42 protein-coding genes (2 of these 42 running past the window's edge) are annotated in these 57671 nt (G+C 69.1%); 13 read left to right on the top strand and 29 right to left on the bottom strand.

Going from position 1 to position 57671, the window contains the following annotated elements:
• Positions 1 to 815 carry the 3' portion of a hypothetical protein gene (locus ACQPWW_RS10320; protein WP_433131444.1) on the top strand. The gene continues 514 nt to the left of window position 1, outside the view, so only the last 815 of its 1329 coding nucleotides appear in the window; its start codon lies off the left edge, out of view; its stop codon occupies positions 813 to 815.
• 61 nt (positions 816 to 876) lie between these two features.
• Here ACQPWW_RS10320 and ACQPWW_RS10315 read toward each other — a convergent pair whose 3' ends face one another.
• From ACQPWW_RS10315 to ACQPWW_RS10275, 9 genes are all read right to left on the bottom strand, one after another.
• Positions 877 to 1956: a hypothetical protein gene (locus ACQPWW_RS10315; RefSeq protein ID WP_433131441.1), complete on the bottom strand. Its 1080-nt coding sequence runs from the start codon at positions 1954 to 1956 to the stop codon at positions 877 to 879.
• Positions 1957 to 2018: 62 nt separating this feature from the next.
• Entirely contained in the window at positions 2019 to 2651 is a 633-nt protein-coding gene (locus ACQPWW_RS10310) for a hypothetical protein (RefSeq protein ID WP_433131439.1), read from the bottom strand.
• A 27-nt stretch (positions 2652 to 2678) separates the two neighbouring features.
• Positions 2679 to 5036, bottom strand: a complete 2358-nt coding sequence (locus ACQPWW_RS10305; RefSeq protein WP_433131437.1) for a family 43 glycosylhydrolase — start codon at positions 5034 to 5036, stop codon at positions 2679 to 2681.
• Between the two features lie 258 nt (positions 5037 to 5294).
• Positions 5295 to 7763, bottom strand: coding sequence for a glycoside hydrolase family 43 protein (locus tag ACQPWW_RS10300; RefSeq protein ID WP_433131434.1), 2469 nt, complete (start codon positions 7761 to 7763; stop codon positions 5295 to 5297).
• Between the two features lie 264 nt (positions 7764 to 8027).
• Positions 8028 to 8747 (bottom strand): GAF and ANTAR domain-containing protein, encoded by a 720-nt coding sequence (locus tag ACQPWW_RS10295; RefSeq protein WP_433131432.1) that lies wholly within the window; start codon positions 8745 to 8747, stop codon positions 8028 to 8030.
• A gap of 174 nt (positions 8748 to 8921) precedes the next feature.
• A complete protein-coding gene (locus ACQPWW_RS10290; RefSeq protein WP_433131430.1) occupies positions 8922 to 10076 on the bottom strand; it encodes a serine hydrolase domain-containing protein in 1155 nt (384 codons plus the stop codon).
• 3 nt (positions 10077 to 10079) lie between these two features.
• The gene (locus ACQPWW_RS10285) at positions 10080 to 10904 is read right to left on the bottom strand and encodes a carbohydrate ABC transporter permease (RefSeq protein ID WP_433131428.1); all 825 of its coding nucleotides are present in this window, start codon (positions 10902 to 10904) and stop codon (positions 10080 to 10082) included.
• Entirely contained in the window at positions 10901 to 11854 is a 954-nt protein-coding gene (locus ACQPWW_RS10280; RefSeq protein WP_433131426.1) for a carbohydrate ABC transporter permease, read from the bottom strand. The genes ACQPWW_RS10285 and ACQPWW_RS10280 overlap by 4 nt, the downstream gene beginning before the upstream one ends.
• Positions 11851 to 13206 (bottom strand): ABC transporter substrate-binding protein, encoded by a 1356-nt coding sequence (locus ACQPWW_RS10275; protein ID WP_433131424.1) that lies wholly within the window; start codon positions 13204 to 13206, stop codon positions 11851 to 11853. The genes ACQPWW_RS10280 and ACQPWW_RS10275 overlap by 4 nt, the downstream gene beginning before the upstream one ends.
• A gap of 372 nt (positions 13207 to 13578) precedes the next feature.
• On the opposite strand from ACQPWW_RS10275, the gene ACQPWW_RS10270 reads away from it, so the two are divergent.
• Both ACQPWW_RS10270 and ACQPWW_RS10265 read left to right on the top strand, forming a co-directional pair.
• On the top strand, positions 13579 to 14604 hold the full coding sequence (locus ACQPWW_RS10270) for a LacI family DNA-binding transcriptional regulator (protein ID WP_433131422.1): 1026 nt from the start codon (positions 13579 to 13581) through the stop codon (positions 14602 to 14604).
• A gap of 68 nt (positions 14605 to 14672) precedes the next feature.
• Complete coding sequence (locus ACQPWW_RS10265; protein ID WP_433131420.1) at positions 14673 to 15626, top strand: family 43 glycosylhydrolase; 954 nt, start codon at positions 14673 to 14675, stop codon at positions 15624 to 15626.
• A gap of 133 nt (positions 15627 to 15759) precedes the next feature.
• Here the strand turns inward: ACQPWW_RS10265 and ACQPWW_RS10260 are convergent, their stop codons facing one another.
• The 6 genes from ACQPWW_RS10260 to ACQPWW_RS10235 form a co-directional block, all read right to left on the bottom strand.
• Positions 15760 to 18156, bottom strand: a complete 2397-nt coding sequence (locus tag ACQPWW_RS10260; RefSeq protein ID WP_433131418.1) for an RICIN domain-containing protein — start codon at positions 18154 to 18156, stop codon at positions 15760 to 15762.
• A gap of 71 nt (positions 18157 to 18227) precedes the next feature.
• On the bottom strand, positions 18228 to 19079 hold the full coding sequence (locus ACQPWW_RS10255; protein WP_433131415.1) for a sugar phosphate isomerase/epimerase family protein: 852 nt from the start codon (positions 19077 to 19079) through the stop codon (positions 18228 to 18230).
• Between the two features lie 6 nt (positions 19080 to 19085).
• Positions 19086 to 20267 carry a substrate-binding domain-containing protein gene (locus ACQPWW_RS10250; RefSeq protein WP_433131412.1) on the bottom strand — a complete coding sequence of 394 codons (1182 nt, stop codon included), beginning with the start codon at positions 20265 to 20267 and terminating at the stop codon, positions 19086 to 19088.
• A 13-nt stretch (positions 20268 to 20280) separates the two neighbouring features.
• Complete coding sequence (locus ACQPWW_RS10245) at positions 20281 to 21264, bottom strand: ABC transporter permease (protein WP_433131410.1); 984 nt, start codon at positions 21262 to 21264, stop codon at positions 20281 to 20283.
• 2 nt (positions 21265 to 21266) lie between these two features.
• Positions 21267 to 22241, bottom strand: coding sequence for an ABC transporter permease (locus tag ACQPWW_RS10240; RefSeq protein ID WP_433131408.1), 975 nt, complete (start codon positions 22239 to 22241; stop codon positions 21267 to 21269).
• Positions 22238 to 23749 (bottom strand): sugar ABC transporter ATP-binding protein, encoded by a 1512-nt coding sequence (locus ACQPWW_RS10235; RefSeq protein ID WP_433131406.1) that lies wholly within the window; start codon positions 23747 to 23749, stop codon positions 22238 to 22240. The genes ACQPWW_RS10240 and ACQPWW_RS10235 overlap by 4 nt, the downstream gene beginning before the upstream one ends.
• Before the next feature lie 526 nt (positions 23750 to 24275).
• Here ACQPWW_RS10235 and ACQPWW_RS10230 point away from each other — a divergent pair.
• On the top strand, positions 24276 to 27818 hold the full coding sequence (locus tag ACQPWW_RS10230; protein WP_433131404.1) for a ThuA domain-containing protein: 3543 nt from the start codon (positions 24276 to 24278) through the stop codon (positions 27816 to 27818).
• Positions 27819 to 27904: 86 nt separating this feature from the next.
• On the opposite strand, the gene ACQPWW_RS10225 is transcribed toward ACQPWW_RS10230, so the two are convergent.
• The 7 genes from ACQPWW_RS10225 to ACQPWW_RS10195 form a co-directional block, all read right to left on the bottom strand.
• Complete coding sequence (locus ACQPWW_RS10225) at positions 27905 to 28912, bottom strand: aldo/keto reductase (protein WP_433131402.1); 1008 nt, start codon at positions 28910 to 28912, stop codon at positions 27905 to 27907.
• 73 nt (positions 28913 to 28985) lie between these two features.
• The gene (gene kduD, locus ACQPWW_RS10220; RefSeq protein WP_433131400.1) at positions 28986 to 29747 is read right to left on the bottom strand and encodes a 2-dehydro-3-deoxy-D-gluconate 5-dehydrogenase KduD; all 762 of its coding nucleotides are present in this window, start codon (positions 29745 to 29747) and stop codon (positions 28986 to 28988) included.
• A complete protein-coding gene (locus tag ACQPWW_RS10215) occupies positions 29744 to 30769 on the bottom strand; it encodes a zinc-dependent alcohol dehydrogenase (RefSeq protein ID WP_433131398.1) in 1026 nt (341 codons plus the stop codon). Before ACQPWW_RS10215 ends, kduD begins: the two co-directional genes overlap by 4 nt.
• A 110-nt stretch (positions 30770 to 30879) precedes the next feature.
• A complete protein-coding gene (locus tag ACQPWW_RS10210; protein ID WP_433131396.1) occupies positions 30880 to 32103 on the bottom strand; it encodes a mandelate racemase/muconate lactonizing enzyme family protein in 1224 nt (407 codons plus the stop codon).
• Between the two features lies 1 nt (position 32104).
• Positions 32105 to 32932, bottom strand: a complete 828-nt coding sequence (locus ACQPWW_RS10205; protein ID WP_433131394.1) for a carbohydrate ABC transporter permease — start codon at positions 32930 to 32932, stop codon at positions 32105 to 32107.
• Entirely contained in the window at positions 32932 to 33906 is a 975-nt protein-coding gene (locus ACQPWW_RS10200) for a carbohydrate ABC transporter permease (protein ID WP_433131392.1), read from the bottom strand. Before ACQPWW_RS10200 ends, ACQPWW_RS10205 begins: the two co-directional genes overlap by 1 nt.
• Before the next feature lie 11 nt (positions 33907 to 33917).
• Positions 33918 to 35069, bottom strand: a complete 1152-nt coding sequence (locus ACQPWW_RS10195; RefSeq protein ID WP_433131390.1) for an ABC transporter substrate-binding protein — start codon at positions 35067 to 35069, stop codon at positions 33918 to 33920.
• 257 nt (positions 35070 to 35326) lie between these two features.
• Here ACQPWW_RS10195 and ACQPWW_RS10190 point away from each other — a divergent pair, with 257 nt between their 5' ends.
• On the top strand, positions 35327 to 36097 hold the full coding sequence (locus ACQPWW_RS10190) for a FadR/GntR family transcriptional regulator (protein WP_433131388.1): 771 nt from the start codon (positions 35327 to 35329) through the stop codon (positions 36095 to 36097).
• Positions 36098 to 36171: 74 nt separating this feature from the next.
• On the opposite strand, the gene ACQPWW_RS10185 is transcribed toward ACQPWW_RS10190, so the two are convergent.
• Positions 36172 to 37557, bottom strand: a complete 1386-nt coding sequence (locus ACQPWW_RS10185) for an RICIN domain-containing protein (RefSeq protein ID WP_433131386.1) — start codon at positions 37555 to 37557, stop codon at positions 36172 to 36174.
• 580 nt (positions 37558 to 38137) lie between these two features.
• Between ACQPWW_RS10185 and ACQPWW_RS10180 the strand changes: the two genes are divergently transcribed.
• Positions 38138 to 39874 (top strand): family 43 glycosylhydrolase, encoded by a 1737-nt coding sequence (locus ACQPWW_RS10180; RefSeq protein ID WP_433131384.1) that lies wholly within the window; start codon positions 38138 to 38140, stop codon positions 39872 to 39874.
• A 266-nt stretch (positions 39875 to 40140) separates the two neighbouring features.
• Here the strand turns inward: ACQPWW_RS10180 and ACQPWW_RS10175 are convergent, their stop codons facing one another.
• Together ACQPWW_RS10175 and ACQPWW_RS10170 are read right to left on the bottom strand one after the other, a co-directional pair.
• Positions 40141 to 41610: an endo-1,4-beta-xylanase gene (locus ACQPWW_RS10175; RefSeq protein WP_433131382.1), complete on the bottom strand. Its 1470-nt coding sequence runs from the start codon at positions 41608 to 41610 to the stop codon at positions 40141 to 40143.
• Positions 41611 to 42185: 575 nt separating this feature from the next.
• Positions 42186 to 43184, bottom strand: coding sequence for a PaaX family transcriptional regulator (locus ACQPWW_RS10170; RefSeq protein WP_433131380.1), 999 nt, complete (start codon positions 43182 to 43184; stop codon positions 42186 to 42188).
• Positions 43185 to 43449: 265 nt separating this feature from the next.
• On the opposite strand from ACQPWW_RS10170, the gene ACQPWW_RS10165 reads away from it, so the two are divergent.
• Complete coding sequence (locus tag ACQPWW_RS10165) at positions 43450 to 44838, top strand: extracellular catalytic domain type 1 short-chain-length polyhydroxyalkanoate depolymerase (protein ID WP_433131378.1); 1389 nt, start codon at positions 43450 to 43452, stop codon at positions 44836 to 44838.
• Between the two features lie 157 nt (positions 44839 to 44995).
• On the opposite strand, the gene ACQPWW_RS10160 is transcribed toward ACQPWW_RS10165, so the two are convergent.
• Positions 44996 to 46600 (bottom strand): arabinofuranosidase catalytic domain-containing protein, encoded by a 1605-nt coding sequence (locus ACQPWW_RS10160; protein WP_433131376.1) that lies wholly within the window; start codon positions 46598 to 46600, stop codon positions 44996 to 44998.
• A 181-nt stretch (positions 46601 to 46781) separates the two neighbouring features.
• Entirely contained in the window at positions 46782 to 48617 is a 1836-nt protein-coding gene (locus tag ACQPWW_RS10155) for an RICIN domain-containing protein (RefSeq protein WP_433131374.1), read from the bottom strand.
• A 299-nt stretch (positions 48618 to 48916) separates the two neighbouring features.
• Here ACQPWW_RS10155 and ACQPWW_RS10150 point away from each other — a divergent pair, with 299 nt between their 5' ends.
• From ACQPWW_RS10150 to ACQPWW_RS10135, 4 genes are all read left to right on the top strand, one after another.
• Positions 48917 to 50155, top strand: a complete 1239-nt coding sequence (locus ACQPWW_RS10150; RefSeq protein WP_433131372.1) for a sugar ABC transporter substrate-binding protein — start codon at positions 48917 to 48919, stop codon at positions 50153 to 50155.
• 150 nt (positions 50156 to 50305) lie between these two features.
• A complete protein-coding gene (locus ACQPWW_RS10145; RefSeq protein ID WP_433131370.1) occupies positions 50306 to 51145 on the top strand; it encodes a carbohydrate ABC transporter permease in 840 nt (279 codons plus the stop codon).
• Positions 51142 to 51966, top strand: a complete 825-nt coding sequence (locus ACQPWW_RS10140; protein WP_433131367.1) for a carbohydrate ABC transporter permease — start codon at positions 51142 to 51144, stop codon at positions 51964 to 51966. Before ACQPWW_RS10145 ends, ACQPWW_RS10140 begins: the two co-directional genes overlap by 4 nt.
• A 32-nt stretch (positions 51967 to 51998) precedes the next feature.
• Positions 51999 to 53711, top strand: a complete 1713-nt coding sequence (locus tag ACQPWW_RS10135) for an amylo-alpha-1,6-glucosidase (protein WP_433131365.1) — start codon at positions 51999 to 52001, stop codon at positions 53709 to 53711.
• Here ACQPWW_RS10135 and ACQPWW_RS10130 read toward each other — a convergent pair.
• Positions 53698 to 54735 (bottom strand): LacI family DNA-binding transcriptional regulator, encoded by a 1038-nt coding sequence (locus ACQPWW_RS10130; protein ID WP_433131363.1) that lies wholly within the window; start codon positions 54733 to 54735, stop codon positions 53698 to 53700. The two genes, ACQPWW_RS10135 and ACQPWW_RS10130, sit on opposite strands and share 14 nt — an antisense overlap.
• A 418-nt stretch (positions 54736 to 55153) precedes the next feature.
• On the opposite strand from ACQPWW_RS10130, the gene ACQPWW_RS10125 reads away from it, so the two are divergent.
• A complete protein-coding gene (locus tag ACQPWW_RS10125) occupies positions 55154 to 56632 on the top strand; it encodes an arabinofuranosidase catalytic domain-containing protein (RefSeq protein WP_433131361.1) in 1479 nt (492 codons plus the stop codon).
• Positions 56633 to 56724: 92 nt separating this feature from the next.
• On the opposite strand, the gene ACQPWW_RS10120 is transcribed toward ACQPWW_RS10125, so the two are convergent.
• The gene (locus tag ACQPWW_RS10120) at positions 56725 to 57084 is read right to left on the bottom strand and encodes a hypothetical protein (RefSeq protein WP_433131359.1); all 360 of its coding nucleotides are present in this window, start codon (positions 57082 to 57084) and stop codon (positions 56725 to 56727) included.
• Between the two features lie 370 nt (positions 57085 to 57454).
• On the opposite strand from ACQPWW_RS10120, the gene ACQPWW_RS10115 reads away from it, so the two are divergent.
• Positions 57455 to 57671: the 5' portion of a YciI family protein gene (locus tag ACQPWW_RS10115; RefSeq protein ID WP_433131357.1), read on the top strand. It continues 137 nt past the right edge of the window; only the first 217 of its 354 coding nucleotides appear in the window; the start codon lies at positions 57455 to 57457; its stop codon lies beyond the right edge, outside the window.

The raw sequence follows: 57671 nt of genomic DNA, 5'->3' as shown, positions 1-57671 counted from the left end.
CCGGCAAGGGCCCGGTGCTCGCCCGGGCCACCCCGCGCGAGTCCCGACCGGTCACCGAGAAGCCGGTCAACCAACTTGTCGACGAGTTCACCTACAGCTCGTACCTCAGTGGCGGCATGGTGCTGCCGTACCACTACCACCTGCCGAAGAACTACCAGCCAGGCCGCACGTACCCGCTGATGGTCGTCCTGCCGGGTCACGGAATGGGCTGGGACGGCGACAACCTCGGTGTCCAGCTCGCCGCCGACATCCCGGCGACCGCCTGGCTACAGCCGCAGTGGACCGGCACCTCCGAGGACGTCATCGTCCTGGCACCCCAGCACCAGCGAGTCGGCGGGGCCGCCGAGGCGGATCTGCTGATCAAGCTGCTCGACCAGTTCGTCGGCGAGTTCGCGGTGGACACCCGCCGGGTGTACGCGACAACTGTCTCGTACGGCTCCCAACTGCTCTGGGCGGCGTTCGCCAAGCGGCCGGACCTGTTCGCCGGCGGCCTGGTGACAGGTGGATTCCCGGTCAACGCCACGCAGGCGACCGCCATCGCGGCGGCCGAGGTGCCGCTGTGGATCACGCATGGTGAGCACGACCATCTGCTCAACGTCTCGGGTGCGCGCAACTCCACGACGCTGCTGCGGCAGGCGTACGAGGCCCGGGGCAAGAGCCCGGAGCAGGCCGCCGACGTCGTCCGCTACACCGAGTACGCCGACGCCGCGTTCTCGTTGCCGGACTACCACGCGGCATTCGGCCCGACCTACGAGGACGGCACCATCCTGCGCTGGCTCCTCGGCCAGGCCAAGCCCGCCGCCGCTGGCAACTGACGGTGCGGGACCGGGCGACACCTCGCCATGATCCGGCGGCGCGATCGCAGCGTGCGGTGGATCATCGGGAGGCGTCGCCCGGGTCGGGCTCGGCACCAGCGGGCGCACCGCCGACGAGGACCGAGTCCTGGGCTTCCTGCCGACCTTCCTGCCGGGCGCGGGCGAGCAGCCGGGCCAGCCGACGCCGCCGGTGCCGGAGCACCGCCCGCAGGCCCAGGAGCAGAGCGGCGACGAGACACAGGAGCGCGAGCTGCGCCCACGGCACGGCCCAGGTGGTGACGGTGGCGGACGCCTGCCGCACCTCGGCGCCGGCCTGAGCGTCACCGAGCACTGTCGGTGACGTGCTGACGGTCGTCCGGACGCGGCCCAGCGTCCAGACACCATCGGCGCGGGTTTCGATCTGCCGCCTACCGCCCGGAAGTAGCTCCTCAACCTGACTGGTGGCGTCGTGGTCGGTCCGGCCGGGCAGGTCGGACACCGCGACGCGGCTCGTCCCGCTGACCCAGACATTGCCGTCGTTCTCCACCGTGTAACGGACCCGGACAGTGCCGCCGGCGAAGGGATTCCACGACGAGGTGTACGTCGCGCTGACGTCCCGGACGGACAGCGCGGCCTGGGCGGTCCCGTTGACCCGGACCATGACCCGGAAACCCACTCGGCTCTCGACGTTGACGGTGCCACCGGTGCTGGTGACGGTCGCCGCGATGCCGGCCGGATGGTCCCCCGGCGTGGCACCCTTGGGCACCGTGATCGTGAACGGCACCACCCTCGTCTCGTCGGGGCCGACGGTGACCTTCTCCTGCACGTCGATCCAGGTGCCCCCGTCGACCGAGGGGCGGTCGGACGAGAGCATGTTGAAGCGACCCTTGTCGGTGAGGTAGCCGTCGGCGGCCTTCAGGGAGAAGGCGACAGCGTTCCGGCTGAAGTTGCGGACCGCCAGGTGCTCGGTCACCACCTGCCCCGGGTCGAGGCTGGCGTTGATCCACCGGCGTTGGTCGGGCCCGCTCGGGCTGGCCGGCTGGACCGTCCAGGTCAGGGCTTTCGGGTCTGGTTCCGCCGCCGCCACGGCCGGCGCGGCCGTCACCGCGAGGGTCACGACGGCGAGGACGGTGAGCACCCGGCGCAGCGGGGAGACGGTCATGACGATGGGCCCTTCAGCAGGGGGGGTGTGGCGGGGGCCCGGTCCGGGCCCCCGCCACAGCACTACTCGAACAGGGAGAGCGTGAGCGTCGAGCTGTACTCGCCGGCGGCGACCTCCGCCGGCGTACGCAGGTACAGGTCGGCGTTTACGGAGTACGAGTCGCTGGCGACGGCCTCGGAGTCGAAGGCCGAGACCAGCAGCTCCTGGTCGACGAGGCCGACGTTGTTGCCCGGCACTGTGGCCTCGTCCAGCGTGGTCACCACCTCCTCGCCCTCGGTGACCAGGCCGGTCTCCCCACCGTCGAGCAGGCGGGGCTTCCAGCCGAAGTGGTCGGCGGTGATCGGCGCCTGGCCGGAGCTGCCCGCGAAGTCGGTCGCGCTGCCGAGCACCGCCCAGCTGGCGCCGTCGGGCACCTCCTCGGCGACGCGGGTGTCGGTGACCGTCACCGTCGGCAGCGTACCGACGAACTGGCGGACCAGCAGGGTCGAGCCGTCCTCGGACAGCGCGACGGCGTCACCGGCGATGGACAGGGCGAGGACGCCCGGTTCCCTGATCTCGTCGATGTCGACAGTGACCCGCACGCTGGCGTCGTCGCCGGGCTCGGCCAGGGCGGGCGACGGCAGCACCGCGGCCCCGGCCAGCACCGCGCCGACGGCACCGGCCGCGAGCAGCTGCCGCCGTTTGTCTGTGTTCATGTGGTCTCCGTTCTCAGCCATGAAGGGTTATCCGCCGCAGGTGCCGGCGGGATGTTGCACGGTGCGGACGGTCGTCACGTCCTGTCCGCCGATCGCCCCGGTCACCCGGACCGTCGCCGAACCCGCCGGCACCGAGACGGCCCGCGTGTTGAACGACTGGTACGCGTTCGCGCCCGGCGCGACGGCCGCGAACGAACGCTCGCCGTACGGGGTCTCCAGAGCGATCCCCACCGGCGCGTCATGGTCGTTGCGCGCCTGCACGGCCACGTAGACCTTGCCCCCCACGCACCGCGCCGACGCGGTGACCGTGACGGGCAGTTCGAGGCTGGCGGCCTGGAAGGCCCAGGTGTCGATCTCGAAGAGGTCGACGCCCGCCGGGCCGGTGTAGGTGAAGTACACGTCGTGGACGCCGCTGACGCCGTCGAGATCGGCGGTCACCTCGGCCCACTGGCCGACGGGCGCGTCGACGGCGACCGTGCCGACCACGGGACCGGTGGCGGTGTCCAGCCGGACCTGGATCTGCCCGCCGGCGGCGAGCGCCCGTACCTTCGCTGTCACGCTCTGCGCGCCGTTGTCCCCGAAGTCCACCGAGGACAGCGCGGTCCAGTCGCCGTTGTCGACGTCCCGGACCACCAGGTTCGGTGCCGCGCCGCCGAACTGGGCGGAGCTGCCGTCGACCTTCGCGGTCGCGACGCCCTTGCTCCAGCCGAAGGTCTCGGCCTCGAAGACGCGGTACGGGTCGAAGTCGCGGACCTGGTTGACCCCGGCGTAGGTGCCGACGACCTGCTGGATAGTGCCGTCCGGGTTGAAGGCCAGCTCCTGGATGTGCGGGCTGCGGTAGCCCTGCGTCGTGTTGCCGTTGATGCGCTTGTTCAACGTCGGGGCGTGGTAGCTGAAGTAGTACTTGCCCTCGAACTCGAAGACCGACTGGTGGTTGTTGCCACCGGTGCCGGCACCGAAGAACTGCGACTGGTTCGGGAAGAGCACGCCGGCGTAGGTCTCCTTCGGCCACGACATGGGGTTGTCGGAGATCAGGTAGCCGATCTGGCCGCCCCCGGGGTAACCGGGGAGCGGCTGCTGGCTGCCACCGAAGTCGTTCCCACCGAAGTGCGAGGAGTACGAGAAGTAGTACCTGCCCTCGCGCTTGAAGACGTGACCCGCCTCGAACGCGACAGGGGCGTCGACCACCGCTGCCGTTCCCTGGGTCGCGACCATGGAGTCGTCGAGTTCGATCGCCCGGATGTTCTTCGGGTTGTTGAAGCGCTCGGCCGGCGGCATGCTCGTCGACGCGGGGCCGCCACCGAAGTAGAGGTAGGGCTGGCCGTCGTCATCCACGAACGGGGCCGGGTCGAACTTCCAGGCGACGTCCTCGGCACCGGGGGTGCTGCCGTTGATCAGCGTGCTGGTGCGCTCGCTGGTCCACGGGCCGAGCGGCGACGCACCCGTGATCACGTTGCTGGAACCGCCACCGTTGGCGTAGTAGAGGAAGAACTTCTCCTGACCGTTCACCACCTTCTTGGTGATGCCCGGCGCCCACGAGTTGGCCGTGAAGGGCGCCACCCCGTTCGGGCCGGCGACCTGGATCTCACCGTGGTCGGTCCAGTTCACGAGGTCCGCCGAGGAGATCACCGTGATCTGGTTGATGTCGCCGTAGTTGATCCCCGGCGAGACGCCGGTGGTCGGGTTCGGGGCGTAGCCCTGGGTGTCGTTTGTCATGTACATGTACACCCGGCCGTCGTGCACGAGGCCGAAGCCGTCGGCGCCGAACTTGTGCCCGATCAACGGGTTGTGCTCCCCGGGCAGCTTTCCGACGACCTCGATCGTCTTCGACGCCGGCGCGGGCGGCGCGGCGCCGACCACCGACACGTCGTCGAGCTTGAAGTCCATGAGGTGCAGGTCCGGGTCCGTGGCCGGGGTGGCCGTCCACGGGGTCTCGAAGAACAGGCGTGCCGTCGACACGGCCTGCCCCGCCGGGATCGTGAACGTCCCGTTGAACTGCGCCCACTGGCCCTTCGTCGCCGTCACGCTGACCAGGTTGGTGTAGGTGCCGCCGCCGTAGTGCATGGTGGCGAAGAACTGCTTGGTGGCCGGCCCGCTCGCGTTCTCGTACTTGATGCGGGCCGTGAGGGTGTAGGCCTGACCGGCCTGCACCTTGCCGCTGAGGTCCTGCATCGGCCCGGATCCGGTCGTCGCCCGGCCGGTCACGAGCGCGGCGTTCGCGCCCGAGTAGGCATCCGAGCTGGCCGCCAGTTGGGCGCCGTCGGCCGCGTTTCCGTTGTTGACGAACCAGTTGGTCAGGCCGTCCTCGAACCCGCCGTTGACGATGAGATTCGTGTCGGCGGCCTGGACCGGCGCCGCCCCGGTGACGAACCCTGCGGCCAGCATCAGGCCGACCGTCGCGAGCGCTGCGACCCTTCCTCGGGTCGCGCGTCGCATTCGTTGTGCCACGAGACATCCTCCTTCATCTCTGACGTGCGGTCATCGGTGTACGGGGGATCGGTGGTGATGGGTGGTCCGGACATCAGGGGTCGACTGTCGCCACCGGCTCGACAGCGGCCGGCGGCGCGGGACAGGTTCGCTGTTCCGCGCCGCACGGCCGGTCGCCGGTGGTGCTGGTCGGTGCGCCGAGAGCTCGTGGTGGGGTTATCCGCCGCAGGTGGCGGCGGGGTGCTGCGCCGTGCGTACGGTGGTCACGTCCCGGTCACCGATCGTCCCGGTGACCCGGACGGTCGCCGACCCGGCCGGCACCGCCGCCGCCCGCGTGTGGAACGACTGGTAGACGTTCGCCCCCGGTGCCACTGTCGCGAACGACCGGTTTCCGTACGGGGTCTCCACGGTGATCGCGACCGGTCCGTCCGAGTCGTTGCGTGCCTGCACCGCGACGTACGCCTTGCCGGCCAGACACCGCACCTGGGCGGTGACCGTGACCGGCAGTGCCGCCAGCACGCCGAGCCGGGCCAGTTGGTAGCTGAGTGCCCGCTCCGGGGCGTCGATCTGGTTCTGGGTGCCGAACCGTCCGGCCCGCGCGGACGTCGCCGCCGCGAGTGCGGCCCGTGTCGCGGCCCAGGCGTCGGCCGGGTAGTGGCGGGCGTCGAGGGTCTGTGCGTGGGCGATGGCCGCGTCGAGGGCGGTGGTGTCGAGGGGTCGGGACTGCGCGGTCAGCGTGTCGCTGAGCAGGTAGTTGTCGAAGTCGACGCTTCCGCCGGTCTCCTGGGTGGCGTAGTTGAACAGGCCGACCCGGTGACCCATGAAGTGCGCGAGGCTGCCGTCCAACGCCTGCGGGCCGACGCGGCTGCCCAGCGGGGTCCACGTCAACCCGTCCAGGCTGTAGTAGAACGTCGTCCACAGTTGGCCGACCGGCGAGGAGAAGTCGAGGTCCGCCTTCACGTGCACCTCGGTCGCGTCACCCAACGGCACTGTCGTGCCGGCCACGAAGTTCTCCAGCGTCGACTGGTCCAGGTCGACGGCGAACGGCTGCGACCTGTTGACCACGCCGAGGGTGTTGACACCGCCGACGCGCTTGACCGCCACGTACGAGAACCCGCGGTTGTAGGCGGCCAGGCCGGCGACGTCCCCGTTCTTCATCGCGGAGATGTCCATCCGGGTCTCCACCGACTGCCGTGGCCCGAACGTCCGCTGCGAGAGGGTGTTGCGGGCCTCCTCGAACCAGGCCAGCTCGGCCCGGTTGGACAGCTTCGTGTAGACGTACTGGCCGGTGACCACCTTGCCGGCGGTCAACCGCAGCCAGCCGTCGCGGTCGGTGAGCGACCAGTACCGGTTGTCCGGTGCGTGGTTCCACTCCCACGCCAGGTCCAGTCGCGACCCGTTGGGGGCGACCTCCGCCGGGTCGAGCGGCGCCGGGATCGTCCACTGCTCGTTCTGGTACGCCTTGGGTGCGGCGTCGTTGGCGAAGTCGTCCGAGGCGACGATGGCCTTCTGGCGCTCGAAGACCTCCTCGGCCGGACTGAGCTGGATCGGCTTGTCGAACACGCCGTTGACCGGCACGACCCCGTTGGTGCCGAACGTCGGCCACCCGTCCTGCCAGGTGGCGGGGATGAGCGCCGGGATCCGCCCGATCGGGAACGTGTCGCGGAAGAACATGCCGTGCCAGTCGGTCCGGCCGTCGGCACGGCTGATCGGCACCAGGCTGCCCTGCGCGAAGCCGTTGGAGTTGAGCACGCCGCGTGCCTCGTAGGTGTTGACTCCGCCGACCGAGGTGTAGCGCCCGAGCAGGTCCTTCGACCGGAACATCACGACCTGGCGGCCCTGCCCGGACGGCCAGGTGATGATGACGGCGTAGTACCAGCCGTCGATGTGGTAGACCTGCGCGCCCTCGAACAGCCCACCGATGAACGGCTGCCCGGCGTAGTTGTTCGCGGTGAAGATGTTCGGGTAGTCCTGCACGATGGTCGTCAGGTCGGCGTTGAGGCGTACCGCGCTGGTGCCGCCGGAGCCGTAGAAGATGTACGGGGTGCCGTCGACGTCGAAGAAGAGCGACGGGTCGTGCAGGCCACGGCCGAGGGCGGTGCGCTGCCACGCGCCGTTCTCGATGTCGTCGGTGCGGTAGAGGTACGCCCCGTTGAGGTTGTTGGTGTTGAAGACGGCGTAGAACATGCCGTCGCGGTAGCGCAGCGACGACGCCCACTGGCCCTGGCCGTACGAGTTCTGGCCGTTGCGCAGCGAGAACGAGTCGCCGATGCTCGCCCGGTCGAAGACGTAGTTGACGATCTCCCAGTTGACGAGGTCGTACGACTTCATGATCGGCGCGCCCGGGCTCAGGTGCATCGTCGTGCTGATCATGTAGTAGGTGTCGCGGCCCTCGTCGTTCTCCGCGGCGGGCACCCGCTCGACGCTGATGTCCGGCACGTCGGCGTTGAGCAGCGGCACCGAGTAGGTGCCGGCGCCGGTGTCGGTCGAGGTGTACGACGAGCGGGGCGTCCACGCCTCGGCGGCGTGTGCGGCGGACGGGGCGGCCACCAGGCTCGCGCCGAGGAGAACGGCGATGGATGCGAGCGTGCGCACGGGGCCGGGCTGACGGGTGTGGACTGTGGACCCGAGTCGGGTCAGAGCGTCGGCGAGGTGGTCGAGCACGGCGTTCAGGCTGGTCGGCATGGATCTGCGGGTGAGGCTGGAAGCTCGCAGGCGGATCGACACGGCCAAGGTGGACTCCAGACGCGAGAGCGGCGTGAAGGCCATCGTGTTATCGCTAACAATGCCTGTCAAGAGCATCAATGAAACCTGCCCGAAGTATCCCCGTAACACCGCGTACCCGGCCGGACGGGGCTCTTTCACGTCGGGGTACCCGGGCAGCGCGACAGTCGGGTCAGGACACGCGCCCTCCGGTGGCCGGGCTACCCCGGCGAACGCGGCGGGCGGTCACCCTCGTCGAGGGCGGCCCTCCACCGCCCTGGCGACCAGGGCCGCGGCGACGTCGCGCACCTTGCGGTTGGTGTCCTGAGAGATCTTCGACAGCAACGCGAACGCCTCTTCCGGCGCGCACCGCCGCTCCCCCATGATGATCCCCTTGGCCTGCTCGATCACCGCCCGGTTCCGCATCGCCTCCTGCATCTGCCCGGCGAGGGCGGCGACGCTGTCGTACGAGTGGGCGTTGGCCAGCGCCACCGCCGCGTACGCGCCGAAGTGCTCGGCGACCTCGATCGCCGCGGGGTCGAAGGCGTTCGCCGAGCCGCCGTAGACGTTGAGCGTGCCCACCACCGACTGCTGGATCGGCAGCCCGATCGACAGTGAGCTGGCCACCCCGGCGGCGCCCGCCCGCTGCGCCCACCCCGGCCAGCGCTGCTCGACGGCCATGTCCGGCACCGAGATCGTGTCACCGCTGACCGAGGCGTCCAGGCACGGGCCCCGCTGCTGCTCGTACTGCCACTCGTCCAGCTCACGGGCCAGCTCGCTGGTGAACGCGGCCGTCCACCCGGCCCGACCCCGGACCAGGGTGACCGAGACGTCCCGGGAGCCGGGAACGCTGCGGTTGGCCAGCGTGGCGACCCGGTGCAGCATGTCGTCGAGGGTGATCTCGTCAAGTCTGATCCGGCCCAGCTCGGCCAACGCGTCGGCGGCATCCGCTCTCGGCTGCGTCATCACCTGGTCCTTGTCGGCGGCCGGCGCGGGCCGGCAGGAAAAAGGGACGGACCGGCAGCCACCCCCGTCGGGCACTTGCAGCATCCCGCCGGACCGACCGCCGTCGGCTCCCTCCCTACCCCTGACGGCACCGCCGCACACCGCCCCGTCGCTGGTGGCGGCGGGTCGGACGCCTCAGTCGTCGAGGCAGGCGTGGACGGCGGCGGTGAGCCGGTTGGCCCGCTCGTCGCCCATTCCGCGCATCTGGTTGATGACGTACCCAAACCCGACCTGATGCCGGGCGTCGGCGAAGGCCAGGTTCCCGCCGGCGCCGTCATGGCCGAAGCTGCGTTCGCCGAGCAGCGGCCGGGCCGGCGGAGAGTGCAGCAGGAAGCCGCTGCCCCAGCGCTGGCCGGTGTCCGGTGGGCCGTGTCGCTGCTGGCCCCGGGCACGCACGACGACCGCGTCGTCCACCGACGCGCCACTGAGCAGCGGCCCGTCCCCGACGTCGGACACGCAGGCCGCGTAGAGACGCGCCAGGCTCTCCGCGGTGCTCACCGCGCCCGCGCCCGGGATGCCGGCGGCCTGGATCGCCGGGTCGTTGAAGCTGACCAGCCCGTCCGCGTCGGCGGGAAAGGCGAAGGCGCCGCCCATGGTGATGCCGCGCTCGGCGACGGGGTCGACGAACGGATCGGCCTCCGGGGGTGGCGCCAAATCCCAGGCGACGGTGTCGCGTTCGGTGGCGGGAAGGCCGAGCCAGGTACGCAGACCCAGCGGCTGGGCGACGGTGTCGTGGAAGAACGCGCCGGGCGGCTGGCCGGTGACGCGGCGGATCACCTCGCCGACCAGCCAACCGTAGGTCATCGAGTGGTAGCCGTGCGCGGTGCCCGGCTGCCACAACGGCGCCTGCGCCTCGATTACCTTGATGACCGGGTCCCACGCGAGCACCTCGTCGAGGGTCAGGCCGCGGTCCAGGGCGGGCAGGCCGGCCTGGTGTGTGAGCAGCCAGCGCACGGGGATGTCGGCTTTGCCGTGCTGGCCGAACTCCGGCCAGTAACGGGTCACCGGGGCGTCGAGGTCGAGCCGGCCCTGCTGGACCAGCAGGTAGGCGCAGATCGCCAGGATGCCCTTGGTACAGGAGAAGACGACCGCCGGAGTACGCGCGTCCCAGGCGCGCCCGGTCCGGGTGTCGGCGATCCCGCCGTACAGGTCGACGACCTTGCGTCCCCCCACGTAGACGGCGACCGCGGCGCCGACCTCTCCCCGCGTGGCGAAGTTGTCGCGGAAGACGTCGGCGACGCGCCCGAAGCGAGAGTCGACCTCGCCGTGGATCTGCGGCTGTGTGACCACTGCCTACCCCTTCACTGATCCCTGGATCAGGGCCTTGATGAACTGTCGCTGGAAGATCAGGAACACGATGAGCGTGGGGGTGAGGATCAGCAGCGACCCGGCGCACAGCAGCACCAGGTCGGTGCCCCACTGGCCCTGGAACGCGCCGAGCGCGCCGGCCATCGTGCGTTTGGTGGCGTCGTCGACGAGGACGATGGCGAGGAGGAACTGGTTCCACGTCCAGAGGAACATCAGGATCGTCAGCGAGGCGATCGCCGGTCGGGCGAGCGGCACCTGGACCCGCCAGAACAACTGCCACGTGCTGCTGCCGTCCACCCGGGCCGCCTCGGACAACTCGACCGGCACGTTTGTGAAGTGCGCGCGCATCCAGAACACCGCGAACGGCATGTACAGGCCGATCAGGGGCAGGATGATGGCCCAGCGCGTGTTGAGCAGACCGAGATCCTGCATCTGGTAGTAGAGCGGCGTGACCACTGCCTCGAACGGCAGGGTCAGACCGAGCAGGAAGAGGCCGAAGACGAGTCGGCCGCCGGGCACCCGCAGCTGACCGAGCCCGAAGCCGGCCATTGTCGCGATGAGCACCGACACCGGTACGACACCGGCCACGATGAGCAGGCTGGAGCGGAGCAGGGCCCCCATGTTCGCGGCGGTGAAGGCGTCGGCGAAGTTCCCCCACTGCGGGTCTGACGGCCAGTCGAGGCCGCTGGGCACGGTGCCGCGGGGCTGCAACGCCGCCGAGAGCATGCTCACGAACGGCAGCAGGGTGACGACGATCAGGGCGATCAGGAAGACCCGGCCGGTCACCTGTTCGCGGCGGCTCAGGTTCACGGCTTCTCCCCTCGGCTCAGACGCTGGATCGGTAGGACACAGGCCAGCACCAGCAGCATGAGCACGACAGCGAGCGCCGAGGCGAGCCCGACCTGCCGCTGCGAGAAGGCCAGCCGGTAGATCTCCAGGCCCGGCACTGTGGTCTGGAGGCCGGGGCCACCGCTTGTGGAGATGTAGACGATGTCGAAGCTCGCCAGCGCCGCGATGATCGTCACGGTGAGGCAGACGCCGATCTCCTGACGCAGGCTGGGCACTGTCACCGCGAGGAACTCGCGGACCGGGCCGGCGCCGTCCAGGCGGGCGGCCTCGTACAGCGCCGGATCGATCTTGCTCATGCCGGTGACCAGCAGGATCGTGCAGAGGCCGAGCAGAACCCAGGCCCCGATGACGCCGACGGCGGGCAGCGCCGTGTCGAAGTCGCCGAGCCAGGCGCGGGCCACGCCACCGAGCCCGACCGCCCGCAGCGCCTGGTTGACCAGACCGTTCGACGAGAGCAGCCAACTCCACGCGATGCCCGCGGCCACCAGGGGGATGACCTGCGGCAGGAACAGGATGGTCCGGACGACGGTGCCGAACGCGCCGGTGGTGATCCGCCGAACCATGCTCGCCACCAACAGCCCGAGCGCGACGGGGATGAAGCTGAAGAAGACGATCAGGACGATCGCGTTCCCGATGATCTTCAGCAGGTCGCTGTCGGTGAAGACGGTCAGGTAGTTGTCAAGGCCCACCCAGCGGGCCACCCCGATCCCGTTCCAGTCGTAGAGCGAGTACTGAAGCGTCAGGGCCAGCGGGCGCAGGACGAACACCGCGTACATCACCAGGGCGGGCAGGACGTACAACCAGCCGGTCCCGGCCCCGCGGGCCCACCGGGATCGGCGGGCCCGCGTGGGGGTGGGACGGGCGCGACGATCGTCGTGCCCGGTTGGTGCGCTGCCGAGGGCAGACGTCATCGGGACAGTTCCTTCTGGTACTCGGCCTGGACCGCCTTCACGTACCCCTCGGGCGTCTGCTGGCCGGCGATCAGCTTCTGCATCTCCGGGGTGATCGCGGCGGCGAAGATGCCGCCTGTCGCGTTCGCGGTGAAGTCGACGGCGCCGTTCTCCGCGCCGAGCTGCTGCGACGCCTTCAGGGTCTCGGCGAGCACGGTGTTCGGGGCGGCGCTCGGCACCGGCAGGTCACTCAGGCCACCGGGGCTGGAGCCGCCGACGGTCACCGAGATCTCCCGGGCCTTGGCGTTGGTGTGGACCCAGTTCAGGAAGTACGCGGCGGCGTCCGGGTTCTTGGCCTTGGCGGAGACGCCGAAGGTGTTGGGGGCGGACATCGCCACGTGCTTCCCACCGGAGGACTCGGTGGGGAAGAGAAAGAAGCCGACGTTGCCGGGCATCGACTTGTCGAGGTTTGCCGACTCCCAGTCGCCGTTGAACATGAACAGGCCGTTGCCCTTCTGGAACTCCCCGACCATGCCCGCGTAGTCCAGCGCGTTGGCGTCCTTTGTGAAGTAGCCGGCCTGCGCCCACTTCTGGATGGTCTGGGTGGCCTTCAGCGCGGCCGGGGTGTCGAACGTGGCCCCCGGCTTCTGGAAGATCCAGTCGGCGACCTGGGTCGGGTCGCCGAACTGGTTCTGTAGCGCCTGGTGCGGGAAGTTGATGCCCGCGGTGTTCTTGTTGAACTGCACGATCGGCTGAACCCCGCCGGCCTTGGCCTTGGCCAGCAGCTCCTCGAAGTCGGCGACCGTGGCCGGCGGCTGGGTCATGCCGATCTGGCTGGCCAGCTTCTTGTTGTAGAAGACGCCGGTGACGCTGTAGCCGAGCCCCATCCCGTACAGCGAGCCGGCGCCCCGGGTGTTCTCGCCGACCCGCAGCTGCATGAGCTGCGAGGCGGGGAACTTGTCCCAGCCGTACGCGGTGAAATACGGGTCGAGGTTCTTGAGCAGGTCGTCCTTGACCAGGTCGACCATCGTGGGGAGCCGGATGATGTCGGGCGAGTTGTCCGAGGCCATCACCCGGGGCGCGTTCTCCACGATCACCGTGAACTGGTCCTCGCGGATGTTGAACGTGACGTTCGAGTGCTGCTTGGAGAACTCGTCGGCCAACGCCTTGGCCAGCGGGAAGCCGGTCTCCGCGTACATCTCCAGGGTGATCGGAGCGGTCCCGAGCTCGGTCTTGACGGTGGTGTCGGACTGCGGGGCGGACGAACGGTCCTCCCCGGGCGCGCTACAGGCCGTCGCGGTCATCCCGATCGCCAACAGCGATGCGATGAGCACCGTTCGCCGGCGCGGAAACCGTGTCAGCAAGTTTTCCATTTTATGACTCCTCGACATCTCCACGCGTCCCGCGACCCACGGCCGCGCGACGGCTCCACCGGGACCCTCGCGGGCCGGGTGGCAGCCACACCGCGTACGGCGTGGCCACTCCCCCGGGCGCAGCACCCGGACCGTCAGCACCTGCATCCGGCACGGCCACCGAAGGTGCCTCTGGATGCACCAGAAGTGGCCGCTAAACTGATTTAGCAGAGCATGCGCGTGGCATCGGAAGCTGTCAAGGACAACTTGGCAACGGTGCGGAAACGTCGAGTTCACACCACGCCCGGCATGACCGGCGGTGGACGTCCGGCGGCGACGCATCATGATGGGCAGGAGCGGCGCCCGTGGCACCGCGCCTGATTCGGAGGACTGATGGGCCGCAACAGAGCCACCCTGGCCGATGTCGCACGCAGAGCCGGGCTGTCCAAGACCGCAGCGTCGATGGTGCTCAACGGCCGGGAGGGCACCCGACTCTCGGCCGAGGCGCACCAGCGCGTGTTCGCCGCCGCCGAGGAACTCGGCTACCGGCCCAACCTCGCCGCCCGCAGCCTGCGCACCCGCAAGACGGCCACCATCGCGTTCGTCTCCGACATCGTCGCCACCACCCGGTTCGCCGGTGGCCTCATCCGCGGCGCGCTCGACGCGGCCCGCGAACGGGACCACGTGCTGCTCATCACCGAGACGCAGGGGGACGCCACCTTCGAGCAGTACGCCATCGAGGCGGTGCTCGACCGGCAGGTCGACGGGGTGATCTACGCGGCCATGGCCACCCGACGACTGACGGTACCCCCGGCCATCCTCGGCGGCCCGGTGGTGTTGCTCAACGCCACGAGCGCCGACGGCCTGCCCAGCGTGCTTCCCGACGACGACCGGGCCGGCCGCGCCGTCGCCAGCGCCCTGCTGGAGCTCGGCCACCGCGACGCGATCGCGCTGATCGGCCGGAACCGACTCAAGGAGGACGACCCGGAGGTCTCACTGGCCGCCCGGGCGCGTCTGCACGGCATCCAGCGGGTGCTGAGCGACGCCGACGTCACCCTCCTGGCGGAGTGCTTCTGTGCCGAGTGGCTGCCCGAGCACGGCTACGCCGCCATGCGAACCCTCCTGAGCAGGCCGACGCGACCCAGCGCGATCATCTGCATGAACGACCGGCTGGCGTTCGGCGCGTACCAGGCACTCGGCGAGGCGGGGCTGACCGTCCCCGAGGACATTTCGGTGATCTCGTTCGACGACGACCCGATCGCCGCCTGGTTGCGTCCGAGCCTGGCCACCACGGCGCTGCCGCACGAACAGATGGGACGCCGGGCGGTCGAGCTGCTCCTGGACGGTGGCGCCACCGACCCGTCGCTCGTGTCGATGCCGCTGCGGCGGCGTCGCTCCCTCGCGCCACCGGCGGGCTGATCCCGGCCGGGTTCGCCGACCGGCTGGCACGACCCACTGCTAAAACGGTTTACTGCTAGGTTTCGGCAATGCTTCGTCTACCCGACCACTGGGTGTGGGACAGCTGGTACGCGCGGGACGACAACGGCCTCTGGCACGTGTTCTTCCTGCGCGCGTCCCGCGCCCTGCGCGACCCGCACCGCCGCCACCGCCGCGCCACGATCGGCCACGCCGTCTCAACCGATCTGCACTCCTGGCGCCTGGTCGCCGACGCCGTGGTCCCCGCCGACCCGCCCGGTTGGGACGACCTGGCGACCTGGACGGGCTGCACGGTCCGCGGACCGGACGGACGGTGGTACCTCTTCTACACCGGCGTCGGCAGCGCCGAGGACGGGCTCGTCCAACGCATCGGACTCGCCGTCTCCGACGACCTGATCACCTGGCACCGCCACGGCACCGAGCCGATCGTCCAGGCCGACCCGACCTGGTACGAGCTGCTCGACAGGGACCAGTGGTACGAACAGGCCTGGCGTGATCCGTGGGTGTTCCCCGACCCTGGCGGCGAGGGCTGGCACATGCTCATCACCGCGCGCGCCAACAGCGGGCCGGCGAACACCCGCGGCGTGGTCGGCCACGCCACCTCCACCGACCTCGTCACCTGGACCGTCGCCCCGCCGCTGTCGACACCGGCCGGGTTCGGTCACCTCGAGGTGCCCCAGGTCGCCGTCATCGACGGGCAGCCGCTGCTGTTGTTCTCCGCCGAGGCCACCGGTGACGCCCGACGCGACGACCAACGGATCTGGGTGGCGACCGGCGACTCGGTCCTCGGCCCGTGGGACATCGCGTCCGCCCGGCCGTTCCCGCACCCGCACCTGTACGCGCCCCGGCTGGTCCCCGGACCCGGTGACGGCTGGTCCCTCATCGGCTTCCTCGATCATGTCGACGAGGTGTTCGTCGGGGAGATCACCGACCCCGTTCCGGTGCGCTACCACGCGTCGTCCGGGCTGGTTGTGGACGCGACGAGGACGCTCGCCGCCACGTGACCCCGCCCGCGCCGGGAACCAGGCCCCGAGCACCCCACCGAGCCGCCGCCGGCAGGTCGAGGGGCCCTAACCGGGCGGGTCCGGACTGGGGCGACACCGCCCCAGCCCGGACCCGTTGCTGCCCGCGGTTACCTCAGCTGCGTACCTGCCACCGCTGGTTGGTGCCACCGCTACAGGCCCAGAGGATCAACTTCGTGCCGTTCGCCGTCGCGGCGCCGTTCGCGTCGAGGCAGAGACCCGACTGCACGCCGGTGATCGTGCCGTTGGAGTTGATGTTCCACTGCTGGTTGACCTGACCGTTGCAGTCCCAGATCACCACCGTGGTGCCGTTGGTGGTGCCCTGGCCGGAGGCGTCCAGGCACTTGGTGCCGTACACCATGAGCTGCCGGCTCGCGGTGTGGGTCCACCGCTGGTTGGCAGCCCCACTGATGCAGTCCCAGATCTGGGCCTGCGTGCCGTTCGTCGTGCTGGAGTTGCCGATCTCGACACAGCGGCCGGACTGGGCACCCACGATCTGCACGTTCGTCGGGTTGGTGCTGCCACCGCTCTGCACGCCGGCCGTGTTTATCACCGTTTGCGCGCCCGACGGCCAACTGCCGTTGCTGACCGTGACGTTGCCGTTGACGACGTTGCCGCGGTCACCGTTCGTCACGTTCGTGCTGCCGTTCGTCGACCAGTTGTTGGTGACAGTGAAGTTGCCCATGTTCTCGGCGTAGTAGTAGTTGGCGGTGGCCCAGGTGCCGGTGGAGGAGAACACGTTGTTACGGGCGGTGTAGTAGCGCGAGCCCTCGTCGAAGTAGAGCCCGAACCAGCCGTTGGTCCGCAGGCAGTAGTTCTCGGCGATCAACCCGCCCGGGTTCGCTGACAGCGAGTAGATGCACCCGCCGTCGGTCATTTGTTGCATCACGTCGTGCACGTAGTTGCCGATGACCTGGTTGTTGGCCGCGGTGGTCGCCGTGGTGTACCGCGGCTGGTAGTTGTACAGGCCCCGGTTGGCGTAGTGCTGGCTGCCGCCGGCGTCGTTGGCGCCCCAGCCGTAACCGACCGACAGGCCCGTGTACGGCATGTTGTAGACCTCGTTGTGCGACACCAGCGAGGTGTTCACGTAGGTGGTCAGGATCGAGACGACGCCCCGGTACTCAAGGCCGAGATCGTGCACCCGGTTGTTGCTGATGGTGATGTTGCGGTTGACCATCCGCTGGTCGCTCGGGTGGTGGGCGTCGGCGCGCACGCCGCCCACCACGATGCCACCGGCGGAGTTGCGGGCGATCTCGGAGCGGGTGACGGTGATGTTGCTGGCGCCCAGGCCGACGCCGCTGGCGTGGGCGTTGGCGTCGTTGCCGATGCCGATGGCCGTCTGCCCCAGGTTGACGAACTGGGAGTCGCTGAAGCTGATCGTGTTGGCGGCCGAGACCTGCACCGCGGCCGGCATCTGTGCCCAGCTCGGGCGGGTGGCCTCGAACAGCGGGCAGCCCTCCTGGCAGGAGGTCAACGCGTCGGACGGGCGGGCCCAGGAGCCGACGATGTGCGCGCCGGTCTGCTGGTCGGCGAAGCCGTTGCTGCTGCTCGGGCCGAGCCAGCTGGTGCCGGTGAAGGTGATCCCGCTGAACGAGATGTGGTGCGCGGGCGCGTCAAGGGTGCCACCGACGTTCACCAGGGACTGCAACTGCGGCAGCTCCACGCTGACGGTGCTCATGTTCTGCCCGGCGAGCGGGATGTAGTTGAGCTGGCCGCTGCTGGGGTTGAGATACCACTCCCCCGCCGAGTCCAGGAACTCGTACGCGTTGGCCAGGTAGAACGGGCCGGCGCGGTGCGGGCGGGACAGGGTGTCGAACCCGAAGGTGTTGTTGTTCCAGGCGGGCTGCTGCATCGTCAGGAAGTTGCTGCTGATGCTCTGCACCGGCGAGTACCGGTCGGTGAACGAGCCGACGCTCTCCACCTCGACCCGGTTCTGGTTGCCGAGGTTGTTGAGGTAGTTCAGTGCGCTGTTGCTGAACCGCATACCGGAGGTGGTGAAGGTGAAGTCGGCCCGGTTGACGGCGGTACGCGCCCGGGTGGCGACGGCCCCGTTGACGTAGAGCTGCCGGGAGTCGACGCCGGCGGGAACGTTGGCCCGCCAGATGTTCTTCCCGGAGTCGACGAGCGACCAACCGGTGACCGCGCGAGCGCCGGTGATCGTCGGACGCGCCGAGGCGGCCGCCCGCCAGATCACCTGGTAGCCGTTGTTGCCGGAGTCGGCAGCGGTCAGCCGCATCGGCGACGAGAGCCGGTACACACCGTCGGCCAACTCCACAACGATGTCACCGGACATCGTGCTGTTGGCTGCCCGGACCGCGGTCTGTGCGGCGGACAGCGAACACGGCTGGCTGGCCGAGCAGCTGGACCCGGTGCCGGAGGGCGACGCATAGAGGGTGGTGGTGGCCGCGAGCGCGGGGGACGCCGAGGCGGTCACCGCGACCAGAGCGGTCAACGCTGACGCGGCGGCGCCGGCCAACAGTCGCCGCAGCGGTGGAATGGATGAGACGGACACGGGACGGTGCTCCTGACTCTAGAGGGGGGTGGCGGGCAGGACCCCGGGACCGGCGGACGGTGGATGCGGGGTCAGCCGAGGATCTCCCGGAGATAGCGCAGGCCGTCCGTGGCGAGACGGTCCTGTGTGGGTGCCAACGGACGCCAGATCGCCGCGGCGGTCGCGATGGCCTCGTTCTCCCCCGTGAACGACTCGATGCAGATCGCGCCCTGGTAACCGGTGTCCCGCAGGACGGTGAAGAACCGGGGCCAGTCGAAGTGGTCCGCACCGGGTGCGCCCCGATTGGTGCCGCTGACCTGGACATGCTTGATGTGCGGGCCGGCGACCGCGAGGGCCGCGTAGGGATCGGCCTCCTCGATGTTCATGTGATACGTATCGATCATGATGCCGACACTCGACGGGAGACCGTCGATCAGCTCGACCGTCTGCTCGATCGTGTTGACGACGCTTGTCTCGTAGCGGTTCAGCGCCTCGACACCGATACTCACGCCGTGCTCGCCCGCCAGTTCGGCCACCGGCGTCAGGGCGCGCCGGAAGTCCGCGTAGCAGGCCGCGCGAGCCGCCTGTGACATCCGCCAGGTGCGACCGACCGAGGCGTACACGGGGCCGCCGACGCATGGAGCGCCGACGGCCGCCGCGTCCGCCACACACTTCATCAGGTACGCCACCGTCGACTCGACGACCGCTGGCGCGGCATTCACCAGGTCCCGACCGGGCGGGGTGACCGCGCAGACACCGGCGGCGACGAGGCCGTGCTCGGCCAGCAGGTCCCGGGTGCGGACCGGATCCCAGTCGCCGGGCTGCTCGATCGGCAACTCGACAGCGTCGAAGCCGAACGAGGCGATCCGCGGGATCAGTTCGGCCAGGGCCTTGTCATCGACCGGCGAGGCCCACACCCACGGGTTGACGCCGATGGCGTACATCTGTTCCTACTTCCAGCGCTGCGGGTAGCCGGGCAGGTCGGTGCAGCCGCACATCGCGTAGTGCAGGGGCGGCATGCTCGCGTCGAGGTACTTGTCCAGGTTGTCCTGGGTGACGGTCGGCTGCGGCAGCTTCCACGGGTTGGAGACCTGCTCGCCGTCGAGGATCCGCAGCGCCGCGATGATCGGCGTACGCCACTGGTAGGTCGGGTAGGTCGGCGCGATCGCGGTGAGGTTCTTGTCCTTCCAGATCTTCAGGAAGTCCAGTTGGTCCTCGCCGTTCATCGGCGGAACGGGCTTACCCGCGTCCTGGAACGCCTCGACCGCCGCGACGGCCACCGCGCCGGCGTCCATCCAGACGCCGTCGATCGTGCCGTAGCGCTGGATGTAGTCGTCGACGATCTTCTTGGTCTTGGCCGGGTCGCCGTCGGTGAACTCGACACCCACGACGTCGACCTTCGCCTTGTCGAACGCCACCTTCGCCGCCGACCAGCGGGTCTCCAGGACGTCCACGCCCGGCAGGATCCGCAGGGCGAGGACCTTGCCGCCGGGCTTCATCTTCTGGCTGACGAACTCGGCGCCGACGTGGCCGAACCCGTAACCGCCGATGGGGTTGATGAACGTCACCGGGCACTTGGTGTTGACACCACGGTCGAACACGACGACCGGCAGCCCCGCCTGGCAGGCCGCCTCGACGGCCGGGGTCAGCGTGGCGGTGGTGTTCGGCGAGACGATGAGCGCGTCACAGCCCTTGCCGAGCAGGTCGTTGATGTCCGCGATCTGCTTCTGGTCCTTGCCCTCGGCGTCGACGTGCACGAACTCCTTGATGCGGCTCTTCTGCGCCTCGACCTCGGCCTGCATGGTCTTGAACCCGACCTGCCGCCACGGGTTGTTCAGCGCCGCGTTCGAGAAGCAGATCTTGTGCGGGCCGCTCTTCTTGAACTTGGCGGTGTCCGCCATCTTCGGGTTGAGCACCTGCTCCCACGGCTTGTCGGCGGGACCCGTCGGGGTCGCGTCGAGCAGCGAGAGCTCGGCGTCGTAGTCGGCCTGGACGAAGAACTTCGACTGCTCCCCGGTGCCCGAGCCGGCAGCGGGGGCGCTGCCCGAGGGGCTCGCGCCCGGCTCGTCGGTGGAACAGGCGGCAAGGGACAGCAAGGTGACAGCGGCCAGGGCCGCCATGGAACGTCGCACTATTGGTTCCCCTTTATCTCGACGAAGAACGCGTTGCCGAGACCGCCACGGCGAGCAGGATGATCCCGCCCTGGACGGTCGACCTGAGGGCGCCGGAGACGCCGTAGAAATTCATGAGGGCGAACAGCAGTTCGAGGGTCAGCGCACCGAGCATCGCGCCGACGACCGAACCGCGACCCCCGCCCAGCGCGACGCCACCGAGGACGACGGCGGTGATCGCACCGAACTCCAGGCCGGCGCCGGCCTGGAACGACACGCCGCTGTAGCCGCCCAGCAGGATCGCCGCGACCGCCGCCGCGAGCCCGCTGAGGATGAAGGCGATCGTGCGGGTCCGCCAGACGCGTACGCCGCTCAACTCGGCGGTGCGCGGATTGTCGCCGACGGCGACCAGCGTCCGGCCGAAGTCGGACCGCATCAGCAGCACGGCCACCACCGCCAGGGCCACCAGGACCAGCAGCGCGAACGGCACGCGACCGAGCACCGGCACGTCCTCGAAAGCCCGCCGACCGAACCGCCGGAACTCCTCGGAGAGCCCGCCCTTCGGGGCGCCGTCGGACCACAGGTAGACCGCGCCGACCAGGATCAGGAACATGCCGAGGGTGGTGATGAACGACGGCACCCGCAGCCGGGTCGTGATCAGGCCGTTGACCAACCCGACGAGTGCGCCGAAGGCGAGCAGGAGCAGCACCACGGGCCAGGTACGTGCCGGGTCGCTGTCGATGAGCCGGGCGGCCACGACCACCTGCGCGGTGACCAGGGAGCCGACCGAGAGGTCGAATTCGCCGGAGACGATCACGAAGTACTGGCCGGCGGCGAGCAGGATGATCGGCGCCGACCGTCCGAGGAACGACATCAGTGACGGCGGGGCGAGGAAGTCGGGCTGTCGAATGCCGACGAGCACCACAAGCACCGCGAGAATCGCGAGGATGGGCAGGAGGCCACCGGGGCGGACCCGCGGGAGGCGCAGCGGCAGCGTACGGCGCTGAACGGTCTGCATGATTAGGCAGCCGCCTTTCGCATGGCCCGGCGGGCGTAGACGGCCACCGCGGCGATGATGATCGCGCCCCGGATCACCTGCTTGAAGAAGGCGTCGACCTCCAACTGGTTGAAGATCGCGTCGATGCTGGCGAGCAGCAGCACTCCCCCGACCGTGCCGATGACACCGCCGCGCCCACCGGCGAGGGCTGTTCCGCCGATCACCACCGCGGCTATCGACTCCAGGTCGTAGAGGCCCTCGGTGCCCACCCGGGGCGCGCCCGAACCGAGCCGACTGGCGAGGTAGACGCCGGCGAGCCCGGCACACATCGAGCACAGCACGTGGGCGGTGACGAGGATCCTGTCGTTGCGGACGCCGGAGAGCCGGGCCACCTCCGGGTCCCCACCGACGGCGACCAGGTGGTGGCCGAATCGGGTCTTGGAGAGCGCGAACCAGGCCGCCGCGGTTACCGCGACCAACAGCAGGAACGACACCGGCACCGGGCCGATGCGCTGGTAGCCGAGTGACTGCACGAGCGCGGGCGCGGTGGTGCCGGCCGGCCCGTCGTACCCGTTGTCGAGGTACCCCTTGAGCAGCAGCCCGACGCCGAGGGTCGCGATGAACGCGTTGACCCGGAGTTTGGTGACGAGGAGCCCGTTGAGCAGTCCGACGCCGGCGCTGACGACGAGCGCCAGGCCGATCGCCGGCAGCAACGCGCCGTCGCTGCCGTTCATCGTCTCGGCCGCGACGAGGGTGCTCAGACTGATGACGTACGCCACCGACAGGTCGAGCGAGCCGCCGAGGATGACCAGGGTCTGGCCGACGGCGACGAGCCCGAGGCCGGCCGCGACGTGCAGCAGGCTCACCGTTGTGGACTGGTTGAAGAGCTGGCCGCCGTCGATGAGGACGACCAACCAACCGATCGCGAGGGTGAGGGTCAGGGCCACGAAGACGCCCGGTACGGGGCGGCGGGCCGGCAGGAGCGAGAGGGCGCTCACGCGGCAGCCTTCCGCGCGGTCCCGACCGCCAGGGCCATGACGTCCTCTTCGCTCGCGCCGGCGGGCAGTTCGCCCGCGACCCGGCCGTCCCGCATGACCACGATCCGATCGCTCATCCCCAACAGCTCAGGCAGGTCGGACGAGATCATCAACACGGCGGCGCCGTCCCGGGCGAGCCGGCGGACGAGGTCGTGGATGGCTGACTTCGCGCCCACGTCGATGCCCCGGGTCGGCTCGTCGAAGAGCAGGATCCGCGGATCGAGCGCCAGCCACCTGGCCAGCACCACCTTCTGCTGGTTTCCACCGGACAGGAAGCGGATCTCCTGGTCGTCGCCGGCGCCGCGGACCTCCACGGCGGCGAGCAGCTCGCGCGCCCGGACGGTACGGGCGGCATGCCCGGAACGAATCGCGAACACGGCCCGGCTGGCGAGCAGCGCGTTGTCGAGCACCGACTGCCGGGGGACGATCCCCTCGCCCTTGCGGTCCTCGGTGACGTAGGCGATGCCGGCCCGCATCGCGGTGCGCGGTGAGCGCAGCCGGACCGGCCGGTCGTCGAGCGTGACGTCACCGGTGGTGAACGGGGAGACCCCGAAGATCGCACGGGCCAGCGCCGAGCGCCCGGATCCCTGTAGGCCGCCGATGCCGAGCACCTCACCGGCGCGCAACTGGAGGTTGACGTCACGCAGCTTCCGGTTTCCCACATCGCGAAGGTTGAGCCGCACCGGACCGCGGTCCTCGGGGGCGGCCCGGTCCGGGTAGTAGCTGGACAACTCCCGGCCCACCATGTGCCGCACCAGCTGGTCGGCGCTGGTGTCCGCGGTGTCGACTGTGGTCACTCGACGGCCGTCCTTCAGGACCGTGATCCGGCTGGACAGGTCGAAGACCTCGGCGAGCCGGTGCGAGACGTAGAGCAGGCCGATGCCGCGCTCCTGGAGGCGGCGCACCAACCCGTAGAGCAACTCGACCTCGTGGTCGGCCAGCGCGGCGGTCGGCTCGTCCATGATGAGCAGCCGCGCGTCCAGGGCGAGCGCCTTGGCGATCTCGACGACCTGCTGCTGGGCGACGCCGAGCTGCCCCACCCGGGCGTCGGCGGGCAGCGCGGTCTCCCCGATCGAGGCGAGCAGGCGCGTGGTGCGGTCGAGCATCTCCCGACGGTCGACAAGCCCGCGCCGGACCGGCTCGTGGCCCAGGTAGACGTTCTCCGCGACGCTGCGCTCCGGCAGCAGGTTGAACTCCTGGTGGATGATGCCGATGCCGGCCCGCTGGGCGTCCCGCGGGCCACGGAACGCGCGCGGCTCACCGGCGAACTCCACGGTGCCCCCGTCCGGGGCGTACCCGCCCGAGACGATCTTCATGAGCGTCGACTTGCCGGCACCGTTCTCACCGACAACGGCGTGGACCTCGCCGGGCGCGACATCGAGGTCGACACCGTCGAGAACGCGTACCCCGAGGAAGGACTTGCCGATGCCCCGGAGGGTGAGCAGCGGCGCCGGCGGTGGGTCTGACATCCCGAAAGCCCTCACAGACAGTAGTCATGGACACGGTGCGCGGGTCAGCGTCCGACCCGTCTGCGGCACGGCCAGGAACTTTCGAAGCCGACCGCGGAGACTTACGTTTTTATGTTGCGAACATTCCCTTGACATCGACGAAACATCACACGTATGAAGAAGATAGATGTTTGGATGCAGGTCCGCAATCCTCGACCGGGGCCGATTGCCAGGGCCGTCACTCGAACGGCAGCGAAGCCGTGCCCGAGAGATTCGGACATGGCCGTCGTCATCAGGGCAAGACGTCGGACGTTACCCCATTCATTGACACCCATCTATTTCTGGCTCATCCTGACCTCGTGGACCACGGGACACGCACCACAGCCGCCATCACCCTCTGTGATGTCCCGCGGGTCTGACTGCCGTTTCGGCGAACGGCACGAGGACAGACCAGCGCACTCGTGCCCACCCCTGCGTCCAGGCACAACCTGACGCAGCGTGGGCCCGTGGGCGCAATCGGAGTTGCCCGTCCAACCTAGGAGACGCCATGCGTCGCAATACGATGATCATCTCGGTGATCGCGGGCCTGTTGCTGGCCCTCGGACTCGCCCCACCCGCTTCGGCGGCCCCCGCCTTCCGCGCCCTGGTGTTCAGCAAGACCACCGGCTACCGGCACGACTCGATCCCCGCCGGGATCAGCATGCTCCAGCAGCAGGCCACCGCGAACAACTTCGAAGTGGTGGCGACCGAGGACTCGAGCGTCTTCACCGCCAGCAACCTGGCGACCTTCGACGTGATCGTCATGCTCCAGACCTCCGGCATGGTCTGGACCTCGGCTTCCCAGCGCCAGGCGGTGGAGGGCTACCTCGCCAGCGGCAAGGGCATCGTCGCCATCCACAACGCCACCGACATGGGCATCGAGTCCGAGTACCCGTGGTGGGACCAGACCATCAACGGCGGCGCCCACATGCCCGAGCACTCCCCCGGCGTGCTGCCCGGCACCGCGATCGTCGCCGACAAGCAGCACCCGTCGACGGCCGGGCTGCCGGATCGGTGGAACCGCAGCGAGGAGTGGTACAACTTCGACTCCAACCCGCGCGGCAAGGTGCACGTTCTGGTGACCGCCGACGAGCGCACCTACAACCCGGGATCCCGGGCGATGGGCCCGGACCACCCGATCTCCTGGTGTCGGGACACCGGCGGCGGGCGGGTGTGGGCCACCGCGATGGGCCACGCGATCGACTCCTACAGCGAAACGAACTTCCGCAACCACGTCCTCGGTGGCATCAAGTGGGCCGCCGGCAACGCACCCGGCGACTGCGGCGGCACCGTCTGGGGCAACTTCGAGAAGCGCACCCTTGACGACAACACCGTCGACCCGATGGCGATGGCCGTGGCCCCGGACGGGCGCGTGTTCTACGCCCAGCGCGGCGGGCAGCTGAAGGTCTTCAAGCCGTCCACGAACAGCACCGTCACCGCCGGCACGCTGAGCGTCTACACCGGCGGCGAGGACGGCCTCACCGGTATGGCGTTGGACCCCAACTTCGCCACGAACGGGTACGTGTACCTCTACCACTCGCCGGCGAGCAGCTCGACCGACGTCAACCGGGTCTCCCGCTACACGATGAGCGGTGACACGCTGAACATGTCCAGCGGTGTGACGATCATCGACATCCCGGCGTACCGGGACCGGACGTTCCCGGAGCCCGGGCACACCGGCGGTTACATCGAGTTCGGTCCGGACGGCAACCTCTTCATCGGCACCGGCGACGACACGCCGCCGAACCTCGACCCCAACTGGCAGGGCTACGCCCCGCTGGACTGGCGCTCGGGCAAGTCCAACCTGGACGCCGCCCGCAGCGCGGGTAACACCAACGACCTGCGCGGCAAGCTGCTGCGCATCCGCCCCGGGGCCACCGGCAGCTACACCATCCCGAGCGGCAACCTCTACCCCCAGGGCACCGCGCAGACCAAGCCGGAAATCTACGCGATGGGCTTCCGCAACCCGTTCCGGTTCTCGATCGACCCCGCCAACGGCTGGGTCTACCTGGCCGACTACGGGCCGGACCGCAACCCGCCCACCACCAACCGTGGCCCCGAGGGCCTCGTCGAGCTGAACGTGATCAAGACGCCCGGCAACTACGGCTGGCCGTTCTGCCACGGCAACAACCAGCCGTACGCGCCGTACAACCCGGACACCGGCGTCGTCGGCGCGAAGTTCAACTGCTCGGCGCCGGTCAACAACTCGCCGAACAACACCGGTCTGGTCAACCTGAAGCCGGTCGTCATGCCGAACATCTGGTATGGCTACCCCGCCTCGACGACCTTCCCGGAGCTCGGCTCCGGCGGCTCGGCGCCGATGGGCGGCCCGGTCTACCGGTACGACGCGTCGAACCCGTCCGCGACGAAGTTCCCGCCCTACTACGACGGGGTGCACTTCTTCTACGAGTGGGCGCGCAACTACATCAAGGAGGTGCACTTCGACTCCTCCTCGGCGGTGACCCGCACCAACCCGTTCCTGCCCGGCACCGGGTTCAACAAGCCGATGGACATGGAGTTCGGCAAGGACGGCTCGCTCTACCTGCTGGAGTGGGGCACCAACTTCGGCGGCGGCAACAGCGACTCCGGGCTCTACCGGATCGACTACATCCAGGGCGGTCGGTCCCCGATCGTCAAGGCCACCGGCACGCCCACCAGCGGTAGCGCGCCGCTGACCGTCCAGTTCAGCAGCGCGGGCACGTCCGACCCGGACGGCAACACGCTGAGCTACCTGTGGACGTTCGGCGACGGCACCACCTCCACGGCGGCCAACCCGTCGAAGGTGTACACCTCCAACGGCAACTACACAGCCCAGTTGAAGGTCACCGACAGCACCGGTAAGACCGGCTTCGCCAACGTCCCGATCACCGTCGGCAACAGCGCCCCGGTGGTCACCATCACCACACCGGGCAACGGTGGCATGCTGACCTTCGGTGACAAGGTGCCGTACCAGATCACCGTGACCGATCCGGACGGCGGCACCGTCGACTGCTCGAAGGTGTTCCTCAACCCGGCGCTGGGTCACGACGACCACGCGCACGAGACCACCGAGTACCCGGGTTGCTCGGGCACCATCTCCACCGACCTGCTCGGCGGGCACCCCGACGGCGCCAACCTGTTCTACGTGCTGAACGCGCGGTACACCGACAACGGCGGCTCGGGGGGCGGGTCCCCGCTCACCGGCACCGCACAGGCGATCCTGCAACCGAAGCACAAGCAGTCCGAGTACTTCAGCAGCCAGTCCGGGGTCCGGGTCGTCGACCAGGCTGCAGCGGAGAGCACCAAGCGCGTCGGTGACATCTCCACGAACGACTGGATCGCGTTCAGCCCGATGAACCTGTCGGGCATCTCGACGGTCAGCTACCGGCTGTCGTCGCCCTCCGGTGGCGGTTCGATCGAGCTGCGCGCCGGCTCGCCGACCGGCACCCTGCTGGCCACCACCACGGTGCCGAGCACCGGTGGCTGGGACAACTACCAGTCCACGACACCGGTGAGCGTCGCCGCCAGCAGTGGGACCCAGACGCTCTACATGGTGTTCAAGAACGCCAACAACTCGTTCGACCTGGACTCGCACACCTTCGGCGGCAACGGCGTCGGGACACCCGGCACCGGCGGCGGCCTGGCGGGCAAGACCTACACGCTCACGGCGCAGCACAGCAACAAGCTGATGGACGTCAGCGGGGTCTCCACCGCCGACGGCGCCCAGATCACCCAGTGGGCGTCCACCGGTGGCAACAACCAGAGGTGGCAGGCGGTCGACGCCGGTAACGGCGCGCTCTACCTCAAGGCGGTGCACAGCGGCAAGTGTGTCGAGGTGGTCGGCAGCTCGACCGCGGCGGGTGCCTTCCTCCAGCAGGCCACCTGCAACAACGGCAACCAGCAGAAGTTCACCGCCACCGCGACCGGAACCTCCGGCGTGTACACGGTGAAGAGTGTGCTGAGCGGGCTCTGCGTGGATGTCAACGGCGCTTCGACGGCCGACGGCGCCCGCGTGTTGCAGTGGAACTGCACCAATGCGACGAACCAGCAGTGGCGGTTCACCGCGCTCTGACCCTGCGGCTGTCGCGGTAACGGCTGACGTCCCGGTCGGGACCGGTATCCGATGATCGGAGCCGGTCCCGGCCGGGACGTCGGTCGTCAGTTCGGCTGCTCGGCAGCGCCCGGACCGGGCGCCACGGCGAGCAGCCCGGCCGCGGTCAGGGCGGCCCACAGCTCCTCGGGTACGGCAACGGCGGAGCGTCGTACCGTCTCGGTCACCTGCCCCTCGGTGCGGACACCGACCACTGTCGACACCACCGCCGGGCGCCGACGAACGAAGGCCAGTGCCGCCTGCGGCAGGGTCACCCCGTACGTCTCGCAGACCGCGGCGATCCGCCGTGCCCGCTCGATCAGCTCGGCCGGGGCCTGCTGGTAGTTGTAGACGGCATCGGCCGGCGGCTGGTCCCGGGACAGCAGCCCCGAGTTGTAGACGCCGGCGATGACCACGCCCACCCCGCGCTCCTCGGCGGCGGGCAACAGGTCGTCCGCCGCCCCCTGTTCGAGCAGGGTGTACCGGCCGGCGCACATCATCACGTCGACGTCGGTCTCCCGCACGAACCGTGCCAGCATCGCCGACTGGTTCATCCCGGCACCGATGGCGCCCACGACGCCCTGTTCACGTAGGTCGACAAGGGCCGGCACGGCCTCGTACGCGGCCTGCTCCCAGTGGTCGTCCGGGTCGTGCAGGTAGACGATGTCGATCCGGTCCAGTCCGCTGCGCTCGAGGCTGGCCTCGATCGAGCGGAGAACCCCGTCGCGACTGAAGTCCCACACCCGGCGGTGAGTGGCGGGAACGTCGAACCCCTCGGAGTCGCGCAGGTGCGCGTTCTCGGGCGAGGGCACCAGGATCCGTCCGACCTTCGACGACACCACGTACTCGTCGCGCGGCCGATGCCGCAACGCGGCGCCGAGGCGGCGCTCGGACAGCCCGAGTCCGTAGTGCGGGGCGGTGTCGTAGTACCGGACGCCGGCCTCCCACGCCGCGTCGACCGCCGCGGCGAACTCCTCGTCCGTCGTCCCCCGGTACAGGTTGCCGCCCTGGGCCGCGCCGAACCCCAGCTCGGTGAGACGCACCCGGGGGCGACGCGGCAGCGCCCGCGCCCTCATGACGCCGCCGTCGCGGGTACGGGCTTGCCCGGGTGGTCGCCGACCAGGCTCACCGGGGGCACCGGCCGGCCCATCATCGGCCCATCCAGCCGCCGTCGACGGGCAGCACTACCCCGTTGACGTAGTCCGACGCCGACGACGCCAGGAACACCGTGGCACCGCCGAGATCGTCGGCGCGACCCCACCGGCCAGCCGGGATCCGGGCGAGGATCGCCTGGTTGCGGTCGGGGTCGTCGCGCAGCGCCTGGGTGTTGTCGGTGGCGATGTAGCCGGGGGCGATGGCGTTGACGTTCACCCCGTGGGCCGCCCACTCGTTCGCCAGCGCCTTGGTGAGCCCGGCGATGCCCGACTTCGAGGCGGCGTAGCCGGGGACGGTGATGCCGCCCTGGAAGCTCAACAGCGAGGCGGTGAAAATGATCTTCCCGCGGCCACGCTCGACCATCGTCCGGCCGATCTCCCGGCTCAGGATGAACTGGCTGCTGAGGTTCACCTCGATGACGTGGTCCCACATCTCGTCCGGGTGCTCGGCGGCCGGTGTGCGGGCGATCGTGCCGCCGTTGTTCACCAGGACGTCGATCGGCCCGAGAGCGGTGAGGTCCCGGGCCAACTGGTGTACGGCCGCGCGGTCGCCGAGATCGGCCCGCAGCGCGGTGAACTGGCGGCCGGCGGCCCGCACCCGGCGTTCCACCTCGCTGCCCTCCGATTCGAGCTGGGCGGAGACGCCCACGATGTCGGCGCCGGCCAGCGCCAGGGCCTCGGCCATGGCGAGGCCGATGCCGCGCCGGGCGCCGGTCACGACGGCGACGCGGCCGGACAGGTCGAACAGGGCTGTCACTTGTTTCCCTCCCGCAGATCGAGCAGCACCTTCATCACGCCGCCACCCTCCAGTGCCGCGAAGGCGGCGGTGGCCGCCTCGACCGGCTCCACCCGGGAGATGAGCTGTCGCGCCGGGATCGCGCCCGAGGCGACCAACTGGATCGCCTCCACCATGTCGTCGCGCTGGTACAACCGCGCGCCGAGAAGTTCCAGCTCACGCCAGAAGAAGCGGTGCAGGTTGACCTCGCGGGGCCGCGGGTGGATCGCCACCATCACCAGCCGACCGCGGGTGGTGAGGACGTCGACCGCCGTGGTGACGCCACCGGCGGAGCCGGACACCTCGAAGGCGATGTCGGCGCCCGCGCCGTTGGTCCGGTCGTTGACAAGCGCCACGACATCGGTCGCGCCCGGGTCGACGGTGTCGATCCCGATCCCGGCCGCCACCTCGCGCCGGAACGGATCCGGCTCGACGAGGAGCACCCGCGCGCCGCGGCCCTTCGCGACAACGGCGATGAGCGTCCCGACCGGCCCACCGCCGACCACGACCACCTGGTCGTCGGCGGTCACGTTCCCCCGGCGGACGTCGTGCACGGCGACCGCGACCGGCTCGACGAGCGCCGCGTGGTCGAGCGGCAGTTCCTCGGGGAGCGGCAGCACCAGGTCCGCCGGCACGGTCCAGTAGGACTGCATGGCGCCCGGCGAGTCGATGCCGAGGAAGTTCATGGCGTGGCAGACGTGAGAGTGCCCGCGCTGGCAGGCGGCGCACTGCCCACACGGACGCGTCGGCAACACGGTGACGGGCTGTCCGACGTGCCAGCCGGTGGTGTCCGGCCCGACGGCCGCGATCCGGCCGGACATCTCGTGCCCGATGATCGCGGAGTCACCGACCCGAGCATCCATGTCTCCGTGGTAGATGTGCAGGTCGGTGCCGCAGATCCCGGTGTACGCCACCTCGATCCGCACCTGGCCGGGACCCGGCGGGACCGGGTCGCGATCCTCGATTCCGAGGTCTCGCGCTCCCCGGTAGACGACTGCCTTCATCGATCCTCCGTCTCGACGGCCGGCACGTCGGTCGTGCCGACCGGACATGGCCGTGGGTGCACCGCGACGGCGGTGCACCCACGCGCTCTCTGTTTTTTCTGGCGGTCAGCTCAGTGTCGCGCGGTGGGCGACACCTCGTTGCGGTAGTTCAGCGGCACGACGGGCACCTGGCGGGTGGGGACAACTCCGTCGATTCCGGCCAGTAGCCGCCGGCCGGCCCGCTCCGGCCGGACGTTGGGGCTGTCGGCCGTCTGCGCCTGCGCGCGGTGGTCGGCCGTCCGGATCCGCTCCTCGTCGATGCGGACACCCAGTCCGGGCGCGTCGCCGAGGATGAAGGCGCCGTCCTCGACGTGCAGGTCGACGGAGATGCCGACCGGTGGATGCAGGTCCTGCAACTCGCTGGTCAGGTGGTTCGGCACCGAGGTCGCGGCGTGCAGCAGCCCGATCGGGCTGTTGCCGATCGGGCTGACCGGCAGGTCGTACGCGTGCGCCAGGGCGGATGCCCGCAGGAAGTGGGTGACGCCCCAGACGGCGGCCATCTGGACGACGTCGACAGCGCCGGCGGCGAGCAGCGGACGGTACTGTTCGAGCCCGGTGAGGTTCTCCCCGGTGGCGACCGACGCGCTGACTCCTCGGCTGACGGTGGCGAGGCCCTCGGCGTCCCACCGTCGGACGGGCTCCTCGATCCAGATGAGGTCGAGGGAGCGTTCGAGTTCGCAGACGTGCCGGACGGCCTGCTTGCGCGTCCATGCCTCGTTGACGTCGAGCATCAGACCCGGTCGCCGGCCGTGCCCCGCCTCGGTCAGGACCTCCCTGACCAGGGTGAGGCGGTGCCGGTCGCGCTCGATGTCGAGACCACCCTTAAGCTTCGCGGCGCGCAGGCCGTGGCTGGCGTAGACCTCGTACTCCGCGACGAGTTCGTCGTCGGTGAGCCCGATGTCCAGGCCGGACGCGTAGGCGTTGACCCGCCGGTCACGTCCGCCCAGCAGCCGCCACAGCGGCTCGCCGGCGGCCTGCGCCTTGATGTCCCAGAGCGCGGTGTCCAGTGCGCCGATGGTGCCGAACACCGGGCCGGCGTGGCCCGCCTTGAAGGTGTGCCGCAACATCCGGTCGTACAGCGTCGTCACGGCACGGGGGTCTTCGCCCTCGATGGCTGCGAAGATCCGCTCGATCTCGACGTGCGGCCCGAGGCCGACTCCCGAGACGCCCTCGTCGGTGTCGACGATGACGATCGAGACCGGAACCACCCCGTCGGCGAACACCCCGTTGGCGTCGCCGACGGGCCGCCCCCACTCCTGGACCGTGGTGAGCGTCCGATATCCCGTGATCCGCATGTTAACCCTTCGTGGAACCGGCGGCCACGCCGTCGGCAATTTGGCGCTGGAGGAACAGGTAAACCAACAGGACGGGTATGGCGGCGATCAGCACCCCGGAGGCGAAGGTGGGAATGTTGTCGGAGTACTGCCCCCGCAACGAGGTCACCCCGATCATCAGCGTCCGGTGGTCGGCCGAGGGCATCATCACCAGTGCCATGAGGACGTCGTTCCAGCAGAACAGGGCGTTGAGGATGCCGACCGACAGCAGTGCCGGGGTGCCCAGCGGCAACATGATCCGGCGGTACACGCCGTACACGGTGTTGCCGTCGATCCGGGCGGCATCGACGATCTCCGACGGGATCCCCCGGTAGTAGCTCGTCATCAGGAACACGGTGAAGGGCAGGAACTGGGCCACGTAGACGAGGACCAGACCGGGGTACGTGTCGATGAGCGCCGTGTCGGCCATGATCCGGGACAACGGCACCATGATCACCTGGAACGGGATGAAGAGTCCCGCGAGGCAACCCAGGAACAACGCCGACGAGCCACGGAACCGCAGCTGGCTCAACGCGAAGCCGGCCATCGACCCGAGCAGCAGCAGCAGGATCACCGACACCGTCACCACGAGCAGCGAGTTGACGAAGTATCGGCCCATGCCGACGCTGCTCCACGCCGTGCTGATGTTCTCCCAGCGCAGGGCGTCGGTCAGGGAGAACCGGTCGAGGATGTATTCACGGCGCGTCTTCATCGCGACGTTGGCGGTGAACAGCAGCGGGTAGATCGTCGCCAGCGCGAGCAGTGACATGGGGATGGCGACGAACCACCATCCCAGGCGGACCCGAGACATCAATCCTCCTTTCCGGATCGTTCGAGCAGCTTGATCTGCAACATCCCCACCACGAGCATGATGATGAAGAGGATCGTCGAGGCGGCCGACGCGAGCGCCGGTCGGTTCATCTGGCCCTGCTGGATCCAGATGTAGTACTCCGGCAGGTAGGTCGAACCCTCCGGTCCGCCGCTGGTCATCACGAAGAGCAACCCGAACATCGAGGTCAGCATCCCGATCATCGTGGTGACGAAGACGAACTGGATGGTGCGCGAGAGGCTCGGGATGATCACGTGCCAGACCACCTGGCGTAGCGACGCCCCGTCCACCCGGGCGGCGTCCAGGAGCGCGGGGTCCAGGGTGGCGAAGCCGGCGAGGAACACCACCAGGGCCATCCCGAAGGTGGCCCAGATGTGCACGCCCACCACCATGAACATCGCCAGGTCCGGGTCACCGAGCCAGTCCACCGGACTGATGCCGAACGAGCCGAGGACGGCGTTGAGGGGGCCGTCGAAGGCGAGCAGCAGGTTGAAGATCGCGCCGACGATGACCGGCGAGAGCACCGCGGGGAAGAAGTAGACGCTGCGGTAGAAGCGGTGGCCCGGAACCCGCAGGTAGATGAACGTCGCGAGCAGGCCGGGGATCGCCACCGCCACCGGGAGCAACAGCACAAGCAGCCCGACGTTGCTCAGCGCGGTCCGGAACAGCGGATCGTGGAACAGCTCACGGTAGTTGCCGAACCCGACCGCCGACCCGTTCTGCGCACCGTCGCCGGTGAAGGAGAAGTTGACGCCGAGGAGCAGCGGATAGAGCCGCAGCACCACGATGATCAGGACGGCCGGAGCGACCAGAATGTAGGGGGCGAAGCGTTCGGCCCGCAGGCCGTTACGGGTGCGACGAGGCTGTGCACCATGCCGATGTACGGCGGGGGTGCCCGCCGGCCCGCCGGCCCGTCCGGCCTGAGCCAGACGGACCGACGGTTGCGTGTTTCCCATTGACACGAGGGTCAGCCCGCCTGGTCGGAAGCGGCCAACTGCTTCACCACCTCGTCGACGGTGATCGAACCGCTGAGCAGCTGCTGGGACAGCCGCCCCATCAGGTCGATCGTCTTCGAGGAGAGCGCCACGTGCAGCGCGGGCTTGCCGGTCTTCAGATCGCTGACGATCGTGGAGACGGCCGGGCCGTTCTGGGACACGTCGATCGTGGTGTCGGCGACGATCGCGCCGGCGTCGGCGTAGAAGGCCTTCAGCGCCTCCGCCGAGGTCAGGGAGCGCACCAGGTCGGCGGCCACCTTCGGGTCCTTGGTCCACTTGGCGACCCCGTAGCCGATGCCACCGTCGTACGGGAGGCTCGGGGTGGTGCCGGCGGTGACGACCGGAGGCTTCATGACGCCGAGCTTCTCCGCGGTCAGGAACTCGTTGAAGTCCTTCCAGTGCCCGACGTCCGACATCAGACCCATGACGTGGGCGGCCTTACCGGACTGGAAGTACGCGAACGAGTCGTTGAACATCGCCGTCGAGTTGGCCCCGTCGCTGTTCATCTTCCGGTCGCCGGTCTCCTTCCAGGTCTGGAAGATCCGCTTGACGTTCGGCGAGGTCCAGTCGCGCTTGCCGGTGATCCAGGCGTCGTACTCCGCGGCGGTGAGGGTGACCGACCCCATGCTGGAGAGCCAGAACTGGATGCCGACGCCCTCCTTGTTGCCGAGGGCGAAGCACTTGGAGCCGGCCTTGGCGATGGCGGCGCAGTCGGCGACGAACTTGTCCCAGGTGGCGGCCGGGGTCGCCGGGTCGAGGCCGGCCTTCCGGTAGATCTCCTTGTTGTAGTAGATGGGGTAGCCCTGCAGCGTCACCGGCCCGGCGTAGACCTTGCCGTCCTTGGTGAACGCCTCCCACCCGGCCAGCCGCTGCTTGTCCTCGGCCACGTAGTCGGTGATCGGCACCAACGCGTCCACCCGGTCGCGGATCTGGCCGCCGCCGTTGAACAGCATGACGTCCGGGCCCTTGCCGGACTGGATCGCCGCACCGAGCAGCGTGTAGTACTGGTCGAAGGGCTGGGCGACGAACTCGACCTCGACATTCGGGTGCTTCTTTTTGAAGTCAGCCTTAGCCTTGTCCAGATAGGATTTGGCGAACGTCTCGCCGGACTTCCAGTCCCACACCACGAGCTTGCTGTCCGACCCGCTTGACGAGCTTGAATCGCTAGCACTTCCGCAACCGGCCAGGGCCAGGCCCACAACGAGGACGGCCGACCATATAGCGCGCTGTCTCATCAGTTGTCACCTCAGAAAGTGGGGTGGCCGGCGGTCGCGCCGCCGTGCCAATGTTGCCCGGAACGTAACTCGTATGACGTGTGACGTCAATACTCAGCCGTACACTGAGCCAGACGTCGTGCCACGGCGAGCTTTTCGGAGGGGACATGACGCCATCGCAGGAGACGGCCCTGAACAGCCCGGTGACACCGGCATGGGTGCGTCGGCCGACCAACCTGGCCCGCGCGGTCACCGCCGAACTGGTGGAGCGCATCGTCCGCGGCGTACATCCGTCCGGAACGTCCCTACCTCCCGAACCGATCCTCTGCGAGACCTTCTCGGTGAGCCGGACGGTCGTCCGGGAGGCCGTCAAGATCCTTCAGGAGAAGGGGCTGGTGCAGGTGCGCCAGGGCGCCGGCACCATGGTCACCCCCGCTTCACAGTGGGACATGCTCGACGAGCTCGTCCTCGGGGCCACCATCGCCGAGGACGACAGCCTCGCCATACTCGACGATCTCGTCGTCACCCGACGCGTGCTGGAATCCGACATGGCGAACGTCGCCGCCCGGCTCGCCGAGGCGCAGACCATCGACCGACTGCACGCCATGGTGGACCGGATGGACGAGCTCGTCGACGACCACGTCACCTACCACGAGCACGACCGGGCCTTCCACGACGCAATCATGCAGACGTCCGGGAACCGCATCGCCCGCGGCGTCGTACGCGCGCTGGAGAGTCAGGTCATCAACACCGCCCGCTACATGGGCCGGACCGAACGCTCCCTGTGCGTGGCCTCCAACCGGGGCCACCGGCGCATCTACGAGCGCATCGCCGCGCACGACTCCGAGGGCGCCGCCGAGGCGATGTTCACCCACATCACCGAGGCCTGGCTGGTCCGCCGCAGCGGTTCGGGCAAGCCGGTCCGTCTGCAACGCTGACGGTCGCGGAAACACGACGGCGCCCGCCCCCGAGGTACGGGAGCAGGCGCCGCCGAAGCCGAGGCCGACCAGCCTCAGGAGAACTGCGCGAAGAACCTCCAGATCTCACCCTTGGTCCAGGTCGTGATGCCGCTCTCGGCATACGTGCCGTCCACCGGACCGGGCATGTGACCGTTGTCGTACGCGGCCCACTGGACCGGGTAACCGGATCGGCAGCCCGAATACGTGGTCGTGATGTGCGTGCGGCTGCCGGCCCCCGGCTCGGGCGGGTTCTGGGCGGCGCAGCCGTTGTTCCGGACGAACGTGTCGCGCAACGCCCGGCCCCCCGAGATGCTCAGGACGTTGTCCGAGATGCCGTGCAGCCCGAAGTACGCGATGGGCTGCGTACCGCCGCTGCAACCGCTGATCTGCCCGCCCGAGATGACCGCGACGGCGCGGAAGACGTTGGCCCGCGCGCAGGCGACGGCGTAGCTCATGCCGCCACCCCAGCTGAAGCCGAGGGCGAACCGCTGCCGCGGGTTGACGCAGAGGCCGCTCTCGATCCGGCTGATCATGTCATCCACGAAGGTGATGTCCTCACCACCGGCGTTGCCCCAGCCGTTGCCCAACCCCTGGGGCGCCACCAGGATGGCGCTGTTGTTCGACTGCTCCTGCTGCCCGTAGTAGGACCACGGGGTCCCGCTGGTGCCACCGGAGGAGATCTCCTGCATCGTGCCGCCGCGCCAGTGGAACGCGAAGATCAGCCGATACGGGTTGCTGTTGTTGTAGTTGCTGGGCACCCGCAGGATGAAGGTGCGGCTCTTGCCGTTGCTCTGGATCGTGTACGTGCCGCTGGACAGCGTCGGCGCCTTGCCGCACCCGCTGCCACCCGACGGTGGCGGGTCGCCGCCGTCGGTGCGGACGAGCTGCCACTGCTGGTTGGTGCCGTTGTGGTCCGCGTACTGCACGATGTTGGCGCCGTCGGCGGTGGACGCGCCCTGCACCTCCACGGCCTTGGCGCTGTGCCGGCTGATCAGCCGGACGTAGCCGCCGTCCGAGTCGGCCAGCCGGAACTGCTGGTTCGTCCCGTTGAGGTCGGACCACTGCACGATCGCCCCACCGTCGGCGGTGGAGAAGTTGCTGACGTCGAGCACCTTGCCGGAGTGCCGGGACTTCAACCGGTAGTAGCCGCCCCCGGAGTCCACGAACTGCCACTGCTGGTTCGCGCCGTTGTTCCGCGACCACTGACTGATCCGGGCGCCGTCGTTGGTGGCCGAGGCGTACAGATCCAGCGCCTTGCCGCTGTTGCGGTTCACCAGGGCGTACCAGGCATTGGTGTCCACGGTCGCCGCCGCCGCGGGCGCCGCGTCGACCGCGACGAGTGTGCCGGCCGCCATGATCGCGGCCGCCGCGGCGGCCAACCCGGACCGCAAGCGACGTCTCGGTGGAGAGGCGGGACGAACCTCACCGATGGCCTTCATGGTCCACTCCTTCGGTCGGGGTCACCCACGAGCAGAACGCACGCGCGTGCCCTGGGGGTGCGTGCCAGCGTTGGTGGTGGCGTCAGCACGTCGGGGGGTGCGCGGGCGAGGCGCGGCCACCGGAGTACGTGTCCGGCCAGGCCGGCAACCGACCTCGCAGCCGCGCCGCCCGCGTCTGGAAATTAGCGCTAACGACGTCATACGTCAAACGACCGACGTCTATCGGAGGCGCCGCCCGCGACGGCTCGGACAGCTGGCTGGGACCCACCGCTCCGGCCGTCCTACGGCGACTTGACGCAGCTCATGTTATCGCTCACAGTCGATGGACGAGGGCGATGTGCCGACGATGGCTGACCGGGCGAGCCGCGGTTGTCGCACCTCGGGCATGACGTCACCCAGGGCAGCCGAGGGCCGGGCGTGGACCGGTGGTTCGTGGCCACGGCACGGGTGCGTCCGATGCTCGGACACCGGCATCGCACCGGTGCCCCTTCCACCCCGCACCACCACACCCAACCCGGAGGCACCAGTGAAATGCGCACCATCACCACTTCTCAGACTGAGGCGCGCGGCCGCATGGCTGGTGAGCCTGCTCCTCGTCTCGACATTGCTTCCCGCTAGCGCGGCGAAGGCGGACAATCCTATTGTTCAGCATATTTATACGGCTGATCCGGCGCCGTTGGTGTACAACGGTCGGGTGTATCTGTATACGGGTCATGATGAGGATGGCTCGACGTATTTCACGATGAGGGACTGGCGGGTGTGGTCGTCGGCGGACATGGTGAATTGGACTGATCATGGTTCGCCGATGAGTTTGGCGACGTTCGCGTGGGCGGATGCCAACGCGTGGGCTGGTCAGGTGGTGGCGCGGAACGGGAAGTTCTACTGGTACGTGCCGGTGCGGCAGCGGTCGAACGGGCAGATGGTCATCGGGGTGGGGGTGGCGGACTCGCCGACGGGTCCGTTTCGGGATGCGATCGGTCGGCCGTTGGTGGGGAACAACGAGATCGATCCGACGGTGTTCATCGATGATGATGGGCAGGCGTATCTGTACTGGGGTAATCCGGGTCTGTGGTATGTGCGGTTGAACGCGGACATGGTTTCCTACTCGGGGAGCGCGACGCGGATCGCGTTGACCACTGCGGGGTTCGGTACGCGTAGTGGTAACGCGAGTCGGCCGACCTTGTATGAGGAGGGGCCGTGGGTGTTCAAGCGCAACGGGTTGTATTACAACGTGTTCGCGGCGGAGTGTTGTTCGGAGTTCATCGCGTACTCGACGGCGCCTGGTCCGACGGGGCCGTGGACGTACCGGGGGACGATCATGGCGCGGCAGGGCGCTAGTTTCACCAATCACGCCGGGGTCGTCGATTTTGGTGGTGGGTCGTATTTCTTCTATCACAACGGGGCGTTGCCCGGTGGTGGTGGTTACACCCGGTCGGTGGCGGTGGAGAAGTTCTCGTACAACTCCAACGGCACGTTCCCGACGATCACGATGAGTACCGCGGGGGTGCCGCAGGTGGGCACGCTGAATCCGTACGTGCGGCAGGAGGCCGAGACGATCGCGTGGGGTTCGGGGATCGAGACGGAGGTCTCCACCGAGGGTGGGATGAACGTCGGTTGGATCGAGAACGGCGACTACGTCAAGGTCAAGGGTGTGGCGTTCGGCGCGGGCGCGTCGTCGTTCACGGCCCGGGTCGCGTCGGCGAGCAGTGGTGGGCGCATCGAGGTCCGTCTCGACAGTGCCACCGGCCCGCTCGTCGGGACCTGCGCTGTCGCGGGCACCGGCGGTTGGCAGGCCTGGACCACCACCAGTTGCGCGGTGAACGGCGCCACCGGCACCCATGACCTGTATCTGCGCTTCGCCGGCGGCACCGGCACCCTGTTCAACATCAACTGGTGGCAGTTCAGCGGTACCGGCGTCGATCCGACGCCGACACCGACCCCCACGCCGACCCCCACGCCAACCCCGACGCCCACGCCCACCACCACGCCGACGCCGACGCCCACCCCGACGCTCCCGGACGGACAGTCCTGTGGGGTCGCCAACGCGGTGGTCAACTCCTGGCAGGGCGGTTTCGAGGGCAGGTTCACCATCACTGCCGGTTCCGTCCCGATCGCCGGCTGGCGGGTGACCGCCACCTTCCCCACCGGCCAGACGGTGTCCCAGGTCTGGAACGGCAGCTTCAGCCAACAGGGCAGCCAGGTGACAGTGACAAACGCCAGCTACAACGGGCAGCTCGCGGCCGGAGCATCCACCACGGTGGGCTACCTCAGCGGCGGCAGCCAGCCGCCCACCAGCCTGAGCTGTACGGCCAGCTGACAGTCGTAGCGGCCCGCCCCGATGGATGGGGCGGGCCGCTACGGTTTCCCGCTGGACGCCGACGGCCGGCGGTGACCGTCGGTCACCCGCGTCGGGGGTGGATGCGGTAAGGAGCGGTATACCTCAGAGTCATATTCATACCTCTGAGGTATACCGCCCACCAGCACATCGAGATGGTTGGCAGCCACAGCGGATGGCGTGTGCCCATCGCCGCGTCCACGGCCCCGTCCTGAGTGCGGACCTCCTCGGCTGGATCAGGCCGGTCGCTAGCCGATGCGGACCAGTTGCCACTGCTGGTTGGTGCCGCCCCAGTCGCTGTACTGGACGATGTTTCCGCCGTCGGCGGTGGACGCGCCCTGCACCTCGACGGCCTTGCCACTGTTGCGGTTGAGTAGGCGCTGGTAACCATCGGCCGACTGGGCGAGGCGGAACTGCTGGTTCGTGCCGTTGCCGTCGGTCCACTGCACGATCGCCGCACCGTCGGCGGTGGAGAAGTTGGAGACGTCCAACACCTTGCCGGAGAGGCGGGACTTCAGCCGGTAGTAGCCGCCCCCCGAGTCCACGAACTGCCACTGCTGGTTCGTACCGTTGTTCCGCGACCACTGACTGATCCGGGCGCCGTCGTTGGTCGCCGAGGCGTACAGATCCAGCGCCTTACCGCTGTTGCGGTTCAGCAACACGTACCAGGCAGTGGTGTCCACCCCGCTGCTCGGCGGGGGCGTGGTGGGCGTGGTCGAGCCGGCGTTGAGGGCGTTCAGGACGCTTGTGTACGCCGCCTTCTTGGTGCCGCTGCACTCGAAGAGCAGGGCGTTGTCCGACCCGCGCCACGAGTCGCAGTCCCGCACACCCCAGGTGGTGATGCCGGTGCAACGCGAGACGGCCAGACAGGCGCGGGTGACCGCGCCGAAGATGTTCGCCTGGTTGCCGCCGGTCATCACGTCCAGCTCGGTGATCTGCACGTCCACACCGAGATCGGCGAAACGCTGCAGGTTGGCCTGATAGTCACTGGCCAACGACGTGCCCAGGTGCGACTGGAAACCCACGCAGTCGATCGGCACACCACGGGACTTGAAGTCCCGCACCATGTTGTAGATCCCCGTCGACTTCGCGTTGATCCCGTCGGTGTTGTAGTCGTTGTAACACAACTTCGCACCCGGATCCGCCGCATCCGCCGCCCGGAACGCCGCCTCGATCCAGTCGTTACCGGTGCGCTGCAGGTTCGAGTCACGCCGCCCACCGCTACCACCGTCGGCGAACGCCTCGTTCACCACGTCCCACGCGTAGATCTTGCCCCGGAAGTGGGTCGCCACCTGCGTGACGTGGTTGATCGCCGCGTTGCGCAACGCGCTGCCCGACATGCCCTGCGCCCAGCCCGGCTGCTGTGCGTGCCACAACAACGTGTGACCCCGCACGCTCATGCCGTTGGCCTGCGCGTGACTGACCAGCCGATCACCGCCAGAGTAGGTGAACACGCCCTGTTGCGGCTCGGTGGAGCTCCACTTCATCTCGTTCTCGGGCACGACACTGTTGAACTCGCGGTTCAGGATGGTCACGTACGCGTTGTCGGAGAGCTTGTTCGTCGCGACGGCCGCACCGAAGTAGCGGCCCTTCTCGGCCGCCGCCGCCTTCAGGGTCGTGCCGGCGCCGCTGGCCGTGGGGGCGAGCACCGCCGTCATGCCCGCAGTGAGGGCGACGGCGAGGGTCGCCGCCGCCAGCAGAGTTCTCTTGGGTTTCATGTCGTTCCTTTTCGATGGTGTCGCAACGGTGGTGGGGGACGTGCCACTGTCTTGCCAGAGTTGGTCCGGGAAGGCTGGCGTGGATCACGACGCGCTCAGCTCGGGTTGGCAGCGGTGCTGTCACTGTCGACCGTGTCGATGAGCGACCCGGTCGGGGACGGGTGAGCCCGCGCCGAAAACGAAGTCATGATCCTCCTGTGGCGAGGAACCGGGATGAGCATCCTGCGCCGGCCTGTACCGACACCTGTCGTCCGGCAGGCTGACGCCGCTGCCGAGGGGTGCGTGATCGACGTTCGCATGCCCTGCGGAACGTCGTCATCGTGAGGTGCGACAGCGGCTCGCCCGGTGAGCCACAGGTGCTGCCTTCCTCGATATCGAGGGTGAGCGATAACATGCCGTTCGTCAAGACGTAACATAAGCCCGGATCGATGTTGTCGAGCTCAGGTTCCGCCGAAGCCTGCCTCGTCACCGTCGTCTCGACGCGCTGCCCTGGTGAGGAGTCAGCCGCGCCGGCAGCACCTCCTGCACGCGCCGATCACGATGACTCTGTTATCGCTCACAGGACGGCGGATCAGCTACCAGCGGATCCACCGAGAGCCGATTTCGCCGGGTTCACGGCGGGGGCGCACTCCGGCCAGGATGTCGGCGGTGGTGTGGGCCTCGATGCCGGGCAGCTCGCCGTCGGCGAACCGCGCGACGACCGCCCGGACGTGGCGCTCGGCCGGTGCCGCGAGGCCGTCGTAGACGGCCTCGAACAACTCCCGCGCCGGCCTCCTGAGCCACTTCTCCGGCAGGAGTTCCAGGGGCAGCTGCGGGTCGAGAACGGGAAAACGCCGGAAGGTGTCCATGATCTCGGTCCGCGCCCGCACCGCGGCCGCGCCGTCGATCTCCCCGGCGATCACCCGGGGCAGCACCGCCGTCCAGTGGCGGAGGAACGCCTGGTAGCTCCGGCCGATCTCCGCGATGTCCCAGGCTTCGATCGGGGCGCGGTGGATGGCCGACCCGATCGCGGTCTGCCGGCCGCGGAACACCGTGACCGCACCGAGGGTGAGCTGGTCGAGCTGCGCGCGAGCAGCGGGGGTCAGCTCGTCCGGCGAGATCCACAGTCCGTCGTACAACGGCGCGTATCCGAGCCACCGCAGCTGAGCGCGGAGGGCCCGGCGCTGGGCACTCCGGTCCTGCGGCAGCGAGAACGCGACGATCGTCCAACACCCGTCCCACGGCACTGTCGAGCCGGTCGAGGCGAGGATCCAGTGGCCGCCAGCGGAGAGGTTGGCAGCCGCCGCGCGGCTGAGCCGGTAGGAGCTGCGTCGTCCCAGCCGGCTGCCCTCCAGGACGCCACGGCGGGCCAGCCGGCTGATCGCGGTCCGCGCGCCGGCCGTTGTCACCCCGGTCTCCGCGAGCAGCGCGACGATGGCGGCGGACGGGAGCGCGGCACGGGTCCGCAGGGTGTAGTCCGCCAGCAGGGTCACCGCGACACCCTGGGGCGAGTTGCCGACCTGCCGCCGGGGCAGCCGGAGCGGTTGGTCTCCGTCGCCGGGATATATCTCGTCGATGTCGAACGGGCTTGCCACAGGCGCTCCGTGCTCTTCAGGGACGGTGTGACGACTGTAGACGGACCGCCGCCGAGCGGGCTTGGGTGGTCGGCGATCGATAGAAGTCCTTCGATTGACACTTGTTGGTCCGAGGAGAACACTTATCGCCACGCGATGTGGTCCGGAGTCGGGCGGGGCGAGCCACCGGTAGCGGGCATCGCGCGATCACCGCGGGCCTCGGGCACACCCGCGACCGGATCGCGCGGCCACTCACGCCTGCACAGGCAATCGAAGGAGTCGTCCGTTGAGAATCAGAAGGAAACTGCTGCTCACCCTCGCCGTGTCGCTGATGGCAGCCGGCCTGGCGGTCCCCGCGATGCAACCCGCCTACGCGGCATCACTGACCGAGGTGACAAGCTTCGGCGACAACCCGGGCCGGATGCGGATGCACGTCTACGTGCCGGACAACCGCCCGGCCAGGCCGGCGACCATCGTGGCCATGCACGGCTGCGGCGGGTCTGGCCCCGGCTTCTACTCCGGCAGCGAGTTCGCGAGTCTGGCCGACCGGTACGGATTCATCGTGATCTACCCATCCGCGACCCAACAGGCCGGGTTCGGCAACTGCTTCGACGTCTGGTCGGACGCGGCCAAGCGGCGCGGCGGCGGCAGCGACCCGGTGTCGATCGTCTCGATGGTCCGACACGTGCAACAGCAGTACGCCGCCGACCCGGACCGGGTCTACGCCACCGGCAGTTCCTCCGGCGGCATGATGACCAACCACATGCTGGCCCTCTATCCCGACGTGTTCAAGGCTGGCGCCGCGTTCATGGGGGTGCCGTTCAACTGCTTCGCCAACGCGGCCGACTACCCGCCCACCAGCAGCCAGTGCACCGGCGGGAACATGAACCGTACGCCGCAACAGTGGGGCGACGCGGTCCGCCAGGCGTACCCCGGTTACTCCGGGCCCCGCCCCCGCATCCAGTTGTGGCACGGCACCAACGACACCCTCGTGCCGTACTCGCTGTTGCAGGAGTCGATCGAGCAGTGGACGAACGTGTTCGGGCTGAGCCAGACACCCACCTCCACCGACACCCCGCAGCCGAACTGGAACCGGCGCAGGTACGCCGACAGCAGCGGCACGGTTCAGGTCGAGGCGTACAGCATCCAGGGCGCCGGGCACAGTCTGCCCGCCAGCGGCATGGCCGCGGCCGCCATCGGGTTCTTCGGCCTGTCCAACCCGCCCAACCCGACCACGCCGCCGCCGAACCCGACGACCCCGCCGCCCAACCCGACAACGCCGCCGCCGAACCCCACGACCCCGCCACCCAACCCGACGACGCCGCCGCCCAACCCGACGACCCCGCCGCCGGATTCCGGCGCCTGCCGGGTGACCGTCGCCGTCAACGCCTGGAACAACGGGCTGACCGAGAACATCACGGTCACCAACACCGGCAGCAGTGCCGTCAACGGCTGGTTCCTGGTGTTCACCCTGCCCGGGGGCCAGACCATCACCTCGGGCTGGAACGCCTCCTACTCGCCGAACTCGGGGCAGGTGACGGCCAGGAACGTCGCCTACAACGCCGGCATACCCGCCAACGGATCAGTGACCGTCGGCTTCCAGGCCACGCACACCGGTAACACCGCCAAGCCGAACTCGTTCACCCTCAACGGCGCGTCCTGCTCGGTGGCCTGACACCGGACGGCACTCCGGGGAGGGCAGGCCACCCGTACCTCCCCGGAGCGTCGCCGTCCGTGGCCGCCGGCCTGAGCCGGCGGGCGTCGACGAGAGCGTGCGCCGGTCACCACCCGCTGGTGACCGGCGCACGTGTCGTTCTGACGTCGTTGCCGGGTCAGCGGTAGCCGGCGGTCACGACATTCGCCTGCACGGCGTTCTCGACCGCGTCGGACGGGTAGCCGGCGACCATGGCCCCCTCGTAGAACGTGCCGGCGCTCAGGTTCGCGCCGCCGTCGGGCTTGCAGCAGTCACCACCACTGCCCAGAATGATCGCGCCCTGCTTCTTCATCGGGCTGTATCCGGGCGGGAGCGAGCCGTCGTACAGCGTGTAGAGGCTGCCGGACTGGGCGTCGCTGCCCTTGATGGCGAAGCGGCTGGTGCCGTTGTTCTTGAGGGTCGCGGTCACGAACTTGCTGGTGAAGGCGCGCTGGTTCGGGTTCCAGCTCTGACTGCCGCCGGGGAAGAGACCCCACTCGAGGTCCGCCTGCACCCAGGGCCCGCTGCCCGAGCAGCCGCCGAACCAGCACTGCTTGCTGAAGTTGATGGCGTCCATCGCTCCCGCGGCGTCGGCCTTGCGCGTCGTCTCGCTGTTGCCGTAGTCGAAGCAGCAGCCGCTGTTGACGTGGGTGCCGCTTGTCACCATGTACATGCCCTCGGGAGCGGACCCGGTCGGTACCCCGGTGAGGTGTCCGTCGCGCCAGTAGCTGTTGCCCGGGTTGATGTAGAGCGAGTACGCCTTGGCGCCACCCACGGACAGCGACTCGGTCGTCGCGACCGCCGGCCGGCTCTGCGGGCTGCCCGGAACCACGCTCGACCCCTGGTACCAGAGGTCGTTCCCGCGCCCGGACTGGTCGAACACGACAGTGATCACGCAGGTGGTGCCGGAGCAGAAGGAGTCCTGCGTCGCCGCGACGGCGGTGCCGCCCGCGCCGGACACCCCGATGTTGCGGGTCGTGTTGTCCGACGAGCGCCGGACCTGGTAGAGGTTGCCGGTGTACGCCGCGTAGAGCGCCCGCGTCGTGCTGTGCGCCGCGACGCACGGAGTGCCACCGGAGGCGTAGATGTCGCACGGGCGCGCGCCGCCCGGCGGCGGACTGGTCGGCGGCGCGGTGGTCGGCGGCACGCTGGTCGGCGGCGTGTTCGGCGAGGCCCACTGCTGGTTGGCGCCCCCGTTGCAGGCCCAGAGGATGACCTTGGTGCCGTTCGCGGTGCCGGCGCCGTTGGCGTCGAGGCAGAGCCCGGACTGCACGCCGGTGATGGTGCCGTTGCTGTTGACGTTCCACTGCTGGTTGTTCTGGCCGTTGCAGTCCCAGATGATCGCCTGGGTGCCGTTGGTGGTGCCCCGGCCGGAGGCGTCCAGGCACTTGTTGCCGTACACCTGGAGTTGCTTGCTCGACGTCCAGGTCCAGGTCTGGCCGGAGGCGCCGTTGCAGTCCCAGAGTTGGGTCTGGGTGCCGTTCGTGGTGCTGGAGTTGGGCACCTCCAGGCAGCGACCGGACGGCGTGCCGACGATCCGGGTGCTCTGCCCCGGCTCGATGGTGGCCGCCGCGGCGGCCTCGGCGGCGAAGGGCGAGCTGGCGGGGGTGGTGCCGACGCCGATGCCGACGACGACGAGCACCCCGGCCAGTGCGCCAGCCAGGAGGGTCAAACGTCGGACGCGTTGGCGTCTCGGGATGAGGTCGCGGGCTGTTCCTGGCCCACTACGGGACGGGGTTCGCACGAGGTGGCTCCTCGGAGTCGTGGATGCGCGGGGGATCGTCGACGCGCCACGGGCGGGTGGTGGCGATGGCGAATCGCAGCGAATCGTATGACCTTTGTTTTATTTATGTCAATGAATGCGGTGCCCGGTGACGCGCTGACCATTGGGCGGACAGTCAGCGCGTCACCTGCCCCCGGGACGACTACCGCCCCAGGAGCCGCCAGGTCTGGTTCAACGAGCTGCTTTGGTTGACCGCCTTGCAGGTCCACTGGAGAACAGTTGCGCCAGCCGCCGTGGAGACGCCGTTGACATCGACACACTTGCCGCTGTGTCGGGCAACCAGCTGGTAGTCGTGCGAGTCGTTGCCCGAGTAGGTCACCTTGCGGAGGGTGAACTGCTGGTTCGAGCTGTTCAGGCAGGTCCACTGGGTGACGGCAGCGCCGTCGGCGGTGGACGTCCCGCTGACGTCGAGGCACTTGCCGCTCTGCTGGTTGACCACCGTGTACGTGTTGGCCACCCCCGCGACCGGGCGGAAGTTCCAGAGCTGCTGGTCGCCGCCGTCGCAGTAGTTCTGCTGTTGACCGTTGCCGTCGGCGGTGCTCAGGCCGGCGTTGTTGAGGCACTGCTGGGAGTGCTGGGCCACCGCCACCGACTGGAAGCCACCGTCCGACGGGGGCAGCAGGGTGACGGCGTAGGTGTCGGTCTGGTTGGTGTACGGCACGCTCACCGTGGCGTTGTTGTTGGACACGCCGACCACGCTGTTCGAGACCGTGATCGGCCCCGGCACGGCGCCGCCGCCGTTGTGCGGGATGCGTTGGGTGAGCACCCGGACCTGGTTGTTCTCCACGATGCCGCTTGTGGTGTCCAGGCGTTGCAGGTTGACGGTCAGATTCCCGGTGGTACGACCACCGCCGATGAGGACCTTCGCCGTGCCGGTCGTCTTCGTGGCGAACGCGTCGTACGACTGGCTGGGGGTGACCCCGACGATCTGCCCGGTCTGGGAGGCGTAGAAGCGGTAGTTCCACCACTCACCCTTGGGCTGGTGCTGCCCGGCCGAGTTGCGGATCAACAGGTTGCCGAGGTCGTTGTGCAGGCTGCCCCCGCTGGCCCAGTTCGCCCGCAGGCCGTCGGCCCGGGCCCGCTCCAGCCGCGCGATGTACCAGGCGCCGTCGGCCGGGTTCTGCTCGTCGGGCGCGCCGTACTCGTTGATCTGGTAGGGCCGTGGGTGGGCGATCCCACGGGGGTCGAGGGTGGCGTTGGCGGCGGCGACGTTGGCCACCGGGTCACCCGGCAGCGAGTGCCAGCTGATGATGTCCGGCACCGTGTTCGTCGAGCGGACGAAGTCCAGGTACTGGTTCCAGAAGGCGTGGTTTGTCGACGGAACGCAGGCACAGCTCGGCCCGACGATGAGCTGGTTGGGGAACTCCACCCGGAGGCGCTGGTAGGTGCGGCGCCACAGTTCGAGGTACTGGGAGATCGGGCGGTTCCAGAAGATGGTGATGTTGGGTTCGTTCCAGATGTCCCACTGCACGTTCAGCCCGGACGCCCGGACGTCGGTGATGAGCCGGGTCAGGAAGTTGTCGTAGTCGGTCCAGTTGCCGTTGTCGCCGGGGAAGCGCGAGATTCCGGCGCCGTCGGCACCCCACAGGTCGTGCGGCAGGATGATGAACTTGCCGCCGAGGGCGGTGGTGCGACGGGCCTGGGCGACTGTGGAGTTCCACCGACGGTCGTACGTGCCGCCGACCCAGCCGCTGCCCGGGAGCTGCGCGCCGCCGGCGCGCATGGACTGGAACTTGACGTCTCGGTAGAAGTGGTCGGCCGGACCGCTGGCGTTCTCGGTCATGCCGTAGATCCAGCCGGACGCGCGGTAGGTCGGCGTGCCGTTGTCCGTGGCGAAGTTGACGCTTATCGACTCGTCGGCGGCCTGGGCCGGAGACGCGGCGACGGTGACGGCGGCGGTGGCGGCGAGAAGGCCGACCACGAGTCGAGCGACGAGCGGGCGGGCTCGTCCTGACCTGCCGGGGGACGGGGTTTTCACGGGCGGCTCCTTGGTGGGGCGCGGGGGACGCTCTCCGGAGGGCTGCGCTTGCGAATCGATTCGCACGGATCGTAGGACCAGGGACTGAACCATGTCAATGAAGTGACGACGCGGTGAAGGTGGCGTTTCACAGCGCAACCCTCAGAACACCCGATCATCCCTTGACCAGCCGGCAACGACAGACCTATCTTCGTGCGAACCGATTTGTCGAATCGGTTCGCCTCATGGTCGGACGGCGTCCGACCCGCGACGGTCAACCCGCACACCCCACCTGACGATCGACTGAAGTGAGGCACCACATGACAGGACTCAGTCGTCGACGGCGTCTGGCCGCCGTCGCCGTGATAGCACTTGCCGCAGTGACCGGCAGCGCCTGCTCGTCGTCCTCCGGCGACGGGTCCGGCGACGGCGGCGGCGCCTACCTCGTCTGGGACCCGTATCCGCAGTTCGCCGCCGACTCCGAGTGGGTCGCACTGCTCAAGAAGTGCGGCACCTCGGCGGGGGCGACGGTCGAGCGGACCGGCTACGACACCACCGACCTGACAAACAAGGCCCTGCTCGCCGCCCAGCAGGGCAACTCACCGGACGTGCTGATCGTGGACAACCCGGTCATCTCGACACTGGCCGAGGCCGGCGCGCTCACCACCACCGACGACAACAAGCTCGACGTCTCGGCCATGGCGACGAACCTGCTCGGCGCCGGTCAGAGCGGGGGCAAGACGTACGGGGTGCCGATCGGGGCGAACACCCTCGCCCTCTACTACAACAAGGACCTGCTGAAAGCCGCTGGCGTCGATCCGGCCTCGATCAAGGACTGGCCGTCGCTGACCACGGCACTGACCACGGTCAAGGCCAAGGGGAAGAAGGGCATCACCTTCTCCGCGATCGGCACCGAGGAGGGCAGCTTCCAGTTCCTGCCCTGGTTCTGGGGCTCGGGAGCCCAACTGACCAGCCTGGACTCGCCGCAGGCGGTGTCCGCGTTGACGCTCTGGTCGGACTGGCTGAAGCAGGGCCTAGCCCCGAACTCGGTAATCAACAACACCCAGACCACGAGCTGGCAGGAGTTCGCCACCGGCAACTACGCGTTCGCCGAGAACGGCACCTGGCAGCTGGCCAACGCGGAGAAGCTCGGCTTCTCCTACGGCACCATCGCGATCCCGGCCAGCGCGGGCGGCCCGGCCCCGGCGCCCACCGGCGGTGAGTTCGTCTCCATCCCGGTGCAGAAGAAGACCGGCCGGTACGAGACGTCGCAGAAGATCGTCGCCTGCCTCACCAACGCCGACAACCTGCTCACCACCGACACGACGCTGTCCTACGTGGCACCCGTCGCCGCCGTGCAGGATCGACAGGCCGCCGCCGACCCCAAGCTCAAGGTCTGGGTGGAGGCGGTCCGGGCAGCCAAGGGCCGCACCGGTGACAACCTCGGCACGAAGTACCCGAAGATCTCGGAATCCCTGTGGACCGCGGTGCAGGCGGCCCTCAGCGGTGGGAAGTCACCGGGCGAGGCGCTGACCGCTGCGCAGGCCGCGACCAGGTAACCGCGCCGAACCGACACCATGCTCCCCACGACACACAGCTCCACTGCCGTACCGGATCAGGGTGGGGCGGCGAAGTCCGCCCCACCCGGTCCTCCCCCGTCCCGCGCCCGCCGGCCCAACCGATGGCTGGCGTGGGGCTTCCTGGCACCCGTGACCCTCTACCTGGCGGCCTTCTACGCCTACCCGCTCTACCGCAATCTCGAGTTGAGCCTGCGCGAGTACACCGTCCGCTCGTTCGTGCAGGGCGGCGCGCCCTTCGCCGGCCTCGACAACTACCGGACGGTCCTGACCGATCCGGCCTTCGGGTCCACCCTGGCGCACACCCTGGTCTTCACCGGCGCGTCGCTCGTCTTCCAGTTCACCATCGGCATGGCGCTGGCTCTCTTCTTCCACCAGAACTTTCCCCTGTCCCGCACGTTGCGGGCGTTGATCCTCGTACCGTGGCTGCTACCGCTGATCGTCTCGGCCTCGACCTGGTCGTGGCTTCTCAACAGTGACTCCGGGCTGGTCAACGCGGCCCTCGGCGCCGTCGGGATCGACCAGGTCAACTGGCTCACCTCGCCGGGCTGGTCGCTCGCCTCGGTGATCATCGCGAACATCTGGATCGGCATCCCGTTCAACCTTGTGGTGTTGTACAGCGGGCTCCAGGCGATCCCGGTCGAGATGTACGAGGCGTCCGCGCTGGACGGCGCATCGGGCTGGCAACGGTTCTGGGGGATCACCTTCCCGCTGCTCCGCCCCGTCTCCGCGATCACGCTGCTGCTGGGGCTGATCTACACGCTGAAGGTCTTCGACATCATCTGGATCATGACGAAGGGTGGCCCGACCAACTCCTCCGCCACGCTCGCGACCTGGTCCTACCGGCTCGGCTTCGGCAACCTGCTGCCCGAGTTCGGGCCGGGTGCGGCCGTCGGCAACCTGCTCATCGTGATGGCCCTGATCGCCGGCCTCGTCTACATCCGGATCCAGCGGAGGCAGAACCTGCCATGACCACCTCCACACCTCGGGTCTGGTGGAAGACCGTCGTCGGTCTGGTGCTGACCGGGCTGATGCTCTTCCCCGTCTACTGGATGATCAATGTGTCGTTCACCAGGGACCAGGACATGCGGGCCACTCCCCCGCACCTCTTCCCGACCAACGGCACGCTGGACGGCTACCGGGCCGTGCTCGACCAACAGTTGCCGTACCTCGGCACCAGCTTCCTGGTCGGTCTCGGCACTGTGGCGCTGACCGTCGCGCTGGCCGCCCCCGCCGGATACGCGCTGGCGAAACTGCGGCCCCCCGGCGGCACGGCACTGAGTTTCGTCCTGCTGATCGCCCAGATGATCCCGGGCATCATCATGGCGATGGGCTTTTACGCCATCTATCTCAGTCTCGGCGTCCTGAACACCCTGCCCGGTCTGATCCTGGCCGACTCGACGCTGGCGGTGCCGTTCGCGGTGCTGATCTTCACGGCCTTCATGTCCGGAATTCCCGACGAGCTGCTCCAGGCCGCCGTGGTCGACGGCGCCGGTCGGCTGCGGACGTTCTGGTCGGTCGTGCTCCCGGTCAGCCGCAACTCGATAGTCACTGTGTCGCTGTTCGCGTTCCTGTGGTCGTGGTCGGACTTCATCTTCGCCTCGACGCTCGCCGGCGGCGCCGACCAGCAGCCCATCACCCTCGGCATCTACCACTACATCGGCAACAACAACCAGCAGTGGAACGCCATCATGGCCACCGCTGTCGTCGCCTCCATCCCCGCCGCGGTGCTGCTGATCCTGGCCCAGCGCTACGTCTCGATGGGCGTGACCGCCGGCGCCGTCAAGGACTGACCACCCGCACCACAGAAAGGCACCCGCCACCCATGACCGTCGCCCCGTCCGGTCCGGAGTTCCCCGTCCAGGACATCCCGTTCAGCTACCGAGGAGCCTGGTTCAACATCTCCCCGGTGGTCGCCGAGAAGACGTACGCCGACGATCTGCACCTGGTCTCCCACCAGACCGGGCTACACCCCGTCCTGCGGCTCTCCCCCGCGGCCGCCGACGCCACCGTCGTCGCCACTCCCGCGCTGCTGACCTGGCGGAACGGCGCCGACCGGATCGAGGCCGTCTACGACGGGCCGGACACCCTGCGGATCCGGGGCCGGCGGCTCGGCCTGCGGGTGGCCGCCGCCGCGCCCACCCTCACCCCGTTCAGCGGCACCTACCTCTACCACGACCCGGTCGACGGATCCCACGTGTTCACCTCGTACGAGACCGGTCGCCGCTACCGGATCACAGTGCTCTCCGGCGCTCTCGAACGGGCCGCCGGGGTCGAGGCGCTCGGCACCGCGGACCGCTGCGTGGACCTTCCCGGTGACCAGCCCTGGGAGATCGCGATCGAGGAGTACGCCACCGCCCGCCGCCCGTACGCCGGGTCCGTCCCCTTCGACCAACTGTGTCGCGACCGGGCCGCCGAGTTCAGCGCGTTCGTCGACGCGGTCGCGCCGTGGCGCGGCGCGGAGACCCCGGCCGCCGAACTCGCCGCCTACGTCCTGTGGTCCGCCACCGTCGCCCCGGCGGGCTTCGTCACCCGGCCCGCCGTCCTGATGTCCAAGCACTGGATGGACAAGGTGTGGAGCTGGGACCACTGCTTCAACGCGATCGCCCTGGCCGCCGGCGAGCCGGAGCTGGCCTGGCACCAGTTCCACCTGCCCTTCGACCACCAGGACGAGGCCGGCGCCCTCCCCGACTCGGTCACCCACTCCGAGGTCCTGCACAACTACGTCAAGCCGCCCATCCACGGTTGGGCCCTGCGGCACCTGCGTCGACGCCTTCCCCAGCCACCGGACCGGGCGGCGCTGGCGCAGACGTACGACCGGCTGGCCCGCTGGACCCGGTTCTGGCTCGACGCGCGTCGGGCCCCCGGCCACGATCTGCCCCACTACCAGCACGGCAACGACAGCGGCTGGGACAACGCGACCACCTTCGACGGCAACCGGGTCCTCCAGACGGCCGACCTCGCCGCGTTCCTGGTGTCGCAGCTGCGCTGCCTCGCCGACCTCGCCACCGAGCTGGGTGAGCCCGCCGAGCAGTGGTCCCGGGAGGCCGACCGGATCCATGCCGCCATGCTGCGGGACCTGTGGGACGGCGAACGCTTCACCTCCCGCAACCCGCACACCGGCCATCGGCGGGCGAGTCGCAGCCTGCTCGACCTGATGCCCGTCGCGCTCGGCGCCGACCTGCCCGCTCCGGTCGCCGCCGCGCTGACCCGGGGCGTCGAAACCCACCTGACCACCCACGGGCTGGCCACCGAGCCGACCGACTCGGCGCACTATCTCGCCGACGGCTACTGGCGTGGCCCGATCTGGGCGCCGTCGACCGTGCTGGTCGAGGACGGCCTGCGCCGGGCCGGGCAGACCAGGATCGCCGACGAGATCAGTCGACGATTCCTGGCGCTGTGTGAGAAGTCCGGATTCGCGGAGAACTTCGACGCCGAGACCGGGGCCGGGCTCCGGGACCGCGCGTACACCTGGACCGCCAGCAGCTATCTCATTCTGGCCGCTGGTCAGGAGGAACGGCGGGTCACGAAGGGGTAGCCGCGTCCACCCGCCGGGCCGGGACCGGACCGGTGCTGGCCCGCAACGAGATGGGCGGGCTGTACAGCCGGTGGCGTGGCACAGCGTCGGGGGCGGCGATGCTCTCCAGCAGCAGCGCCACGGCCTCGGCGCCCATCTCGACCATCGGGACGTCAGCGGCGGTCAACGGCGGGCGGAAGTCCTCCGCCCAGTGCTGGGCGGCGACACCGGTGACGGAGAAGTCGCGGGGCACGGACAGACCGGCACCGGTCAGCGCGCGCTGCATTCCGGGCAGCGCGGCCTCGTTGATGGTGGCGATGGCCGTGACGTCGGGATGGGTCACGAGCAACTGTTCCACGCACGCCTCGCCGGAGGCGGTGTCGTCGCCGCAGCAGACCTCCACGCCGGTCAGGCCCCGCTCCACCGCCGCCACCCGGAAGCCGGCCAGCGCTCGGTGACTGGGGCCGTAACCCGCGGCCACCAACTCGGCGGAGCGGTTCACCAGCGCCACGTGCCGGTGCCCCAGATCGGCCAGGTGGTGCACGCAGCGGGCGATCAGCCCGGCATAGTCGATGTCGATCCAGCTCATGTCCTGTGGCTCGGCTATCCGCCCGATCGTGACGAACGGCAGACCGGCCCTGGTCAGGCGGGTCACCCGGTCGTCCGCCAGGCGGATCTCCATCAGCACCACGCCGTCCACCCGACGCCCGGTGACGATCCGCTCGAACGACCGGTCATGGTCACCACCGGACGGCGACAGCAGCACATCCAGGTCGTGGCGAGCGGCCGCCTCGACGACGCTGGCGACGAAACCCAACTGCATGTCGGTCAACCGCTGGCTCGCCGGGGGAATCACCAGGCCGAGGGTGCGGGTGCGCCCCTCCTTCAGCGCGCGGGCGCTGGCGTTCGGTCGGTAGTCCAGCTCGTCGATGACCGCCTGGATCCGCTGCCGGGTCGTCTCCGACACGGTCCGCTTCCCGCTCAGCACGTAGGACACGGTGCTGCGGGACACCCCCGCCCGGCGGGCGATCTCCCCGATGTTCATACCGCGCCCTCGAATCGATTATTGCCCCGACACGGGGACGCACCGTCTTTCGCTGCTGAGCATATCCGTCCTGGATCTCGGGTCCGAGTCAGGAAGTCCGCAGCCAGCACGGGCACAACCGACGATTCCGGCACTCGGCGAGACGGATGCCTGTCGATGTTAATCCGGGTGGTCGCCGAACCGGACGCGACAGCGCCGAAGGCTGGCGCAAGATATGGATGCGCATTAATGTAAAAAGGTGTGACGTGTGATGTCGGAGTGGACCGGTAGAGGCGTAATCCCGCACCGCGGTCGTCCATTCCGCCGAGACCGTACCCATCGACAGCGCCACCGCCGACGGCGCCAACCGCGCCGCTCCGGGGCCAGTGCGGCAGCTCGACCCGTCACCACCGCCCCACCACACCACCGAGAGGATCCGATGAATGTGAAGAGACGACTCCGTCGCCTGCTGGCCGCCACGGGGACCCTGCTGGTCCTCGCCCTGGGCGCCAGCATCTACGTGGTCTCGGACGCGCCCGGCATCGCCCGCGCCGCCGGCACGGGACCGTGCGACATCTACGCCTCGGGTGGCACCCCCTGCGTGGCCGCGCACAGCACCACCCGCGCCCTGTACGGCGCGTACAACGGCCCGCTTTACCAGGTCCGGCGCTCCTCGGACAACACCACCCGCGACATCGGTGTGCTGAGCGAGGGTGGCTACGTCAACGCCGCCACCCAGGACTCGTTCTGCGCCAACACCACCTGCGTCATCACCATCCTCTACGACCAGTCCGGCCGCAACAACCGCCTCACCCAGGCGCCCCCCGGCGGCTTCTCCGGCCCTGCGCCCGGCGGATGGGACAACCTCGCCGACGCGAAGGCGGCACCGGTCACCGTCGGTGGGCAGAAGGCGTACGGCGTCTACATCGCGCCCGGCACCGGATACCGCAACAACAACACCAACGGCGTCGCGACCGGCGACCAGCCCGAGGGCATCTACGCCGTCGTGGACGGCACGCACTACAACCAGTGGTGCTGCTTCGACTACGGCAACGCGCAGACCAACGTCCTGGCCGACGAGCGCGCGATCATGGAGACCGTTTACTTCGGCGCCAACAAGCAGTGGGGCTACGGCGCCGGCGCCGGCCCCTGGATCATGGCCGACCTGGAGTGGGGGCTGTTCTCCGGGGTGAACGCGGGCTACAACAACATCGCGTCCATCAACCACCGATTCGTCACCGCGATGGTCAAGGGCGAGCCGAACCACTGGGCCATCCGGGGCGGAAGCGCCCAGTCGGGCGGCCTGACCACCTACTTCGACGGACGCCGGCCCAACGGCTACAACCCGATGAAGAAGGAGGGGGCCATTCTGCTCGGCATCGGCGGCGACAACAGCATCACCGGGCGGGGCACCTTCTTCGAGGGCGTGCTGACCTCCGGCTACCCGACGGCCGCGACCGAGGACGCCGTGCAGGCCAACATCGCCGCCGCCGGGTACGCACCGGCCGCTGGCGGAAACCCGCAACAGGGCGTGCAGGTCGTCGGCGGCCAGTCCGGCCGCTGCGTCGACGTGCCGAACGGCACCACCACCAACGGCACCCAGGTGCAACTGTGGGACTGCATCAGCAACAGCACCGCACAACGCTGGACCTACACCGCCGGCAAACAACTCCAGGTGTACGGCAACAAGTGCCTCGACGCCAACGGCCAGGGCACCACCAACGGCACCCAGGCGATCATCTGGGACTGCCACGGCGGCACCAACCAACAGTGGAACATCAACGCCAACGGCACCATCACCGGCGTCCAGTCCGGGCTCTGCCTCGACGCCAACGGAGCGGGGACCGCGAACGGCACCAAGCTCCTCCTCTGGGCCTGCAACGGACAACAGAACCAGCAGTGGTCCACCCGTAGCTGACCCCGCGCCACCATCCGATCGGTCGGGCCGCCTCCGCGCAATCCGCGGAGGCGGCACCGCCGGTGGCGTCGGACGCGCCTGCCCAGAGTGGCCTAGTGCAGCCAGCGCAGCGCGGCATCGGCAGTGTCCTCGGGGCTGCTGTTGAAGGCGATGGCCGCGCCGGGAGCATGCTGCCGGACGAGGTTGACCACCTTCTCGAAGAGCACGAGTAGTGGCTCGTGCTTGCGGATGCCGCCACCGACGACCACGCAGGCGTAATCTCTCCGGGTCAGCGCCTCGACGATCGCCCTCTCGGCGTCCTCGTCGGGCGCCACCAGACACAGGTCGGCCGCAATGCCGAGATCATCGAAGCGGGCCTGACCGCGTGCAATCGCCGCCACCACCGGCGCGGGATCCCAGCCAGGGGTCCTGGCCGGATCGAGGCCGACCACCAACACCCGTCCACGGGTCATGCGTCCCCCACCTCCCTCGAAACATCCTCAATCATCCTCGCCAACTCCCTCAGGTCGTCGTTGAGCTGATGATCGCGCCCGGCCAGCAGGTGCAGCCGCGCCTGCGGAATGACGTCGGCGTACAGATCGGCGTGCCCCGGCACCGCCGCCCTGGATGAACAGCACCTGCCGCCTGGTTGCCATGTCGATCCTCCTCGCGCCCGAAGCGGGCCGCGCCGTCGGGCGCTCGTTACCGGAACCCGGAGCCTGCGATGATTTTCCGGTCGTCGGACCGAGAAAGTCGTACCGGCTGTCGATCCGGAGCCCTGCTGGCTCGTCGTCAATGTAGGGGCCACCACCGACGGGGCCCGCACACGATGGGATACGAGACATGGCCAAGTACATGATCCTTATCTACGGTGACGCGCAACAGTGGGACGCGATGACCGACGAGCAGTGGAAGGCGCACGACGCCGCCCACGTGGCGTTCGTGGCCGAGGCCGGCGATCGGATCATCGGCGGGCACCAGTTGGAGACGGCGCCCACCGCCACCTCGCTGCGCTCGGACGCGCTCGGTCAGCTCGAGACGACCGACGGTCCGTTCCTGG

Origin of the sequence: Micromonospora sp. CA-240977 (genome assembly GCF_050942285.1) — a bacterium.
Lineage (GTDB): Bacteria > Actinomycetota > Actinomycetes > Mycobacteriales > Micromonosporaceae > Micromonospora.
Note: the sequence above shows the minus strand (reverse complement) of the source record. Positions and strands in the feature narration are given on the sequence as shown.

What these genes read in the sequence shown, in the direction of transcription:
- ACQPWW_RS10315 (WP_433131441.1), bottom strand. Translation starts at nt 1,956, where the DNA reads ATGACCGTCTCCCCGCTGCGCCGGGTGCTCACCGTCCTCGCCGTCGTG.
- ACQPWW_RS10310 (WP_433131439.1), bottom strand. Translation starts at nt 2,651, where the DNA reads ATGAACACAGACAAACGGCGGCAGCTGCTCGCGGCCGGTGCCGTCGGC.
- ACQPWW_RS10305 (WP_433131437.1), bottom strand. Translation starts at nt 5,036, where the DNA reads ATGCTGGCCGCAGGGTTCGTCACCGGGGCGGCGCCGGTCCAGGCCGCC.
- ACQPWW_RS10300 (WP_433131434.1), bottom strand. Translation starts at nt 7,763, where the DNA reads ATGCCGACCAGCCTGAACGCCGTGCTCGACCACCTCGCCGACGCTCTG.
- ACQPWW_RS10295 (WP_433131432.1), bottom strand. Translation starts at nt 8,747, where the DNA reads ATGACGCAGCCGAGAGCGGATGCCGCCGACGCGTTGGCCGAGCTGGGC.
- ACQPWW_RS10280 (WP_433131426.1), bottom strand. Translation starts at nt 11,854, where the DNA reads ATGACGTCTGCCCTCGGCAGCGCACCAACCGGGCACGACGATCGTCGC.
- ACQPWW_RS10275 (WP_433131424.1), bottom strand. Translation starts at nt 13,206, where the DNA reads ATGGAAAACTTGCTGACACGGTTTCCGCGCCGGCGAACGGTGCTCATC.
- ACQPWW_RS10270 (WP_433131422.1), top strand. Translation starts at nt 13,579, where the DNA reads ATGGGCCGCAACAGAGCCACCCTGGCCGATGTCGCACGCAGAGCCGGG.
- ACQPWW_RS10265 (WP_433131420.1), top strand. Translation starts at nt 14,673, where the DNA reads ATGCTTCGTCTACCCGACCACTGGGTGTGGGACAGCTGGTACGCGCGG.
- ACQPWW_RS10255 (WP_433131415.1), bottom strand. Translation starts at nt 19,079, where the DNA reads ATGTACGCCATCGGCGTCAACCCGTGGGTGTGGGCCTCGCCGGTCGAT.
- ACQPWW_RS10245 (WP_433131410.1), bottom strand. Translation starts at nt 21,264, where the DNA reads ATGCAGACCGTTCAGCGCCGTACGCTGCCGCTGCGCCTCCCGCGGGTC.
- ACQPWW_RS10235 (WP_433131406.1), bottom strand. Translation starts at nt 23,749, where the DNA reads ATGTCAGACCCACCGCCGGCGCCGCTGCTCACCCTCCGGGGCATCGGC.
- ACQPWW_RS10230 (WP_433131404.1), top strand. Translation starts at nt 24,276, where the DNA reads ATGCGTCGCAATACGATGATCATCTCGGTGATCGCGGGCCTGTTGCTG.
- ACQPWW_RS10225 (WP_433131402.1), bottom strand. Translation starts at nt 28,912, where the DNA reads ATGAGGGCGCGGGCGCTGCCGCGTCGCCCCCGGGTGCGTCTCACCGAG.
- ACQPWW_RS10215 (WP_433131398.1), bottom strand. Translation starts at nt 30,769, where the DNA reads ATGAAGGCAGTCGTCTACCGGGGAGCGCGAGACCTCGGAATCGAGGAT.
- ACQPWW_RS10210 (WP_433131396.1), bottom strand. Translation starts at nt 32,103, where the DNA reads ATGCGGATCACGGGATATCGGACGCTCACCACGGTCCAGGAGTGGGGG.
- ACQPWW_RS10205 (WP_433131394.1), bottom strand. Translation starts at nt 32,932, where the DNA reads ATGTCTCGGGTCCGCCTGGGATGGTGGTTCGTCGCCATCCCCATGTCA.
- ACQPWW_RS10200 (WP_433131392.1), bottom strand. Translation starts at nt 33,906, where the DNA reads ATGGGAAACACGCAACCGTCGGTCCGTCTGGCTCAGGCCGGACGGGCC.
- ACQPWW_RS10190 (WP_433131388.1), top strand. Translation starts at nt 35,327, where the DNA reads ATGACGCCATCGCAGGAGACGGCCCTGAACAGCCCGGTGACACCGGCA.
- ACQPWW_RS10185 (WP_433131386.1), bottom strand. Translation starts at nt 37,557, where the DNA reads ATGAAGGCCATCGGTGAGGTTCGTCCCGCCTCTCCACCGAGACGTCGC.
- ACQPWW_RS10175 (WP_433131382.1), bottom strand. Translation starts at nt 41,610, where the DNA reads ATGAAACCCAAGAGAACTCTGCTGGCGGCGGCGACCCTCGCCGTCGCC.
- ACQPWW_RS10150 (WP_433131372.1), top strand. Translation starts at nt 48,917, where the DNA reads ATGACAGGACTCAGTCGTCGACGGCGTCTGGCCGCCGTCGCCGTGATA.
- ACQPWW_RS10140 (WP_433131367.1), top strand. Translation starts at nt 51,142, where the DNA reads ATGACCACCTCCACACCTCGGGTCTGGTGGAAGACCGTCGTCGGTCTG.
- ACQPWW_RS10135 (WP_433131365.1), top strand. Translation starts at nt 51,999, where the DNA reads ATGACCGTCGCCCCGTCCGGTCCGGAGTTCCCCGTCCAGGACATCCCG.
- ACQPWW_RS10130 (WP_433131363.1), bottom strand. Translation starts at nt 54,735, where the DNA reads ATGAACATCGGGGAGATCGCCCGCCGGGCGGGGGTGTCCCGCAGCACC.
- ACQPWW_RS10125 (WP_433131361.1), top strand. Translation starts at nt 55,154, where the DNA reads ATGAATGTGAAGAGACGACTCCGTCGCCTGCTGGCCGCCACGGGGACC.
- ACQPWW_RS10120 (WP_433131359.1), bottom strand. Translation starts at nt 57,084, where the DNA reads ATGACCCGTGGACGGGTGTTGGTGGTCGGCCTCGATCCGGCCAGGACC.